General features: G+C 71.6%; 65 protein-coding genes and 2 pseudogenes (1 of these 67 only partly in view). 8 read left to right on the top strand and 59 right to left on the bottom strand.

Annotated elements, in window-relative coordinates:
• The 9 genes from guaA to VFC33_20025 form a co-directional block, all read right to left on the bottom strand.
• A protein-coding gene (gene guaA / locus VFC33_20065; GenBank protein ID HZR15540.1) for a glutamine-hydrolyzing GMP synthase crosses the window boundary here: on the bottom strand, nt 1–1,514 show its 5' portion. 22 nt of this gene lie to the left of the window's left edge; the window shows 1,514 of its 1,536 coding nt (coding positions 1–1,514); the start codon lies at nt 1,512–1,514; its stop codon lies beyond the left edge, outside the window.
• Nucleotides 1,515–1,516: 2 nt separating this feature from the next.
• Entirely contained in the window at nt 1,517–2,683 is a 1,167-nt protein-coding gene (locus VFC33_20060; GenBank protein ID HZR15539.1) for a GuaB3 family IMP dehydrogenase-related protein, read from the bottom strand.
• 76 nt (nt 2,684–2,759) lie between these two features.
• Nucleotides 2,760–3,446: a CoA pyrophosphatase gene (locus VFC33_20055; GenBank protein ID HZR15538.1), complete on the bottom strand. Its 687-nt coding sequence runs from the start codon at nt 3,444–3,446 to the stop codon at nt 2,760–2,762.
• An 84-nt stretch (nt 3,447–3,530) separates the two neighbouring features.
• Nucleotides 3,531–3,878, bottom strand: a complete 348-nt coding sequence (locus VFC33_20050; GenBank protein ID HZR15537.1) for a type II secretion system protein — start codon at nt 3,876–3,878, stop codon at nt 3,531–3,533.
• Between the two features lie 50 nt (nt 3,879–3,928).
• Nucleotides 3,929–6,058, bottom strand: a complete 2,130-nt coding sequence (locus VFC33_20045) for a hypothetical protein (protein ID HZR15536.1) — start codon at nt 6,056–6,058, stop codon at nt 3,929–3,931.
• Nucleotides 6,055–6,645 (bottom strand): prepilin-type N-terminal cleavage/methylation domain-containing protein, encoded by a 591-nt coding sequence (locus VFC33_20040; GenBank protein ID HZR15535.1) that lies wholly within the window; start codon nt 6,643–6,645, stop codon nt 6,055–6,057. Before VFC33_20040 ends, VFC33_20045 begins: the two co-directional genes overlap by 4 nt.
• Nucleotides 6,642–7,061 carry a type II secretion system protein gene (locus VFC33_20035; protein HZR15534.1) on the bottom strand — a complete coding sequence of 140 codons (420 nt, stop codon included), beginning with the start codon at nt 7,059–7,061 and terminating at the stop codon, nt 6,642–6,644. The genes VFC33_20040 and VFC33_20035 overlap by 4 nt, the downstream gene beginning before the upstream one ends.
• Before the next feature lie 2 nt (nt 7,062–7,063).
• On the bottom strand, nt 7,064–8,269 hold the full coding sequence (locus VFC33_20030) for a type II secretion system F family protein (protein HZR15533.1): 1,206 nt from the start codon (nt 8,267–8,269) through the stop codon (nt 7,064–7,066).
• A 14-nt stretch (nt 8,270–8,283) separates the two neighbouring features.
• Entirely contained in the window at nt 8,284–10,053 is a 1,770-nt protein-coding gene (locus VFC33_20025) for a GspE/PulE family protein (GenBank protein HZR15532.1), read from the bottom strand.
• Between the two features lie 242 nt (nt 10,054–10,295).
• On the opposite strand from VFC33_20025, the gene VFC33_20020 reads away from it, so the two are divergent.
• Genes VFC33_20020 through VFC33_20005 form a run of 4 tightly spaced genes read left to right on the top strand, consistent with a single transcriptional unit; the run spans nt 10,296 to nt 16,517 of the window.
• A complete protein-coding gene (locus VFC33_20020) occupies nt 10,296–10,790 on the top strand; it encodes a cupredoxin domain-containing protein (protein ID HZR15531.1) in 495 nt (164 codons plus the stop codon).
• Nucleotides 10,787–13,873, top strand: coding sequence for a response regulator (locus VFC33_20015; protein ID HZR15530.1), 3,087 nt, complete (start codon nt 10,787–10,789; stop codon nt 13,871–13,873). The genes VFC33_20020 and VFC33_20015 overlap by 4 nt, the downstream gene beginning before the upstream one ends.
• 1 nt (nt 13,874) lies before the next feature.
• Nucleotides 13,875–14,822 (top strand): diguanylate cyclase, encoded by a 948-nt coding sequence (locus VFC33_20010; protein HZR15529.1) that lies wholly within the window; start codon nt 13,875–13,877, stop codon nt 14,820–14,822.
• A gap of 60 nt (nt 14,823–14,882) precedes the next feature.
• Nucleotides 14,883–16,517 carry an acyl-CoA synthetase gene (locus tag VFC33_20005; GenBank protein ID HZR15528.1) on the top strand — a complete coding sequence of 545 codons (1,635 nt, stop codon included), beginning with the start codon at nt 14,883–14,885 and terminating at the stop codon, nt 16,515–16,517.
• A 194-nt stretch (nt 16,518–16,711) separates the two neighbouring features.
• Here VFC33_20005 and groES read toward each other — a convergent pair whose 3' ends face one another.
• The 16 genes from groES to rplM form a co-directional block, all read right to left on the bottom strand.
• Entirely contained in the window at nt 16,712–17,029 is a 318-nt protein-coding gene (gene groES / locus VFC33_20000; GenBank protein HZR15527.1) for a co-chaperone GroES, read from the bottom strand.
• A gap of 142 nt (nt 17,030–17,171) precedes the next feature.
• The gene (tsaD, locus tag VFC33_19995; protein ID HZR15526.1) at nt 17,172–18,167 is read right to left on the bottom strand and encodes a tRNA (adenosine(37)-N6)-threonylcarbamoyltransferase complex transferase subunit TsaD; all 996 of its coding nucleotides are present in this window, start codon (nt 18,165–18,167) and stop codon (nt 17,172–17,174) included.
• A 158-nt stretch (nt 18,168–18,325) separates the two neighbouring features.
• A complete protein-coding gene (gene rimI / locus VFC33_19990; protein ID HZR15525.1) occupies nt 18,326–18,883 on the bottom strand; it encodes a ribosomal protein S18-alanine N-acetyltransferase in 558 nt (185 codons plus the stop codon).
• Nucleotides 18,883–19,584, bottom strand: a complete 702-nt coding sequence (gene tsaB, locus VFC33_19985) for a tRNA (adenosine(37)-N6)-threonylcarbamoyltransferase complex dimerization subunit type 1 TsaB (protein ID HZR15524.1) — start codon at nt 19,582–19,584, stop codon at nt 18,883–18,885. Before tsaB ends, rimI begins: the two co-directional genes overlap by 1 nt.
• Before the next feature lie 2 nt (nt 19,585–19,586).
• Nucleotides 19,587–20,096 carry a tRNA (adenosine(37)-N6)-threonylcarbamoyltransferase complex ATPase subunit type 1 TsaE gene (gene tsaE, locus VFC33_19980; protein HZR15523.1) on the bottom strand — a complete coding sequence of 170 codons (510 nt, stop codon included), beginning with the start codon at nt 20,094–20,096 and terminating at the stop codon, nt 19,587–19,589.
• Nucleotides 20,093–20,695, bottom strand: coding sequence for a uracil-DNA glycosylase (locus VFC33_19975; protein ID HZR15522.1), 603 nt, complete (start codon nt 20,693–20,695; stop codon nt 20,093–20,095). Before VFC33_19975 ends, tsaE begins: the two co-directional genes overlap by 4 nt.
• Before the next feature lie 33 nt (nt 20,696–20,728).
• Nucleotides 20,729–21,664: a P1 family peptidase gene (locus tag VFC33_19970; protein ID HZR15521.1), complete on the bottom strand. Its 936-nt coding sequence runs from the start codon at nt 21,662–21,664 to the stop codon at nt 20,729–20,731.
• A gap of 5 nt (nt 21,665–21,669) precedes the next feature.
• A complete protein-coding gene (locus tag VFC33_19965) occupies nt 21,670–22,680 on the bottom strand; it encodes an alpha/beta fold hydrolase (GenBank protein HZR15520.1) in 1,011 nt (336 codons plus the stop codon).
• A gap of 21 nt (nt 22,681–22,701) precedes the next feature.
• Nucleotides 22,702–23,826, bottom strand: a complete 1,125-nt coding sequence (gene alr / locus VFC33_19960; protein HZR15519.1) for an alanine racemase — start codon at nt 23,824–23,826, stop codon at nt 22,702–22,704.
• 80 nt (nt 23,827–23,906) lie between these two features.
• Nucleotides 23,907–24,368 (bottom strand): CBS domain-containing protein, encoded by a 462-nt coding sequence (locus tag VFC33_19955; protein ID HZR15518.1) that lies wholly within the window; start codon nt 24,366–24,368, stop codon nt 23,907–23,909.
• Complete coding sequence (locus VFC33_19950) at nt 24,368–25,813, bottom strand: NAD(P)H-hydrate dehydratase (protein ID HZR15517.1); 1,446 nt, start codon at nt 25,811–25,813, stop codon at nt 24,368–24,370. The genes VFC33_19955 and VFC33_19950 overlap by 1 nt, the downstream gene beginning before the upstream one ends.
• Nucleotides 25,810–26,244, bottom strand: a complete 435-nt coding sequence (locus VFC33_19945; GenBank protein ID HZR15516.1) for a holo-ACP synthase — start codon at nt 26,242–26,244, stop codon at nt 25,810–25,812. The genes VFC33_19950 and VFC33_19945 overlap by 4 nt, the downstream gene beginning before the upstream one ends.
• Nucleotides 26,226–29,699, bottom strand: coding sequence for an SIS domain-containing protein (locus VFC33_19940; GenBank protein HZR15515.1), 3,474 nt, complete (start codon nt 29,697–29,699; stop codon nt 26,226–26,228). Before VFC33_19940 ends, VFC33_19945 begins: the two co-directional genes overlap by 19 nt.
• A gap of 71 nt (nt 29,700–29,770) precedes the next feature.
• Nucleotides 29,771–31,144, bottom strand: coding sequence for a phosphoglucosamine mutase (glmM, locus tag VFC33_19935; protein HZR15514.1), 1,374 nt, complete (start codon nt 31,142–31,144; stop codon nt 29,771–29,773).
• 22 nt (nt 31,145–31,166) lie between these two features.
• Entirely contained in the window at nt 31,167–31,559 is a 393-nt protein-coding gene (gene rpsI / locus VFC33_19930) for a 30S ribosomal protein S9 (GenBank protein HZR15513.1), read from the bottom strand.
• Between the two features lie 21 nt (nt 31,560–31,580).
• Entirely contained in the window at nt 31,581–32,030 is a 450-nt protein-coding gene (rplM, locus tag VFC33_19925) for a 50S ribosomal protein L13 (protein ID HZR15512.1), read from the bottom strand.
• 122 nt (nt 32,031–32,152) lie between these two features.
• On the opposite strand from rplM, the gene VFC33_19920 reads away from it, so the two are divergent.
• Both VFC33_19920 and ilvA read left to right on the top strand, forming a co-directional pair.
• Complete coding sequence (locus tag VFC33_19920; GenBank protein ID HZR15511.1) at nt 32,153–33,652, top strand: alkaline phosphatase family protein; 1,500 nt, start codon at nt 32,153–32,155, stop codon at nt 33,650–33,652.
• A complete protein-coding gene (gene ilvA, locus VFC33_19915; GenBank protein ID HZR15510.1) occupies nt 33,649–34,872 on the top strand; it encodes a threonine ammonia-lyase in 1,224 nt (407 codons plus the stop codon). The genes VFC33_19920 and ilvA overlap by 4 nt, the downstream gene beginning before the upstream one ends.
• A gap of 9 nt (nt 34,873–34,881) precedes the next feature.
• Here ilvA and VFC33_19910 read toward each other — a convergent pair whose 3' ends face one another.
• Nucleotides 34,882–36,288, bottom strand: a complete 1,407-nt coding sequence (locus VFC33_19910) for a PQQ-binding-like beta-propeller repeat protein (GenBank protein HZR15509.1) — start codon at nt 36,286–36,288, stop codon at nt 34,882–34,884.
• A gap of 154 nt (nt 36,289–36,442) precedes the next feature.
• Between VFC33_19910 and VFC33_19905 the strand changes: the two genes are divergently transcribed.
• Entirely contained in the window at nt 36,443–36,991 is a 549-nt protein-coding gene (locus VFC33_19905; protein ID HZR15508.1) for a hypothetical protein, read from the top strand.
• Nucleotides 36,992–37,006: 15 nt separating this feature from the next.
• Here the strand turns inward: VFC33_19905 and truA are convergent, their stop codons facing one another.
• From truA to rplC, 31 genes and pseudogenes are all read right to left on the bottom strand, one after another.
• Nucleotides 37,007–37,771, bottom strand: coding sequence for a tRNA pseudouridine(38-40) synthase TruA (gene truA, locus VFC33_19900; GenBank protein HZR15507.1), 765 nt, complete (start codon nt 37,769–37,771; stop codon nt 37,007–37,009).
• An 11-nt stretch (nt 37,772–37,782) separates the two neighbouring features.
• Nucleotides 37,783–38,130 (bottom strand): annotated as a pseudogene (gene rplQ / locus VFC33_19895) (50S ribosomal protein L17).
• A gap of 2 nt (nt 38,131–38,132) precedes the next feature.
• Entirely contained in the window at nt 38,133–39,071 is a 939-nt protein-coding gene (locus VFC33_19890; GenBank protein HZR15506.1) for a DNA-directed RNA polymerase subunit alpha, read from the bottom strand.
• 76 nt (nt 39,072–39,147) lie between these two features.
• Complete coding sequence (gene rpsD, locus VFC33_19885) at nt 39,148–39,765, bottom strand: 30S ribosomal protein S4 (protein HZR15505.1); 618 nt, start codon at nt 39,763–39,765, stop codon at nt 39,148–39,150.
• Complete coding sequence (gene rpsK / locus VFC33_19880; GenBank protein ID HZR15504.1) at nt 39,765–40,163, bottom strand: 30S ribosomal protein S11; 399 nt, start codon at nt 40,161–40,163, stop codon at nt 39,765–39,767. The genes rpsD and rpsK overlap by 1 nt, the downstream gene beginning before the upstream one ends.
• A gap of 57 nt (nt 40,164–40,220) precedes the next feature.
• Nucleotides 40,221–40,598, bottom strand: a complete 378-nt coding sequence (gene rpsM, locus VFC33_19875; protein ID HZR15503.1) for a 30S ribosomal protein S13 — start codon at nt 40,596–40,598, stop codon at nt 40,221–40,223.
• A gap of 15 nt (nt 40,599–40,613) precedes the next feature.
• The gene (rpmJ, locus tag VFC33_19870) at nt 40,614–40,727 is read right to left on the bottom strand and encodes a 50S ribosomal protein L36 (protein ID HZR15502.1); all 114 of its coding nucleotides are present in this window, start codon (nt 40,725–40,727) and stop codon (nt 40,614–40,616) included.
• 22 nt (nt 40,728–40,749) lie between these two features.
• Nucleotides 40,750–40,974 (bottom strand): translation initiation factor IF-1, encoded by a 225-nt coding sequence (gene infA, locus VFC33_19865; protein ID HZR15501.1) that lies wholly within the window; start codon nt 40,972–40,974, stop codon nt 40,750–40,752.
• Nucleotides 40,975–41,183: 209 nt separating this feature from the next.
• Entirely contained in the window at nt 41,184–41,930 is a 747-nt protein-coding gene (gene map / locus VFC33_19860) for a type I methionyl aminopeptidase (GenBank protein HZR15500.1), read from the bottom strand.
• A 4-nt stretch (nt 41,931–41,934) separates the two neighbouring features.
• Complete coding sequence (locus VFC33_19855) at nt 41,935–42,600, bottom strand: adenylate kinase (GenBank protein HZR15499.1); 666 nt, start codon at nt 42,598–42,600, stop codon at nt 41,935–41,937.
• 46 nt (nt 42,601–42,646) lie between these two features.
• Nucleotides 42,647–43,948: a preprotein translocase subunit SecY gene (gene secY, locus VFC33_19850; protein ID HZR15498.1), complete on the bottom strand. Its 1,302-nt coding sequence runs from the start codon at nt 43,946–43,948 to the stop codon at nt 42,647–42,649.
• Nucleotides 43,949–43,991: 43 nt separating this feature from the next.
• Nucleotides 43,992–44,483: a 50S ribosomal protein L15 gene (rplO, locus tag VFC33_19845; protein HZR15497.1), complete on the bottom strand. Its 492-nt coding sequence runs from the start codon at nt 44,481–44,483 to the stop codon at nt 43,992–43,994.
• The gene (rpmD, locus tag VFC33_19840) at nt 44,480–44,665 is read right to left on the bottom strand and encodes a 50S ribosomal protein L30 (protein ID HZR15496.1); all 186 of its coding nucleotides are present in this window, start codon (nt 44,663–44,665) and stop codon (nt 44,480–44,482) included. Before rpmD ends, rplO begins: the two co-directional genes overlap by 4 nt.
• A 1-nt stretch (nt 44,666) precedes the next feature.
• A complete protein-coding gene (gene rpsE, locus VFC33_19835; protein ID HZR15495.1) occupies nt 44,667–45,215 on the bottom strand; it encodes a 30S ribosomal protein S5 in 549 nt (182 codons plus the stop codon).
• A 19-nt stretch (nt 45,216–45,234) separates the two neighbouring features.
• A complete protein-coding gene (gene rplR / locus VFC33_19830) occupies nt 45,235–45,591 on the bottom strand; it encodes a 50S ribosomal protein L18 (GenBank protein ID HZR15494.1) in 357 nt (118 codons plus the stop codon).
• A gap of 23 nt (nt 45,592–45,614) precedes the next feature.
• Nucleotides 45,615–46,154, bottom strand: a complete 540-nt coding sequence (rplF, locus tag VFC33_19825; GenBank protein ID HZR15493.1) for a 50S ribosomal protein L6 — start codon at nt 46,152–46,154, stop codon at nt 45,615–45,617.
• Nucleotides 46,155–46,230: 76 nt separating this feature from the next.
• The gene (gene rpsH / locus VFC33_19820) at nt 46,231–46,635 is read right to left on the bottom strand and encodes a 30S ribosomal protein S8 (GenBank protein HZR15492.1); all 405 of its coding nucleotides are present in this window, start codon (nt 46,633–46,635) and stop codon (nt 46,231–46,233) included.
• A gap of 12 nt (nt 46,636–46,647) precedes the next feature.
• Nucleotides 46,648–46,833 carry a type Z 30S ribosomal protein S14 gene (locus VFC33_19815; GenBank protein HZR15491.1) on the bottom strand — a complete coding sequence of 62 codons (186 nt, stop codon included), beginning with the start codon at nt 46,831–46,833 and terminating at the stop codon, nt 46,648–46,650.
• Nucleotides 46,834–46,837: 4 nt separating this feature from the next.
• Complete coding sequence (gene rplE / locus VFC33_19810) at nt 46,838–47,422, bottom strand: 50S ribosomal protein L5 (GenBank protein HZR15490.1); 585 nt, start codon at nt 47,420–47,422, stop codon at nt 46,838–46,840.
• Nucleotides 47,422–47,745, bottom strand: a complete 324-nt coding sequence (gene rplX, locus VFC33_19805) for a 50S ribosomal protein L24 (protein ID HZR15489.1) — start codon at nt 47,743–47,745, stop codon at nt 47,422–47,424. Before rplX ends, rplE begins: the two co-directional genes overlap by 1 nt.
• Before the next feature lie 2 nt (nt 47,746–47,747).
• Nucleotides 47,748–48,116, bottom strand: a complete 369-nt coding sequence (gene rplN, locus VFC33_19800; GenBank protein ID HZR15488.1) for a 50S ribosomal protein L14 — start codon at nt 48,114–48,116, stop codon at nt 47,748–47,750.
• 136 nt (nt 48,117–48,252) lie between these two features.
• On the bottom strand, nt 48,253–48,534 hold the full coding sequence (gene rpsQ, locus VFC33_19795; GenBank protein ID HZR15487.1) for a 30S ribosomal protein S17: 282 nt from the start codon (nt 48,532–48,534) through the stop codon (nt 48,253–48,255).
• Between the two features lie 3 nt (nt 48,535–48,537).
• Nucleotides 48,538–48,759 carry a 50S ribosomal protein L29 gene (gene rpmC, locus VFC33_19790; protein HZR15486.1) on the bottom strand — a complete coding sequence of 74 codons (222 nt, stop codon included), beginning with the start codon at nt 48,757–48,759 and terminating at the stop codon, nt 48,538–48,540.
• A 2-nt stretch (nt 48,760–48,761) separates the two neighbouring features.
• Entirely contained in the window at nt 48,762–49,178 is a 417-nt protein-coding gene (gene rplP, locus VFC33_19785) for a 50S ribosomal protein L16 (GenBank protein ID HZR15485.1), read from the bottom strand.
• A gap of 424 nt (nt 49,179–49,602) precedes the next feature.
• Nucleotides 49,603–50,223: pseudogene (gene rpsC, locus VFC33_19780) on the bottom strand (30S ribosomal protein S3).
• Between the two features lie 2 nt (nt 50,224–50,225).
• Nucleotides 50,226–50,918: a 50S ribosomal protein L22 gene (gene rplV / locus VFC33_19775; protein ID HZR15484.1), complete on the bottom strand. Its 693-nt coding sequence runs from the start codon at nt 50,916–50,918 to the stop codon at nt 50,226–50,228.
• 12 nt (nt 50,919–50,930) lie between these two features.
• On the bottom strand, nt 50,931–51,209 hold the full coding sequence (rpsS, locus tag VFC33_19770; GenBank protein HZR15483.1) for a 30S ribosomal protein S19: 279 nt from the start codon (nt 51,207–51,209) through the stop codon (nt 50,931–50,933).
• Nucleotides 51,210–51,212: 3 nt separating this feature from the next.
• On the bottom strand, nt 51,213–52,049 hold the full coding sequence (gene rplB, locus VFC33_19765; protein ID HZR15482.1) for a 50S ribosomal protein L2: 837 nt from the start codon (nt 52,047–52,049) through the stop codon (nt 51,213–51,215).
• A gap of 2 nt (nt 52,050–52,051) precedes the next feature.
• A complete protein-coding gene (rplW, locus tag VFC33_19760) occupies nt 52,052–52,348 on the bottom strand; it encodes a 50S ribosomal protein L23 (GenBank protein ID HZR15481.1) in 297 nt (98 codons plus the stop codon).
• On the bottom strand, nt 52,345–53,031 hold the full coding sequence (gene rplD, locus VFC33_19755; GenBank protein ID HZR15480.1) for a 50S ribosomal protein L4: 687 nt from the start codon (nt 53,029–53,031) through the stop codon (nt 52,345–52,347). The genes rplW and rplD overlap by 4 nt, the downstream gene beginning before the upstream one ends.
• The gene (gene rplC, locus VFC33_19750; protein HZR15479.1) at nt 53,031–53,684 is read right to left on the bottom strand and encodes a 50S ribosomal protein L3; all 654 of its coding nucleotides are present in this window, start codon (nt 53,682–53,684) and stop codon (nt 53,031–53,033) included. Before rplC ends, rplD begins: the two co-directional genes overlap by 1 nt.
• 240 nt (nt 53,685–53,924) lie before the next feature.
• Here rplC and VFC33_19745 point away from each other — a divergent pair, with 240 nt between their 5' ends.
• Complete coding sequence (locus tag VFC33_19745; GenBank protein HZR15478.1) at nt 53,925–55,112, top strand: lipase family protein; 1,188 nt, start codon at nt 53,925–53,927, stop codon at nt 55,110–55,112.
• A gap of 130 nt (nt 55,113–55,242) precedes the next feature.
• Here the strand turns inward: VFC33_19745 and rpsJ are convergent, their stop codons facing one another.
• Both rpsJ and tuf read right to left on the bottom strand, forming a co-directional pair.
• Nucleotides 55,243–55,569, bottom strand: coding sequence for a 30S ribosomal protein S10 (gene rpsJ, locus VFC33_19740; protein HZR15477.1), 327 nt, complete (start codon nt 55,567–55,569; stop codon nt 55,243–55,245).
• Between the two features lie 45 nt (nt 55,570–55,614).
• On the bottom strand, nt 55,615–55,755 hold a 141-nt coding region (gene tuf / locus VFC33_19735), incomplete at its 5' end, for an elongation factor Tu (protein HZR15476.1).

Here is a 55,755-nt window from a genome sequence, read left to right as displayed (position 1 = left end):
GGCGGCTTCGACGTGATGTCATACGCGACGCGGTTCACACCGGGCACCTCGTTGATGATGCGCGAGGCCATCCGCTCGAGCACGTCGTAGGGGATGCGCGCCCAGTCGGCGGTCATCGCGTCGTCAGACGTCACCGCGCGGATGATCACCGGGTACGCGTACGTGCGGTCGTCGCCCATCACGCCGACGGTCCGCACCGCGGGGAGCACCGCGAAGCTCTGCCAGATCTCGCGGTACAGCCCGGCGCGCTTGATCTCCTCGACGACGATCGCGTCGGCGCGTTGCAACGTCTCGACGCGCTCGGGCGTGATCGTGCCAACGATGCGCACACCGAGACCCGGACCGGGGAACGGCTGGCGCCACACGATGTCCTCGGGGAGCCCGAGCTCCTCGCCCACCGCGCGCACCTCGTCCTTGAACAGGTTGCGCAACGGCTCGACGAGCTCGAAGTCCATGTCCTCCGGGAGACCGCCGACGTTGTGGTGGCTCTTGATCACCGCGTTGTCGCCGCCACCCGACTCGACGATGTCGGGATAGAGCGTGCCCTGCACGAGGAAGCGGGCGTCGTCGAGGTCGCGCGCGACCTCCTCGAACACGCGGATGAACGTCTCGCCGATGATCTTGCGCTTGCGCTCCGGGTCGATGACGTCGTTCAGCGCGCCGAGGAACCGGTCGGCCGCCTTCACGTGCACCAGCTCGACGTGGAACTGGCGGCGGAACGTCTCCTCGACCTGGTCCGCCTCGCCGAGCCGCAGCAGGCCGGTGTCGACGAACACGCACGTGAGCTGGTCGCCGACGGCCTTGTGCACGAGCGCGGCCGCGACCGCGCTGTCGACACCGCCGGACAGCCCGCAGATCACCCGCTCGTCCCCGACCTGCGCGCGGATCTGCGCGACGGCCTCGTCGATGATCGACACGTGCGTCCACGTCGGCCGGCACCCGGCGACGTCGTACAGGAACGCCTTGAGCATCTCCTGGCCGCGCTCGGTGTGCGCGACCTCGGGGTGGAACTGCACGCCGTAGAGCGCGCGGTCGCGGTCCTCGAGCGCGGCGACCGGCGCGCCGGGGGACGTCGCCACCGCGACGAACCCCGCGGGGGGCTCGACGATCGCGTCGCCGTGGCTCATCCAGACCTGCTGCTCGACGGGAAGGTCGGTGAACAGCGGCGACGAGCCCGTGACCGACAACGGCGTGCGGCCGTACTCGCCCGTCCCCGTGCGGCGCACCTCGCCGCCGAGGTCGCGCGCGAGGAGCTGCGCGCCGTAGCAGATGCCGAGCACGGGAACGCCCGCGTCGTACAGCGACGGATCGATCGACGGCGCACCGTCGACGTGCACCGACGCGGGACCACCCGAGAGGATCACCGCCTTCGGACGGCGGGCGAGGATGTCGGAGACGGGCGTCGTGCGCGGGACGATCTCCGAGTACGCGTGCGCCTCGCGCACACGACGGGCGATCAGCTGCGCGTACTGCGCCCCGAAGTCGATCACGATCACGAGGTCGTGATCGTTCACGCTCACCTGCCCATGCCGATGCCCTGGCTGCGTTGGAGGGCCTTGCCCTCGGTCTGCAGCGCGGGCGCGACCATCACCTCGGCCTTCTGGAACTCCTTGAGCGTCTCGTAGCCCGTCGTCGCCATCGACGTGCGCAGCGCGCCGAACAGGTTGAGCGTGCCGTCGTTCTCGTGGGCGGGCCCGACGAGGATCTCCTCGAGCGTCGCCTTCTGGCCCGCGTTGACGCGCGCGCCGCGCGGCAGCGTCGGGTGGAACGTCGCCATGCCCCAGTGGTAGCCGCGGCCGGGCGCCTCGAACGCGCTCGCCAGCGGGGACCCGATCATCACGGCGTCGGCGCCGCACGCGATCGCCTTGGCGACGTCGCCACCGGTGCGCATCCCGCCGTCCGCGATGACGTGCACGTACACGCCGGTCTCGTCGAGGTGACGGATGCGCGCGCCGGCGGCGTCGGCGATCGCGGTCGCCTGCGGGACGCCGATGCCGAGCACGCCACGGCTCGTGCACGCGTGACCCGGGCCGACCCCGACGAGGATGCCGACCGCGCCCGTCCGCATGAGGTGCAGCGCGGTCGAGTACGACGCGCATCCGCCGACGATGACGGGGACCTCGAACTCGCGGATGAACTTCTTGAGGTTGAGCGGCTGGCGGGACGGGTCCTTCGAGACGTGCTCGGCGGAGACGACCGTGCCCTGGATGACGAGGATGTCGAGCTCCGCCTCGAGGACGTGCTTCGCGTACTCCTCGACGCGCTGCGGGGTGAGCGACGCGCACGTCGTCACACCGGCGTCCTTGATCTCGCGGATGCGCCGGCCGATCAGCTCCTCCTTGATCGGCTCCGCGTAGATCTCCTGCATCCGGCGCGTCGCCTTGTCCGCGGGCAGCGACGCGATCTCCTCGAAGACGGCGTCGGGGTCCTCGTAGCGCGTCCAGAGACCCTCGAGGTTGAGGCACGCGAGACCGCCCAGCCGGCCCGTCTCGATCGCGGTGCGGGGCGAGACGACGCCGTCCATCGCGGAGGCGATCAGCGGCAGCTCGAACTTGAACGCGTCGAGCTCCCAGGAGATGTCGATGTCCTCGGGATCGCGGGTCCGCCGGCTCGGCACGATGGCCAGGTCGTCGAATCCGTAGGCCCGTCGTCCGGACTTGCCGATCCCGATCTCGACTTCCACCTGCGACTCCCGTCACCGCCCAGTGGGGAAGGGACAATCGTAACGCTCGGGCCCACGGGACCCGGTGTCCCGACGGTCACAGACGCGGCGCGCTGAGATGTGCGAGGAAGCGGGCGAGGATCCGCGCCGTCGCGCCCCAGACGGTCTCGCCCGGGAGCAGGAAGAACTGGATGACGCGGCCCGGCTGCTCGTCCCCGTCCAGGTCCCACCGCTCCTCGCGATACGCGTCGGGATCGAGGAGCTCCGCGACCGGCACGTCGAACACCGACACGACCTCGTACGGGTTGCGGCGGAGCGCGGGACGGCCGTCGAGCAGGCCGACGAACGGCGTGATCGTGAAGCGCGACGCGACGGTCCCGAGCGAGTCGAGCTCCGCGGCGACCTCGACCGTCGAGCGCTCGAGGCCGATCTCCTCCTGCGCCTCGCGCAGCGCGGCGTGCAGCAGCGACTCGTCGACGTCCGGCTGGTGCTTGCCACCGGGGAACGCGATCTCGCCCTGGTGCGACGGCATCGTCTCCGGCCGCTTCGTCAGGATGACGCGCGCCTCGCCGTCCTCGTCGAAGAACGGCATCAGCACCGCGGCCGGACGGCTCGGGGCGACGGCCGTCAGACGTTGCGGCGGTGGCAGCGCGCGGCACGCGTCACGGATCTCGGCGACCGTGAAGCCGCGCGCGTCGGGCGGGAGCGCGGCCCACGGCGGCGGACCGCCGGGACGGGCGTGCGCCGGGCGCGGGATCCGTTGCGAACCACCCCGCGCCAGCATGGAGCGAGAGTACAAGAGGGCCCCGACCGAACCGGTCGGGGCCCTCGTCACCGGTGGACGGAGCGGCGGCGCCGCTCGCCGCGATCACGTGCAGCCGTTGGCGTTGTTGGCGATCGCCGTGACCGTGTAGCTCGTGCTGCCCGCACCGAGCGTCACCGTGTAGCTCTTCGGCGTCGCCTTGAGGTAGCCGCCCGTCACGAGCGCGTTCACGCTCCCGTACTTGCTGTTGTTCGTCGGGTTCGCGAAGTACGCGTCCTCGGCGGTCTGGATCGTCTGCTTCTCGGTCGTGCAGGAGGTGGACTTGGCGTGGTTCGTCACCCCGGACATCGCGAAGACGACGACGCCGGCGAGGATCCCCATGACGACGATGACGATGAGGAGCTCGGTCAGCGTGAAGCCGTGCTCGCTCCGGCGGTTGCGCGCAGTCAACATGCTCTCTCTCTCGGCCGCTGAGGCGGCGGCTTGAGGGGGAATGCGGCGATTCACCGGGCCGCGCTCCAGTCGTCGACGGTGACTGTCTGCCCGGCGACCGGGGTGTCCAGGAACGAGACGAGCGCGCGGATCCGCCGGTGCCCACTCACCGTGGCCACGAACGCGACCTGCCGGGTCCCGAGCAGCCGGACGGTGCCGTTCGGATCCGCGGACGGGTTGCGCACGACGAACGCCCGGCTCACGACGCCGCGACCGAGCACGACGTGCGCCGTGCGCGCGAGGTCGAGGTCGAGCGACGCCCGCGGCGCGTAGACGGTCCCCTGGATCGCGAGCGGCGAACCGCCCGTGTCGGTGAGGAACGCGCACCCGCCCGGCCCGCCCACGGTCACGCATCCCGCCTGCGCGCGGAGGGCCGGAGGTGTGTAGCGGAACGCGAGCTCGACGCCGTCGAGCTTCTCGGTGACGGGGACGTTCGCGACGGCCGACGCCGCGAACCGGACCGTAAGGCCGCTGCGCTTCGCCGGCGTGTCGACGCACGGCGTGACGTCACCCTCGGCCACCTGCGACGTCTGCGACGCGGGGATCAACACCGTGCACGCCGGCGACCCGTCGCCCGGCGTGACGGTCGCGGTGAGCGCGACGGTGCCGGCGGGCGCGGGCACGGTGCCCGACCCGGGCGCGGCGGTGATCGTGCCGCCGCCGGGCGTGGGGTCGGGCGAGACCGCCGGCGGGGCGGTCACAGGCACCCAGACGCCCGCCGGCTCGTTCGCGGGCGGCGCGGGGACCGGGTTGGGCGGCGCAGGGATCGGCACGCCGACCGGCCACGCGATGCGACCGGGCCGGCCGGCGACCATCGCGCCCGGGCCGGGCGTCTCCGCGTGCGCGACGCGCAACGTCACCTGCAGCGAGGCCGCGCCTCCGGGCAGCACCGGCATCGCGTAGCCGCCGAGGTCGAGCGCCGCGACGCTCGGCGGCGCACCGGTCGGGTCGACCGCGCCCGGTGCAGCCGCCGCGAGGACGGCGGTCGCGTTGCTCGGTGTGTTCGTGATCGCCTTCGCGTTGCCCGGTGACGTGTACGCGGTCGTCTGCGCGACCTGCGTGACGGTCGCGGCGCGCGCGGCCGTGATCGTCTGCGCGGGCGTGGATCCCGTCTGCAGCCCGTAGATCGCGAGCTGTTGCGCGGTGCGGCTCGGCGTCGCGCAGAGCTCGACCTTCCCGCCGCCGACGGCGAAGCGGCTCCCGCCGCCGAACACGAACGTCACGCCGGCGTTCGGCGCCGGATCCGTCTCCGTCTTGCACCCGCCCGGGTTCGGGACGGCCGGACGCCCGGTCGGCGCCCAGCCGTTCGGTGTGCCCCCGACCACGTTCACGCTGGGGTCGTCGACCGACCACACGGCCGGGTGCGTCGGGTCGAGATCGAAGTCGAAGTAGTACGTGCCGGGCTGGAACCACGCGAGCAGCCCCGGGCACCCGCCGCTCATGAGCGACGACAGCCCGGCGGCGTCGTCGTAGAAGCCGGGCGAGAACGACACCGTGCTGTTCGGGCCGGGGCACGCCGGGACGGCGCGGTACGTCGGCAATGTCTTCAGCGGGGACGCGTACGCGGGGTCCGTGCCGGCCGGGTCGTTCGTCGGCCCGAGGTTGCACTGCACGCTCGTCGCGCTGATCGTCCCGGTGCAGGCGCCCCGCGCCTTCACGACGTTGCCGGTGTCGTCGAGCTTCCCCGGGACCGAGATCGTGTTGCTGGAGAACACCGCTCCGGCGACGTGGAGCGTCCCTCCCCCGACGACGGTGACGCCGTCGGACGCGGACGTCCCGAGCGTCAGGATCGCGTCGCGCGGCGCGTTCACGCCCGGTGTGACGACACCGCTACCGGCCTGGCCCGTGCACGTGACGGTGACGGGCGTCGCGTCGACGTCGGGGACGCTGAACGTCGGGCACGTGCCGCCGATCGCGGGATCGCGCCCCGCGGTCGCGCGCGTCCGGACGTACTGGATCGCGCCCTGCACCGCGCCATCCGCCGCGTAGGACGCGGCGCGCTCCGCACGCACCGACCCGGTGCTGCGCAACCCGATCGAGCCGTAGCCCAGCACGATCGTGCCGAGCACGCCGACGAACGACACGAGCACGAGCGCGAACATCAGGCTCGCACCGGCCTCGCCGCGAGCGGGCCGGGTCATGCCGACCGCCGCGTGCCGAGCAGGCGGAACGTGTTGCCGCTCGTCTGCGTCACCGTCAGCGTGACCGACGAAGGCGCGTTGCACGACGGCGTGCACACGACCGAGGGGTTCGCCGCCGCGAGACCGGTCACGATCGTCGCGGTCTCGACGGGCGGCCCGCCCCGACACAGCGTGCGGACGAGCGTGCGGTCACCCGAGACGGTGCGGACGACGTAGGAGGCGGCCGACGACGGCGAGACGTCGTCGCTCCAGCGGAACGTCACGACGGACGGCCCGCCACCGCCGCACGGCGACGAGTCGTTCGCCGTGACCGTCGCCGCGCTCGCGACGTCCTCGGCGAAGTACGTCGCCGCGATCTGGGTGCCGTGCGCGTCGGTGAAGCGCTGCGACGCGGCGACCGTCGTGTGCACGCCGGTCGAGATCGCGACCCCGAGCGGGAACATGACGAACCCGAGCACCGCGATCGCGACGAGCAACTCGACCAACGTGAAACCGTGTTCGATCGTCGCGCTCGTGTTCATTGGTCGCGCTCGCCGCTCCTGCGCCAACAGGCGCTTGCATCCCGCGTGCGCGAACAAGTCGCTCATGACACGCGCTTGAGGACGTCGACGGTCTCCGTCACGTGGCCGTCGGTGGCGCTGAGCGTGAGCCGTTGCAGCCCGTTGTCGGGACTCGGGCACGTGCCGAGCCAGCCTGCGGGGGTCTTGCCGTCCCAGTACTGCACCGCGGTGATCGACGCCTGCCATCCCGACGGCGGGGTGTACGACGGCCGGTAGCTCGAGGTCGTGGCGCACGGGACGTACGTGACCGTGCGGCTCAGCACGGCCTCGGCCTCGTCGCGCAGGACGGTCTCGGCGGTCGCGCGGCCCTGCTGCTCGCCCGACGACCGCACCGCGAGCGCGATCCCGCCCAGGATGCCCGTCAACGTGATCCCGACGACCGCGATCGTGACGAGGATCTCGACCAGCGTCTCGCCGCGCTCGCCGCGGTGCCCGCGGGCCATCGCTAGTGGAGCGTCCCGGACTGGAACGCGCCGTACATCGCCTGCACGAGCGCGATCGCGACGAACCCGACGATGCCGCCCATCAGCACGATGACCGCGGGCTCGAACAGCGTCGTGAGGCGCTTCACCCGGTGCAGCACCTCCTGCTCGTAGTAGTCCGCGGCCGTGCGCAGCTGCGCGTCCATCGTCCCGGTGGTCTCGCCGACGAGCAGCATCTGGCCGGCGGCGTCCGGGAACAGGCCGGTGTCGACGACGGGCCGCGCGATCCCGTTCCCCTCGAGCATCTCGTCGCGTGCCGCGTACAACGCGCGACGGAAGACCCGGTTGTGCGCGCCGTCGGCGGCCGCGTTCATCGCGGCCGCGACCGACACGCCGGACGCGATCATCGCCGACAGCACGCGGCAGAACCGCTCGACGGCGACGTATCGCGCGACCGTCCCGACGACCGGCAGCTTCAGGAGCAGCGCGTCGCGCGCGTACCGTCCTCGCTTCGTTCGCACGACGAGCGCGGTCAGCACGACGACGGCCGCGACGCTCCCGAGGATCACGGCCCACCACGACTCGAAGAACCGCGCGATCGACAGCAGCAGGCGAGTGAAGAGCGGCAGCTTCGCGCCGAGCTCGGAGAAGAACCGCTCGAACTTCGGGAGCACGAACGCGACGAGCAACGCGACCGTCGCCATGGACATCACGAGGATGACGGACGGGTACACGAGGGCGGCACGCACTGCTCGGCGGGTCGTGAGGTCGCGCTCGATGTAGTCCGACAGCCGGTCGAGGACGGAGTCGAGGTTCCCGGTGAGCTCGGCCGAGCGCAGCATCGGCACGAAGTAGGGCGGGAAGCGCGCGGCGTGGACCGCGACGGCGTCGGAGAGCGTCTCGCCGCGGCGCAGCCGGTCGGACACGTCACGCAGGACGCGGCCGAACAGCTTCTTCTGCTCCGCCGCGAGGAGGTCGATCGCCTGGATGATCGGGATGCCGGAGCGAACGAACGCCGCGAGCTGGCGTGCGAACAGCATCGTCTGCTCGGGCTTCACCTTCTGGGTGGTGAGCTCGATCTGGTTCGGGTTGCGCCGCTCGTCGAGCTTCGCGATCTCGAGCTCGCGCTCGAGCAGCGCCAGGCGCGCGCTGGTCTCGTTCGGCGCGTCGAGGGTGCCTCGGACCTTCTTGCCCTCGCCGTCGACGGCTGCGTATCGGAACTTCGGCACGCGCGCTCCCGACGTCAGATCAGGTAGACGCCGCGGAGGATCTCGGCGATCGTGGTGACGTCCTCCTCGACGAGCCGCAGCGCTTCCTCGCGCATCGGCACCATCCCCTGCTCGACCGCGAGCTCGCGGATGCGGTCGTGCGACGAGCTCGACACGATCAGGTCGCGCATCTCGTCCGTGCAGCGCAGGAGCTCGAACACGCCGATGCGGTCCTCGAAGCCGGTGTGCGAGCAGAAGTTGCACCCGGCCCCGTGCCAGAACTCGCTCTTGGACGAGCTCGACGCGTGCTCGTAGAACATGCGCTCCTCGGGCGTCGGCTCGTAGCGGACCCGGCAGTGCGTGCACGTACGGCGGACGAGCCGCTGGGCGACGATGCCGAGCACCGAGGACGCGATCAGGAACGACTCGAGCCCCATGTCGAGGAACCGGTGCAACGCGGAGGCGGCGTCGGTCGCGTGGATCGACGACAGCACGAAGTGACCGGTGAGCGCGGACTGCACCGCGATGCGGGCCGTCTCGACGTCGCGCATCTCGCCGACGAGGATCACGTCCGGGTCCTGGCGCAGGATCGACTTGAGCCCGTCGGCGAACGTCACGCCCGCCTGCTCGTTGATCTGGATCTGGTTGATCGACGGGAACACGTACTCGACCGGGTCCTCGATCGTCGTGAGGTTGCGGTCGGGTGTGTTCAGCTGGGCGAGCGTCGCGTACAGCGTCGTCGTCTTGCCGCTGCCCGTCGGGCCGGCGACGATCACCATCCCGTAGGGGTGACGCGTCAGCGCGGAGTAGGTCGCACGGGTCGAGTCCGGCATGCCGAGCTGGTCGAGCTCGAACAGCGAACGGCTCTTGTCGAGCAGGCGCAGCACGGCCTTCTCGCCGTGGATCGTCGGCACGGTCGACACACGCACGTCGAGGTCGCGACCGTCGATCGTCATCTCGAGCTGACCGTCCTGGGCGCGGCGACGCTCGACGATGTTCATGCCCGCGAGCACCTTGATGCGGCTGACGACCGCGGGACCCATCTCGGCGGGCAGCGCCTGGACCTCGTGCAGCGCGCCGTCGATGCGGAACCGGACGCGCACCACGTCACCCTGAGGCTCGAGGTGGATGTCCGACGCACGGTCGCGCAGCGCCTGCGTGATGACGAGGTTCACGACCTGCACCACGGGCGCGTGGTCGTCGGCCACCTCGACCTGCGGTCCGGCCGTACGCGCGCGCACGCCACCGACCGCCTCGAACCTGCGCACCTGCTCGTCGACGCCGGCGAGCGCGCGGTACGAGCCGTCGATCGCGCGCGCGATGTCGGACGGCGGTGCGATCACGAGCACGACGGGACCGCCGACGGCCTGCGACAAGACGCGGTACGCGTCGTGCTCCTCGGAGTCCGCGACCGCGATCAGCAGACCGTCGGGTGTCTCGCGGATCGGGATCGCGTGCATGCTGCGGGCCACGCTCTCGGGCAGCCGCTCGAGCGCGGACGCCTCGGGAACGTCCTGACGGAGGTCGACGAGGGGCAGGCCCTGCTGCTCGGAGAGCACGCGCGCGAGGTCGCGCTCGTCGAGCATGCCCAGCTTGACGAGCACGGAGCCCAGCCGCCCGCCCGAGGCGGACTGCTCGAGCAGGCCCTCCATGAGCTCCGCCTGCGAGACGAGCTCCTGCTCGACGAGCAGGTCGCCGAGCCGGCGGGTCGGTTGCGCACCGGCGGCCGGTGCGGACGACGACGGTTCGGGCGCGACGGCGCGAGCGTCGTCGTCGACGGCCGTCTGCCCGCGACGCAGTCTCACAGCGGTCCCATCTCGTCGTGTGCGCGGTCCGCGCAGCCGGTGGTCACGATCGCCTCGCCGTCCGATCCCCTCGTCCCCGCAGCGGGGAAGCGAGCCGTCACCTGTTCGTCGGCGCGTCGGCCGTCCGCTTGAGAGGGGACCGGGCCGGGAACGGCCCGGTCCGAGGTCCCGAGCGCTGCCGATTCGGACATTCCGCCGACATTTCGCTCAACGACGCCGGCGTCCTGCCGATGCAGGGAACCGTGAGCAGGGGCAGAACGGGGACCGGCGGCGCGCCCGAGCGCCGCGCCCGGGCGGCACGCCGTGCCGTCGCGGCACTGGGTGTCGCGGCGGTCGTCGCCGTCGCCGGGGGCTGCAGCTCCTCCTCGTCGAAGGCGACCGGCACGGTGGTCGACGTCCGGATCAGGGACTTCGCCATGCAGCCGTCGCGTACGTCGGTGCCCGCGGGTTCGGTGACGTTCGACGTCGCCAACGCGGGGCCGTCGACCCACGAGTTCCACGTCGTACGGACGGACCTGCCCGGGAACGCGTTGCCGCTGCGGCCCGACGGGCTGTCCGTCAACGACCAGTCCGCGCAGCTGCACTCCGTCGGCGAGGTGGACGAGGTGAAGCTCGACGGCCACGCGCGCCTGACGCTCGACCTGCCTCCGGGCCACTACGTCGCGTACTGCAACCTCGAGGGCCACTACCTCGGCGGCACGTACACGCAGTTCGACGTGTCGGGACCGCGGTCATGAGCTGGCAGATCGCCGAGCTGCGCGCCAAGGGCCGGCCCGCGCCGGGCGAGGCGGGGCTCGTGCACCGGCTGAAGCACGCGCTGTGGCGGAACCGGATCGTCATCGGCTCCGTCATCACGCTCGTCGTCTTCCTCGTCGCGATGATGTGGTACGTCGTCGGCGCGCTGGAGCGCGAGCGCAACACGCCGCTGCTCGTCAACGTGACGACGCGCCAGCGCACGCTCGTCGAGCGCTACATCAAGGACCTCGTGCTGCAGTCGGACGGCGTGCAGACCGACCCGGACGAGAGCGCGGCGATCCTGCGCCAGAGCGCGCAGGCACTGCTGCACGGCGGCGAGGTGCCGTCGCCGAACGGCAACCCCGAGCAGACCGTCCGCATCCCCGCCGTGAGCGGCGCGCACGCGCGGGCCAAGCTCGAGCACGAGCAACGCCTGATCGAGACGCTGACGCAGCACGGCGAGGTCCTGCTCTCGGTGCAGAAGGGCACGCCGCAGTACGCGGCCGACCTCCAGCAGCTCCGGGTGCTGGGCGCCGAGCTCTCGAGCGTCACCGGTGACGCCGCCAACCAGATCACGGTCGACGCCCACGCCGCGTTGGGCCGGCTCGCCGCGATGGCCGTCATCCTCGGGTCGATCGGCGGCCTCGCCACGATCGTGCTCGTCGTCTTCCTCCGCCGCGCGGCGAAGCGTGAGTCCGAGCGGTTCCGCACGCTGGTGCACAACTCGACCGACATGATCACCGTCGTCAGCCTCGAGGGCCTGACGCTCTACCAGAGCCCGTCGATGCGCAACGTCCTCGGCTACGAGCCGTACGAGACGGTCGGCGCGGACGCGTCGCTGCTCGTGCACCCGAACGACCTCGAGCGCATGGCCGAGCAGCTGACGCCGATCGTCGAGGTTCCGGGCACGACCGCCGACGTCGCCTATCGCGCGCGGCACCGTGACGGGACGTGGCGCGACCTCGAGGGCACCGCGACGAACCTGACGAAGGACAAGACCGTGCGCGGTCTGGTCATCAACGTGCGCGACGTGACCGAGCGCAACCGCGCCGCGGAGGAGCTCGCGACGGCGCGTGACCAGGCGATGGAAGCGTCGCAGATGAAGTCGCAGTTCCTCGCGACGATGAGCCACGAGATCCGCACGCCGATGAACGCGGTCATCGGCCTCACCGAGCTGCTGCTCGACACCCGCCTCGACGGCGAGCAGCGCGAGTACGCGGCCGGCGTGCAGGTCGCCGCGGAGGGACTGCTCGGCATCATCAACGACATCCTCGACTTCTCGAAGATCGAGGCCGGCAAGGTCGAGATCGAGGAGGTCGACCTCGACCTCGTGCTGCTCGTCGAGACCGTCGCGGGGCTGCTCGGCGACGTCGCGAACGCGAAGGACATCGAGCTCATCGGGTTCTGCGCGCCCGACGTGCCGACCGCGCTGCGCGGCGACCCAGTCCGCCTGCGCCAGGTCCTCGTGAACCTCGTGTCGAACGCGGTGAAGTTCACGCCCGACGGTGAGGTCGTGCTGCAGGTGACCCGCATCGCGGAGTCGGACGACGACGTGCGGTTGCGCTTCGAGGTCCGCGACACCGGCATCGGCATCGCGCCCGACGACCAGGTACGCCTGTTCGAGCCGTTCTCGCAGGCCGACGCGTCGACGACCCGCCGCTTCGGCGGCACGGGCCTCGGCCTGGCGATCACGAAGGAGCTCGTCCAGATGATGGGCGGCGAGCTCCAGTTGCAGAGCGAGGTCGACGCGGGCAGCACGTTCTGGTTCGAGCTCACCATGCCGAAGCAGGCCGGCGCCGGTCCGACGTTCCCGGTGCAGGAGCTCGGCTCGCTGCGCGTGCTCGTCGTCGACGACAACGCGACGAACCGGCTGATCCTCCGCCAGCAGCTCCGCTCGTGGGGCATGGAGCCCGCCGAGGCGGAGGACGGCGTCGCCGCGCTGGAGGAGCTGCGGGCCGCGGCCGCGCAGGGCCGCGCGTACGACCTCGTCATCCTCGACTTCAACATGCCGCGGATGGACGGGCTGCAGCTCGCGTCCGCGATCATGGCCGATCCCGACCTGCGGCACGCGCGCCTGTTCCTGCTCAGCTCGGCCGCGCAGCGACTCGGCGGCGACGCCGCGCGCGCACACGGCCTGTCGGGGTGCCTGACGAAGCCGGTCCGCCAGTCCGAGCTGTTCAACCTGATCGTCACCGGGATCAACGCGGACGCGGCACCGCTCGTGGAGCAGGCCGCGCGTCACCCCCGCCGGCGCGAGGCGTCGCGCACGGATGGCGCGCAGATCCTGCTCGTCGAGGACAACAGCATGAACCAGCTCGTGGCGTCGCGGATCCTCGACAAGCTCGGGTACCGCGTCGACATCGCGGGCAACGGCCGGGAGGCACTCGCCGCGCTGGCCAACAAGCGCTACGCGGCGGTCCTGATGGACTGCCAGATGCCCGAGATGGACGGGTACGACGCGACACGCGAGCTGCGCCGCCGCGAAGGTGTGAGCCGGCACACCCCGGTCATCGCGATGACGGCCGCCGCGATGGAGGGCGACCGCGAGCTGTGCATCGAGGCCGGGATGGACGACTACATCACCAAGCCCGTGCGCGCCGACGCGATCGAGCAGGCCCTGCGCCGCTGGATCGCGGACGACCGGGACCAGGTGGTGCAGGACGACGCGCCCGCGGCGCCCGAGGCGCCGCAAGACGACGACGCGCCGCACGACGACGACGTGCACGACGACGGCACGCCCGTCCTCGACGCGTCGCGCATCTCGACGCTGCGTGACCTCGACAGCGGCGACGGCGAGCTGCTGAGGCTGCTCGTCGAGGAGTACGCGAACGACGCGCGCGCGCAGCTCGACACGCTGCACGCGGCGTTGGCCGAGGGTGACCCCCACACGGTCGAGCGGGCCGCACACACCGTGAAGGGCGCGAGCGCCAACATCGGCGCGACGCGCTTGGCCGAGCTGTGCCGCGAGCTCGAGGCCCTCGGACGCGCCGCCGCGCTCGGCAGCGCGCGCGAGCTGCTCGACCGGATCGAGACGGAGTTCGACAACGTTCGCCACGCCCTGGGCGTGGAGCTCGCGAGGAGCTGAGATGCGCGTCCTGGTCGCCGACGACGACACGACCTGCCGCCTCGTGCTGAAGGCCGCGGTCGAACGGCTCGGTCACGAGTGCGTCACGGCATCCGACGGTCAGGAGGCCTGGGACCTCATCACCGGCGCGCGCTTCGACGTGCTCATCACCGACTGGATGATGCCGGGCCTCGACGGCCCCGAGCTGTGCCGCCGCGTCCGTCACGACAACCACGGGACATACACCTACATCGTCCTCGCGACGTCGCTCGGCGAGCGCGAGCACGTCGTGGCCGGCATGCAGGCCGGCGCGGACGACTACCTGACGAAGCCGCTCGACCCGTTCGACGTGCAGACGCGCCTGATCGCCGCGGACCGCGTGACCGGCCTGCACAAGCAGGTGAAGGACTTCCAGGCCGCGCTCGAGCAGGCCAACGGCGAGCTCCAGCAGCTGGCTCGTACGGACGCGCTGACGCAGATCGGGAACCGGCTGCGGCTGCACGAGGACCTCGTCGCGATCCACGACCGGGCCGAGCGCTACGGGCACGGCTACTGCGTCGCGATCTTCGACCTCGACTACTTCAAGTCGTACAACGACACGTACGGCCACCTCGCGGGCGACGAGGCGCTGCGCAAGGTCGCGCGCACGCTCGCCGCGTACTGCCGAAGCGGTGACGGGACGTACCGCTACGGCGGCGAGGAGTTCGTCGTCGTGCTGTCGGACCAGACCCTCGACAGCGCGATCCCCGCCGTGGACCGGTTGCGCGAGGCGATCGCGGAGCTGCGCGTCCCGCACGCGGGCCGACCCGACCCGCAGGTCGTCACCATCAGCGCGGGTGTCGCGAGCTGGCGGCCGGGCGGCGAGACGTCCACCGAGATGCTCGAGCGCGCCGACGGCGCGCTGTACCGGGCGAAGCTCGGCGGCCGCAACCGTGTGATGGCGGACGAGGACTCGGCGAACGCGGCCTGAGCGGTCGCGCGCGACGGCCCGGCGCGCCATACTCCCCGGACTCGAACACGGGGGGTCCACATGCCGGGTCTCAACCTCGCGTCCTGCTGGGAGTCGATCGCGGACGCGCTGCCCGACCGTCCCGCGCTCGTCCACGGCGACCGCCGCGTCACGTGGTGCGAGCTCGACGAGCGATCGGCACGGCTGGCGTCCGCGTTCGCGGACCTCGGACTGGGGCCGGACTCGAAGGTCGCGCTCTACCTCTACAACTCGAACGAGTACATGGAGGCGACCAACGCGGCGTTCAAGCTGCGCGCCGCGCACGTGAACGTGAACTACCGGTACCTCGAGGACGAGCTGGAGTACCTCCTCGACAACGCGGACGCCGAGGTGCTCGTGTTCCACGGCGCGCTCGGCGAGCAGGTCGCGAAGGTGCGCGACCGCCTGCCGCAGCTGCGCGCGGTGATCCAGGTCGACGACGGCAGCGATCTCGTCGACGGCGCACTCCGCTTCGAGGACGCGATCCTGTCGCACGACCCGATGCCGCGCGTCGAGCGGACCGGTGACGAGCTCTACATCCTCTACACGGGCGGCACGACCGGGATGCCGAAGGGCGTCATGTGGCGCAACGAGGACCTGTACCACGCGCTCGCACCCGCGACGTTCGGGCTCGTCGGCGAAGCCGTCCCCGACGACCCCCGCGACGTCGGCGGTGCCGCGGCACGCGTCGCGTCGTCGGGACTGACGCCCGTGCACGTCCCCGCGTCACCGCTCATGCACGGGACCGGGTTCATGACGACGGTCCAGACCATGCTCCTCGGCGGCACGGTCGTCACGCTCGAGCAGCGTCACTTCGACGCGCACGAGCTGTGGCGCGTCGTCGAGCAGGAGCACGTGACACAGATGGCGATCGTCGGCGACGCGTTCGCGAAGCCCATGGTGCGCGCGCTCGAGGAGGCCGAGGCCCGGGGCGAGCCGTACGAGCTGTCGTCGCTGCGGTTGATGGTGAGCTCGGGCGTCATGTGGAGCGCGCCGGTGAAGGAGGCGCTGCTGCAACGCGGGTCGTTCCTGTGCTTCGACTCGCTCGGGTCGAGCGAGGGCGTCGGCTTCGCCGGGTCGATCTCCGCGTCGGGGTCGGAGGTGCGCACGGCCCGCTTCACGATCGGCGAGCACACGAAGGTGCTCACCGAGGACGGCCGCGCGATCGAGCCCGGGTCCGACGAGATCGGCCTGCTCGCGCTCTCGGGCCCCCTGCCGCTCGGGTACTACAAGGACCCGGACAAGTCGGCGGCGACCTTCCGCACGTTCGCCGGCGTCCGCTACTCGATCCCCGGCGACTGGGCCCGCGTCGCCGCGGACGGCTCGGTCGAGCTGCTCGGGCGCGGGTCGGTGTCGATCAACACCGGGGGCGAGAAGGTCTTCCCCGAGGAGGTCGAGGAGGCGTTGAAGCTGCACGACGGCGTCGCGGACGCGCTCGTCGTCGGCGTGCCCGACGACCGCTTCGGCGAGGCGGTCACCGCGGTCGTGACCGCGCGCGCCGGGACCACGCTCGACGCCGACGACGTGAAGCAGGCGGTGCGCAAGCACCTCGCCGCGTTCAAGCAGCCCCGCCGGATCGTCGTCGTCGACGCGATCCCCCGCGGGCCCAACGGCAAGGCGGACTACGCGTGGGCCCGCCGCACCGCGCTCGAGGAGCTCGGTGTCACTCCCGAGTGACACCGACACGACGGGGCTCGCGCCGATGCTCGATTCAGATGCCCGTGAGTCCCGCCAGGGGGTACTCCAGGGAATCTGAATCGCGTTCGGACCGCGCTCGGCGGTCCCGCGGGACCGCCCCGGACGACGTCCGGACGCGGAACGGGCGGCGCCCGGAGGCACCGCCCGTCGTGAGGGACCGCTCGGAGCCGGTCCTACTTCTTGGCCTTCTTGCCCGCCTCGGCGCTCGTCTTGGCCAGCACGTCGCGGCTCGACAGGATGAGCAGGTCCTCGCCGTCGACCGTGATCTCGGTGCCGCCGTACTTCGAGTAGACGACGACGTCGCCGACCGCGATGTCGAGCGGGATGATCTCGCCGGTCTGCTCGGAGCGCTTGCCCGGTCCGACCGCGAGCACCTCGCCCTGCTGCGGCTTCTCCTTCGCGGTGTCGGGGATGACCAGCCCGCTGATCGTGGTCTCCTCCGCGTCGGCGGTCCGGACGACGATCCGGTCCTCCAGCGGCTGCAGCTTCATCGATGAGCCTCCTCGGGCGTTGCCGTTCTGGTGTGCAGTTCGGGGTTGCGTGGTGCCGGAGTGTCGCCCCGTCGCCGGTTAGCACTCGGGCGGGGCGAGTGCTAACGCCAACGTAGCAGCCGCCCCCGCGTGCGGCAAGGTGTCAGCGGGCCGTGAGTGGCAGGTTGGGATCGATCCCGGCGGACAGCGGCGTCGGCCCGTCCTCCACGAGGCGGCGGTAGCCCGTCGCCGCGATCATGGCGGCGTTGTCGGTGCACAGCGCGAGGCTCGGGAGGCACACCGGCCAGCCGGTCTCCGTCGACACGTCGAGCAGGCGGGCCCGCAGCCGGGAGTTCGCCGCGACGCCGCCCCCGACGACGAGCGCCTTCGCGTCGCACTCGTCGGCGGCGGCGAGGAGCTTCGCGACGAGCACGTCGACGACCGCCTCCTGGAACGAGGCGGCGACGTCGCGCACGTCGTCGTCGGGATGACGGCGCACATGGTTGACGACGGCGGTCTTCAGCCCCGAGAACGAGAACCCGAACGCGTCGTCGATCATCGGGCGCGGGAACGAGACGGCTTCGGGATCGCCCTCGGCCGCGACCCGGTCGATCGCCGGCCCGCCCGGGTACCCGAGGCCGAGCAGCCGCGCGACCTTGTCGAACGCCTCGCCCGCGGCGTCGTCGACGGTCTGCCCGAGGACGCGATAGCGATCGAAGTCGTCCATCGCGACGACCATGGTGTGCCCACCCGACACGACGAGCACCGCGATCGGCGGGTTCAGGTCGGGCTCCTCGAGCCACGCCGCGCGCAGGTGCGCCTCGAGATGATTGACGCCGACGTACGGCACGTCGGCGACGAGCGCGATCGCCTTCGCCGCGCTCACACCGACGAGCAGCGCGCCGGCCAGGCCCGGTCCGTGGCACGCGGCGACCGCGTCGAGGTCGCCGACCTCGGTGCCCGCCTCGACGAGCGCCTCCGCGACGACGGGGTTGACGAGCTCGACGTGCGCGCGGCTCGCGATCTCGGGCACCACGCCGCCGAAGCGCGCGTGCAGGTCGACCTGGCTCGACACGACCGACGACAGCACGTCGCGACCGTCCTCGACGACCGCGGCCGCGGTCTCGTCGCAGCTCGTCTCGATGCCGAGTACCTTCACCGCTTCACCACGTCTCCCGCTCTCGGCCCGACGGGCCGGGCCGCTCGGGCCCTCGCTTCCGCTCGCCTCACGGCTCGCTCGCTACGACGTCTCCCGCTCTCGGCCCGACGGGCCGGGCCGCTCGGGCCCTCGCTTCCGCTCGCCTCACGGCTCGCTCGCTACCAGCGCTTCGGGGGCTCGACCACGGTGCGGCCCGGGACCTGGCGCTCGAGCCCGTCGAGCAGCTCGGAGTACTCGGGCTGGTCGACCTCGTGCGCCCACATCACGAGCGCGTCCTCGTTCGTCTCCGCGTAGTAGTTCTTGCGCACGCCGACGGGACGGAAGCCGAACCGGCGGTACATGTCCTGCGCGGCATGGTTCGCCATGCGCACCTCGAGCGTGAGGCTCGTCGCGCCACGGTCGACGGCCTCGCGTGCCGCCGCGAGGAGCAGCCGCGTCCCGATCTTGTGACGGTGCCACCGCGGGTCGACCGCGATCGTCGTGATGTGACCGTCGTCGACCGTCATCATCAGCCCGGCGTAGCCGACGACCTCGCGACCGACGCGCGCGACGAAGTACGCCCGTGTCGAGCGCAGCGCGAGCTCGCTCAGGAACAGCGACATGCTCCACGGGCGCGGGTACACCTCGGACTCGATGCGCAGCACCGACCGCAGGTGACGTCGTCGCATGGGAACGACGTGGACCTCGAGCGTCTGCGCCTCCGGTACCGCGGCCATCACGTCACGCTCGCCACGCGCTCGAGCTCGATCTCGGCGTCGCTCTTCCGCAGGTACACGGGCGCGACCTCGGAGGCGGCGCAGAACTCCTCGCGCTGGTACCGCGCGGCGGCCAGCTCGAGCAGCGACGACGCGTCCGGCCACGAGCGTCCCGGCCCCGTGAGCTCGACGCGGTCCAGTCCGGCGAACCGGTCGCGGTGGAGCACCGCACCTTCCCCGGCGAGCAGCACCTCGTCGCCGCGTGCGGACAGCTCGCAGGCGAGGTCGTCGGGCGAACCCACCTCGTACTCCGACACGCGCTGCACCCCGCCGGGGACGGGGACGTACATCGCGTAGAAGACCTCCCGGCGGCGCGCATCGAGCACGGCCACGATCGCCCGGGACGCGAACCGCAGCGGGTACGCGACGAGATCCAGGCTGGCGACCGGGACGACGGGGATCCGCAGCGACTGCGCCATCACCTTCGCGGTCGTCACACCGACGCGCAGGCCGGTGAACAGTCCCGGCCCCACTCCGACTGCGATCGCGGCGAGGTGGTCGAGGCGCGTGCCCGTCTCGTCGCACAGGTACTGGATCGCGGGCGCGAGCTGCTCGGCGTGGCGCTGCCCGCCGACGAGCGCGATCTCGCCCGCGACGTCACCATCCGCGCCGATCGCGACGCTCACACGCGGCGTCGACGTGTCGATCCCGAGCAACAGCATCGTCAGCCTCGCGCCGCGTCGGCCGTCGCGAGCGTGCGAAGCCGCTCGTCCACCCGTGCGAGCCGGGCCGGCCAGTCACCAGCCGACGCTCGGAACGTGATCGCCCGCTCGTCGTCGTCGTGGTCGTCGTCGGCGGGCGCGCGCTCGAGACGGACCTCGAGCCGGTCTGGCGCGAGCGCACCGCCGGCGAGGTCACCCCACTCGACGATCGTCACGGCGTCGGTGCCCGCGATCTCGTCGAGCGCGAGGTCGATGACCTCCTGTACGCGCGCCAGGCGGTAGAGGTCGGCGTGGACGACGCGCATCCGCCCGGCGTACTCGCGCACGAGCGTGAACGACGGGCTGAGGACGGGCTCGCGCACCCCGAGCGCCGCGGCGACGCCCTGGGCGAACGCGGTCTTCCCGGCGCCGAGATCGCCCGCGAGGACGACGACGTCGCCGGCACGCAGCACGCTCGCGAGCGCGGCCGCGACCGTGCGCGTCTCCTCGACCGAACGTGTGTGCACATTCACGCGCGTGTGCCTCCCGGGCCCATACGCGCGAGCGCGCGCTTCGCGACGACGAAGTCCGAGCGCGCCTGCGCGAGCGCGGTACCACCGCTGCGCAGCACGGCCGATGGATGCAGCGTGGGGATCAACGTCGCGTCGCCGAACGGGAACTCGCGCCCGCGCAGCCGGGTGATCCCCTCCTTCGTGTCGAGCAGGAGCTTGGTCGCGAAGTTGCCGAGCGTGACGACGACGCGGGGCCGCACGAACCCGAGCTGCGCGGCCAGCCACGGCCGGCACGACTCGATCTCGACCGGCTGCGGATCCCGGTTGCCGGGGGGCCGGCACTTCACGACGTTCGCGATGTAGACGTCGTCGCGCGTCATGCCGATGTCGCCGATCAGCTTCGTCAGGAGCTGGCCGGCGCGGCCGACGAACGGCACGCCCTGCCGGTCCTCCTCCGCGCCCGGTCCCTCGCCGACGAACATCAGGTCGGCGTCCGGGTCACCCGTGCCGAACACGACCTGGGTGCGCCCGTCCGCGAGCGCGCACCGGGTGCACGCCAGCACCTCACGTTCGAGGTCGGCGAGCGAGTCGAAGTCGGGAGCGGGGAGGTCGAGGGCCACGGCGGCTCGCACGGGCGGGGTCGGCCGTCGATGCTACCGGCCCCGGGACCGCTCCGATCCCGGGCCGGCCGTGTCGTCGCCGGGCGGCCGCACCGCGTTGCGGACCGCCTCCGCGACGACGTCGGCCGTCGCGATCCGCAACCGGTCGACGTGGCCCTCCTGCACGCCCGTCGCGAGGACGAACGCGACGTCGCCGTCGAAGCGCGTGTGCGAGGGCTGCAGCGCGCGTGCGAGACCGTGGTGCGCGCTCTGGGCCACGAGGAGGCACTCGGTCTTCGTCAGCGCGGCATCCGTCGCGACGACGGCGAGCGTCGTGTGCTCGAGGGGCCCGAGTGCCGGGGACGGGAACGGCGGCGCGTCCGGCGGCGCGGTCGACCCCGCGAGCACGCGACCGTCACGGTCGACGACGTCACCGACCGCGTTGACCACGACGAGGGCACCGACGACCGCGCTCCCCGCCGGCGCGCTCGCGCTGCCCATGCCACCCGCGACGGAGTGCTCGGGTCCGTGCCACTTGCCGATCGTGGCGCCGCGCCCGACGCCGACACGCCCGTCGACGACGGGTTCGTCGCGCTCCGCGGCGACGGCGGCCGCGTACCCCTGCTCGGGACCGGGACGCTCGCCACCGGACGCGACGAGGTCGAAGATCGCCGCGGCCGGCACGATGGGCACCGGCCCGCCGCCCGTCGCGTACCCCGTGTCGCGTTCGGCGAGGAACCGCATGACGCCGTCGGCCGTCGCGAGCCCGAACGCCGAGCCGCCGGTCAGCACGATCGCGTCGACACGGGCGACGAGCTTCGTCGGATCGAGCAACGCGGTCTCTCGGGTCGCCGGCGCTCCACCACGGACCTCGGCCGACCCGACCGTGCCGTCAGGAGCGAGGACGACGGTCACGCCCGTCCCCGGCCCCGTCCAGCTCCCGACGCGTACGCCGGCGACGTCGGTGATCGCGCCCCGGCCGCCCGCCACGTTGGCTAGACCACTTCGCGGCGGGGGCGACCGGCCCCGACCGTCCGGGCGAAGTCGACGATCAGGCGGTCGACCTCGTCGGCGCGCTCGAGCATGAGCATGTGTCCGGCGCCCTCGAACGTCTCCAGGCGCGCGCCCGGGATCGTCGCCGCGATGCGCCGCGACTCGGCCGGCGGCGTGATCACGTCCGCCGTCCCCGACAGCACGAGGGTCGGCAGGTCGATGCGACCGATGTCGGGGACCAGATCGAGACCGAGCAGCGCGCGCGTCGCCAGTCGCGTGGTCTCCGGGTCGCACGACTCGATCATCTGCCGCACGAGCTCGACGTGGCTCGGCGCGGGCTCGCGGCCGAACCCGATGCGCGCGAGCAGGAACCCGAGGTTGCGGTGCCCCATCAGGCCGCCGACGTCGGGTACGCCGTTCGCGAGCCGTTCGACGACGGCCTGCAACCGCGCCGCGCCGCTGAACATCGTGCGCGCCAGCGTCGACATCAGCACGAGGCCGCGTACGCGCTCGCGCGCGACGTCGGGATGCCGCGCGGCGAAGGCCTGGACTGCGATCCCTCCCATCGAGTGGCCGACGAGGACGGCGTCGCGGACGTCGAGCGTCTCGAGCACCGTCCGCAGGTCGACCGCGAGGTTGTCGACCGAGTGGCCGCTCTCACCGCAGCGCGACTCGCCGTGCCCGCGGCTGTCGAACGCGAGCACCTCGAACCCCTCCACCGGCAGGGAGTCGAACTGCTTCGCCCACGTCCGCACCGAGAGCGTGACGCCGTGGCAGAGCACGAGCGGCGGCCCACTGCCCTTCGTCAGGACGGAGATCGTGCCGCCGTCGTGGCTGTCGAGCACGCGCACGCCGTCCGCCTGCGGGACGAACGACCGCCCGGCATCGGGGTCGTCACGACGGCGAGCGCGCGCGACGGCGAGCCGCTCGGCGCCGTACGCGACACCGGACGTCGCGGCCGCGGCGACGACGCCGAGGCCGGCGCGCTTCGCGATCGTCGAGATGCTCACCATGGCGCGCGGCGCGCGTTCACCTCAGCGGTAGCCGCGCGGCACCCGTGCGCCGATGCCGCACACGACCTCGTACGGGATGGTGCCGAGCCGCTCGGCCCACTCGGTCGCGGTGATCTCCTCGTCGCCCTGACGGCCGATGAGCACGACCTCGTCGTCGACGTCGACGCGGCCGTCGCCGACGTCGACCATGAGCTGGTCCATCGTCACCGTGCCCGCGATCGGCCGCCGGCCGCCGCGCACGAGGACCTCGCCGCCGAGGTGACCGAGGTTGCGCGGCACGCCGTCGGCGTACCCGACGGGGATGGTCGCGATGTTCGCGTCGTGGTCGAGCCGGTAGCGCAGCCCGTACGAGACGCGCTCACCGGCGGCGACGCGCTTCACGTGCGTCACGCGGGTCTTGAACGACAGCACCGGCTGCAGCGGCGTGGTGGGCGCGACGCGCGCCGACGGCGCGATCCCGTACACCGCGATGCCGCAGCGCACGAGGTCGCGCCGCGCGTCCGGGAACGCGATCGTCGCCGCCGAGTTCGCGGTGTGCACGACGGGCGGGCGGACACCGCGGGCGGCGAGGTCGTGGAGCAGCGCGTCGAAGCGCGCGAGCTGGTGCCGCGTGTACGGGTCGTCGGGCTCGTCGGCGACCGCGAAGTGGGTGCAGATCCCGCCGAGCGCGAGCTCGTCGTGGTCGAGGATCGACTCGAGCAGCATGGGCGCGTCGCGCACCGAGCACCCGACGCGGTGCATCCCGGTGTCGACCTTGAGGTGCACGGGGAACGGCGCGCGCCGGTCGATCCCGGTCGACGCCTTGGCCAGCGCCTCGATCCCGGGCAGCGTGTAGACGACCGGGGTCAGCCCGTGGGCGACGACCGCCGACGCGGCATCCGGCGGCGGCTCGGAGAGCACCATGACGGGCGCGTCGATGCCCGCTTCGCGCAGCGCGACGCCCTCCTCGACGAGCGCGACGCCGAGCCAGGCCGCGCCCGCCTCGACGACCTCCCGCGCGACCGGCACGGCCCCGTGCCCGTAGGCGTCCGCCTTGACGACGGCCATGACCTCGGCGGGCGCGGCGACGTCACGGAGCACGGCGACGTTGTGACGCAGGGCGGCGAGGTCGACCTCGACCCACGCCGGTCGGAATCCGGGCGGCACGGCCACCAGTTTCGCGTGTGTGCCCCGCCCGGCTGCGCATCACCCCGATCGGGGCTGGTCAGGAGCGCTCGTGGCCGCGGTCAGGTGCTCGACGCGAGGTGCTTCACGAGATCGCCGCGGGCGACGATCCCGACGAGCCGGTCGCCCTCGAGGACGGGGACGTGCGTGACGTCGCGGTCGTGCATCACCGTCGCGAGGTCCTCGAGGCTCGCGTCCGGGGAGACGGTGGGGAACTCCTTCTGCATCACGTCACCGACGGTCGCACCGACCGCGCGGCGCAGCTCGTCCTCGAAGCGGTGGAGCGCGCTCGGCAGCACGATCTCCGCGCCGAGGAAGCTGATGACGGTGGGGACGTGCAGGCGCGCCTCGGAGACGATCAGGTCCTCGTCACGCAGCAGCCCGACCAGCGCGCCGCCGTCGCCGACGACCGGCATCGCGCCGATGCGGCGCTGCGCGAGGACGTCGGCGGCCTCCTCGACCTTCTGGTCGGCGCGCGCGGTCACGACGTCGCTCGTCATGACGTCGCGGACGGTCGTCGGCATCAGTCCTCCAGTCCCGGTCCCTCGCGCAGCTCCGGTACGTCGCGCAGCGCGTCCACGAGGTCGCCGGCGAGGAGGCCAGTATGCCCCGCGACGTCGGCGGCGCGGCCGTGGACGAACGCGCCCGCGGCGGCCGCCTCGAACGCGGGAACGCCGCGCCCGAGGAACGCGCCGACGATCCCGGAGAGGACGTCGCCCGTCCCCGCCGTCGCCAGCCAGGGTCCGCCGGTCATGTTCACCGCGACCTGTCCGTCGGGTGCGGCGACGACGGTCGCGGATCCCTTCAGCAGCACGACGCACCGGGCGCGTGCCGCGAGCGACCGTGCCGCCGCGATCCGATCGGGCCCGACGGGCTCGCCCGCGAGCCGCGCGTACTCGCCCTCGTGCGGGGTGAGGACGGTCGGCGCGCGGCGCTGCTGCAGCGGCCCGAGGTCGCCGCGCAGGGCGTTCAGTCCGTCGGCGTCGAGCAGCAGCGGGACGTCGGCGCGCGCGACGAGCGTGCAAACCGCGTCGCGCGTCGGGTCGGCCGTGCCCAGACCCGGGCCGACGACGAGCGCGCGGAACCGATCGAGGGTCGCGAGCACCGTGTCCGCCGCGCCCGTGTCGAGCGCGCCGTCCGCGGTCGCGGGCAGCGGTCGCGTGATGACCTCGGTGCCCGACGCCCGCGCGGCGGTGTCGTCGCCCGGGAGGCCGCACCAGACGATCCCCGCGCCGGCACGCAACGCGGCGTGGCTCACGAACGACGGCGCACCCGTCATCCCGCCCGACCCGCCGACGACGTACACGCCGCCGACCGCCCACTTGTGCGTGTCCGGCGCGCGCGACGGCAGCCACGCGCGTACGTCGCTGCTCTCCGTCACGCCGGCGGCGGGCCGGCCCGGGTCGACACCGATGTCGACGACGTCGATGTCGCCCGCGGCCTCGCGTCCCGGCGGGAAGAGGAGTCCCGGCTTCAGCGCCGCGAAGCACACGGTGTGCTGCGCGTGCACGGACGGGCCGTCGACGGCACCCGTCAGTCCGTTCACGCCGGACGGGATGTCGACGGCCACGACGCCGGCGTCGCATCCGGCCGTCGCATCGGCGACCCAGGCGGCGTCGCCTTCGAGCGCACCGCGGAATCCCGTGCCGTACATCGCGTCGACGACGACGTGCGCACGCCGCAGCGCGCGCTCGCACGCGTGCCGGTCGACCCCGTCTGCGAGGAAGAACGGCTCGACGCGGATGCCACGCGCTCGGAGCACGCGGGTGACGACGACGCCGTCACCGCCGTTGTTGCCCTTGCCGCACACGACGACGACGTGGCGGCCGTAGACACCGCCCGCGACGCGCACGACGCGGCGCGCCACCGCGCGCCCCGCGCGCTCCATGAGCACCGGCTCGGGCGTCCCGGACGCGATGGTCCTGCGGTCGGCCGCGCCCATCTCCTCCGGCGTGAGGACAGGTCTCATGCGAGCGCGAGCGCGACCGCGATCGCGGTCGTGCCGGTGTGCGAGAGCGAGACGTGCCAGCGATGCACGTCGCGCGAGCGGGCGAGCGCGGCGGCGCGGCCGGTGAGCGCGAGGTCGGGCGCGCCGCTCGACGCGCGCACGACCTCGACGTCGCGGAACGCCAGGTCGCCGAGCCCGGCGCCGAGCGCCTTCATCACCGCTTCCTTCGCCGCGAAGCGTGCCGCGAGGCGCGGCGCGGGGTCGCGATGCGTTCGCGCGTACTCGCGCTCGGCCTCGCTGAACAGACGCTCCTCGAGCCGCGCGCCCCGGCGCTGCATCGCGAGCCGGAACCGCTCGACCTCCACGACGTCCGTCCCGAGCCCGACGACGACCCCGGCCGCGCCCGTGTCTGCGGCGCCGTCCGCGGCGTGGTTCACGCCGGCGTCCGCCACCGCTCCGCGAGCACGTAGACGGGCTGCGTGAGGAGGTCGGCGACGTCCATCTCGCCGAGGACCGCGTCCGCGAACGTCGGCTCGACCTCGGTCACCGCGCCCTTCAGCGCCGCGTAGCGGTGGCGGTAGCCCATCAGCACGCCGCGCGCGACGTCGGGCGCGAGACGGTCGTGGAACCGCACGTGCAGGAGCGTCATGCCGACGGTCTGGTTGCCCTTGACCTCGGGGACCAGGATCACGGTCCGGCCGTCGCGCCGGCCCTTCGCGACCGTGACCTCGCGCTCGGCCGCCGCGAGCTGCTTCGTGCCCCGCAGACGCGGGTCGGCGTCGGTGCGCGAGCGCAGCTGCGCGCCGAGCCCGCCCCGGTCGACGACGTGGATCGTCGCGTCGTCGTGCTCGGCGTCGCCGTCGATGCGGTAGCGCGTGAAGCCGGTGACCTGCGCGACGGCGGCGTCGAGGTCCACGAGCGTCCGGAGGGCGCGGTAGCTGAGGTTGTCGCGCGCGACGCCAGCGGCGAGGACCTCCTGCACGAGCCGGACGCGCAGCAGCGTCTCGTCGGAGCGCGAGATGCCGACCGTCACCGTCTTCGCCTGGTGCTTGATCGCGTCGATGGGCCGCGTGAGCTCCTCGATCGCGCTCGTCAGCGCGGCAGTCAGGTCCTCGATCACGGTGCTCGGCGTCCCGACCTTCCCGAACTCGACCTGGTACGCATCGAGCGGGACGATCCCGGTCGCGTACCGGAACATCGCGGCGAGGCGCACCGCGGTCGCGGCCTCCATCGCGCCGTCGTACGTGCCGTTGCGCAGCCCGTCGAAGAACCGGACGGCCAGGGGCTCGATCGCGTCCGCGAGGTCCGTGAGCACGTCGTCGTCGGCGACGGTCCCGGACGCGACCGACTCGATCGCGGCGCGCGCCTCGCGCAACGGCAGCGCCGACGCGTCGATCGCGAGCGCGGCCTCGTACCCGAAGAGGTGACCCGCCATCGCGGACAGGACGAACCCGAATGTCGGGTGGACGGCCGGCACCTCGATCGTCTCGAGCGCGGTGTGGAATCGCGACTCACCTTCGTTCGCGATCGCGATCGGCGCGGCCTTGTGTGCCCGGTAGATCGCGAGCTCCTTCGCGACGTCGTCCGCGTTGGAGCCCGACAGACCGGCCGCGCACACGAGGATGAGCGGCTCCGACGAGAGGTCGATGTGCTTCTTGTCCTCGGTCGCGTCGCAGGCGATCGACTTGTAACAGAGCTCCGAGAGCTTGATCCGCACCTCGTGCGCGGCGATGCGGTTCGCGCCGTTGCCGACGACGGCCCAGTACCGCCGTCCGGGCGCGTGCCGCTGCGCGGCCCCCGCGATCGAGGCGCGCTGCGCGAGCACGCGAGTCATCGCGTCGGGGAGCTCGCGCAGCGCTTGCAGCAGGTCGTCCGGCACCACGGGCGCGCCGTCGGCGCCGTCACGGCCGCTGCGGACCTCGTCGACGATCGCGAACGCGAGGAGGAAGCCCGCCGCGATCTGCGCGTAGAACGCCTTCGTCGACGCGACGCTCATCTCGACGTCGCGCCCGTCCGACGTGTACAGGACGCCGTCGCATCGATCCGTCAGGTCGCTGTTGCGGCGGTTGACGATCGCGACGACCGCCGCGCCGCGCGCACGCACGAGGTCGACGGTCCGGTTCGTGTCGGTCGTAGTGCCGCTCTGGCTGATCGCGACGACGAGCGTGTCCCGCATGTCACCCGCGAGGCCGAAGCCCGAGAGCTCCGTCGCCGGCATCGCGCGCACGTCGAGGCAACGGTCGTCGCCGAGCGCGTCCAGCAGCGCGGTCGCCAGGCTCTGGCCGGCCACGGCGGCCGTGCCCTGGCCGATGACGAGCACGCGTCGGATCTCGCCGTCGCGCAGCCGGGTGCGCACGTCCGGCGGCAACGTCTCGTCGCCGAGCGCGACGCGCACGCGACCCTCCTGCTCGACCAGCTTGCCGCGGAGCGTCTTGCGGAACGACGACGGCGCCTCACCGATCTCCTTCAGGAGGTAGTGCGGCGCGTCCCCCCGGTCGATGTCGCGTGTCGTGATCTCGGCCCGGGTCAGGTCGTCGTGTGACACCGGCAACGGCGTGCCGTCGTAGCCCGTGCGGCGGATGCCCTCGACGGTTCCGGCGTGCGAGCCGTCGAGCACGACGATCTGCCCGCGGCTCGCCGTCGGGTTGTCCGGGTTGGCCGGGGTCTCGCCGTCCATGCGGAGGTACACGGACGTCTCCTCGACGAGTCCGTACGGCTCGCTCGCGACGACGTAGCAGTCCTCGGCGAGGCCCACGTACAGCGCCTGCCCGCTACCCCGCAGTGCGAGGTGCAGCGTGTCGGGCTCGGCCGCGCTGCTCGCGGCGATCGCGACCGACCCCTCGAGCGACGCGACCGTGGCGCGGAACGCGTCGTCCACCGACAGGCCGCTGTCCACCCGGTGCGACACGAGCGTCGGGATGACCTTGGCGTCGGTCGTGATCTCCGACGCGATGTCCAGCCCCTCCAGCACGCGGAGGTCGGCATGGTTGTCGACGTCCCCGTTGAGCGCGGCCGTGACGTACGCGCGACGCGCGCCGCCTGGCGTCCGCACCACGTCGCTGTTCAGCGGGTGCGCGTTCGCCTCGGAGATGATCCCGACGCTGGCCCAGCGCGTGTGGCCGAGCACCGTCGCGCGCGCGTCGTCGCTCGCGAGCGCGAGATGCAGCAGCGAGTCGGACGCGATCTGGGCGCGGAGCGCCGCGACGTTGTCGCCGAGCTCGCCGATCTCCGCGGCGGCCTTGTACACCACGCTGAGCAGCCCGTCGGGCATGCGCACGGCACCGGCCCGGAACAGCGGGTCGGCCTCCCGCTCGTGGACGAGCCGCGCGATCGTCGGGTCGTCGAGGTCGAGCGCGTGGTCGCGGACGAGCAGGTGCAGGCCGGCCGAGTCGCGACCGCGCACCTCCAGCCGGTCGATCGCGGACAGCGCGACCTGGACGGACGTGAGCACCTCGACCGCGCCGTCGCCGAGCTCGAAGCCGGACGCGAGCTCCGCCACCGCGCGCGCCGTGCGCAGGCGGTCGCGGGCGACGGCCCACAGCGCGTCCTTGCACCGCACGATGGCTGCGTTGAGCTGCTCGAGCGAGCCCGACGCGCCGGCGGAGACGTCACCGCGGTCGAGGGCACGCTCGATCGAGTCGAGCCGTCGGGACGCGTCCGCCGCGAGCGCGCCGACCTCGGTGGCCGCGGTGCCCTGACGCAGCAGCGCCCGGACCCCCGGCGTCCCCCGCAGCGCGCCGTCGACGTGCTCGACGTGCTCGGCGGCCCGCGTCAGCGTGTCGACGGCGAGCCCTCTGCCCGCCAGGTCGAGGTCGTCACGGGCGGCGCGCAGGCGCGCGGCGAGATCGTCGAGCGACGGGGAGACGCGCCGACCGGGCCGGCGGACGACGCCGATGATTCCGCACATGAAGCTGGCTCCTGGGACGGGTCCCAGCCCGACCCGCCGCGCGCGACGGGTGCCCCCCGGGTCGGGTCAGTCTAGATGCCCTGCAGCGGAGCCCGATCCAGGCCCGTGACCGCGTCGACCAGGCGGTCCGCGCACTGCTGGGCACGCGCCTCGGTGGTCGCTTCGACCATCACGCGCACGACCGGCTCCGTGCCCGACACCCGGACGAGCACGCGCCCGTCGTCGGCGAGCTCGTCCTCCACGGCGCGGATCACGTCACGAACGGTCGCGGCCCCATCGCCGTCGAGGATCGTCTTGTCCGACACCCGGACGTTCCGCAGCACCTGCGGCAGGCGCGTCATGACGCCGGCGAGGTCCGAGAGCGGGCGGCCCGACCGGCGCACGACGTCGAGGAGCACGATGCCCGTGAGCGTGCCGTCGCCCGTCGTGGCGTGGTCGGCGAGGATCACGTGCCCCGACTGCTCACCGCCGAGCGCGAGGTCGCGCTCGTCCATGGCGACGAGCACGTTGCGGTCGCCCACCGCGGTCTCGACGAGCTCGATGCCGTGCTCGTGCAGTGCACGCCGAAGGCCGAGGTTCGACATCACCGTGGCGGCGAGCGCGTCGTGGCGGAGTCGCCCGTGCTGCGCGAGGTCGAGGGCGAGGATCGCGAGCACCTGGTCGCCGTCGACGATCTCGCCGCGCTCGTCGATCGCGATCACCCGGTCGGCATCGCCGTCGAACGCGAGCCCCGCGTCGGCGTGCTCGGCGACGACCGCGCGCTGCAACGCGGACGGGTCGGTCGAGCCACACGCCGCGTTGATGTTCGTCCCGTCCGGCGTGTCGTTGAGGACGGTCACGCGCGCGCCGAGCGCTCGGAACGCGGCGGGCGCGACGACCGACGCCGCTCCGTTGCCGCAGTCGACGACGACGTGCAGCCCCTCGAGCGTCCGTCCTTCGAGCGTGGCTGCGAGGTGGTCGACGTAGCGCTGCGACGCGGACGGCTCGGTCCGCCACGCGCCGACGTCCTCGCCGTCGGGCGCGTGCCGGTCCGGGGTCGCGCCGTTGGGGTCGCCGATGAGCGCGGCGAGGAGGTGCTCGACGCGACGCTCGGTGTCGTCGGGGATCTTCCGGCCGCCCGGCGCGAACAGCTTGATGCCGTTGTCCGGGAACGGGTTGTGGCTCGCCGAGATCATCGCGGCCGGGAGCGCGTCCACCTGGGAGAGGTACGCGACACCCGGCGTCGGCAGCACGCCGACGCTCACGACGTCGACGCCCTCCGCGCACAGTCCGGCGACGAGCGCGGCTTCGAGGAGCGTCCCGGAACGGCGGGTGTCGCGCCCGACGAGCCAGGTGCGCGCGTCGAGCACCCGTGCCGCGACCCGTCCGAGCGCGGTCACGAGCTCGGGCGTGAGATCGCGGTTCGCGACGCCGCGCACGCCGTCGGTGCCGAAGCGCAGCGTCACGGGACGAGCAGCGGGACGGCGGTCAGCGCTTGGAGTACTGCGGCGCCTTGCGGGCCTTCTTGAGCCCGTACTTGCGCCGCTCCTTCTCGCGCGCGTCACGCGTCAGGAGCCCCGCCTTCTTGAGCTGGGGCCGGATGTCGCCGTCGAGCGCGACCAGCGCACGCGCGATGCCGAGCCGCAGCGCGCCGGCCTGCCCGCTGATGCCACCGCCGTCGACCGTCGCGTCGACGTCGTAGACGTCGGACGTCTGGCTGATGCGCATCGGCTCGGTCGCGATCACGCGGTGCGTGAGGATCGGGAAGTAACGCTCGAACTCGTGCCCGTTGATCACGATCTTCCCGGTGCCCGGACGCAGCCGCACGCGGGCGACCGCCTCCTTGCGCCGACCGGTGGTCTGGATCAGGGGCTTGGGCACGGCGTCCTCTCGTGGTCCGGGCTACTGCGCGGCGCGCGCCGACGCGAGCGTGCGCGGCTGCGGCTGCTGGGCGGCGTGGGGATGCGTCGGCCCCGCGTAGACGCGGAGCTTGCGCAGCATCGAGCGGCCGAGCCGGTTCTTCGGCAGCATCCCCCGCACCGCGAGGCGCACGACCTTCTCGGGGTCGCGCTCGAGCACGTGCGCGAGATTCGTCTTTCGCAGACCGCCCGGGTAGCCCGAGTGGCGGTAGTAGAGCTTCTGGTCCGCCTTGCGGGGCGTGATCGCGAGCTTGGCCGCGTTCACGACGATCACGTGGTCCCCGGTGTCGACGTGCGGCGCCCAGATCGCCTTGTGCTTGCCTCGCAGCAACGTCGCGACCTCGGTCGCGAGCCGCCCGAGGACCGCACCGTCCGCGTCGACGACGTGCCAGGCACGCTCGATGTCGCTCGGCTTCGGCGAGTACGTGGGCACCGCGAACACACCTCGAGATCGGACGGGCGGGGGCGCGTGACACCGTTTGGGGCGTCGAACGCGACCGGTGATGGTAGCGCGACCCTCGTTGACCCGCAATTTTCCCGGATATCGTGCCCGCGATGGCCGAGGATCTCACGCAGCGCGCGCTCGACGTCCTCCTGGACCCCTCGCTCGAGCCGATCGTCGACATGGTGGCACGCCGGGTCGCGACGAACGCCGACGAGTACGAGGTCGCCGCGGCCGACGGCCGGGTCCGGTTCCGGCGGGTCGGGCCGGGCGTCGACGACTACGCGGTGACGGGTGTCGAGGGCCGCGACCCGCTCGCCGACCGGCACACCGACCGGTTCGTCGGCCTCGCCCACGAGCAGGCCTGCCGTCACCCGCACCGCAGCGCCAACGCGTACCCCTTCGCCTACGACCACGTCGCGCAGCTGTTCGACCATCCCGCCGCGCCCGACCTGTGCGTCGTCCACGCGGCGGCGCACAACTGGGCCGAGCAAGGTGGGCACCTGGGGGAGCACGGGTCGCTCGGCGTCGTGCAGGCGCGCGCGCCGTTCGTGCTCGCGGGGCGGGGTGTGCGCCGCAACGGGTTCGTCGCGCGCGCGGCGCGTCTCGTCGACGTCGCGCCCACCGTCGCGGCGCTTCTCGGGTGTGAGGCGCGCGCCGACGGCACGTACCTGAACGGCCAGGACGGCCGGGCGCTCGGCGAGCTCCTCGATCCCGACGCCGGTCGGCCGGTCCTCGTCGTCGGGTTCCTGTTCGACGGGACGAACGCGAACGTGCTCTACGACATGGTCCGCGGTGGTCACGCGCCGAACGTCGCGCGCCTCGTGGAGTCCGGATGCGCGCTCGAGCACGGTGCGTTCGCGGGTCTGCCGACGGTGACGCTCGCGAACCACACGTCGGTGATCACTGGGCGGCTGCCCGGTCATCACGGGATCCTGCACAACGCGTGGTTCGACCGCGCGCGCGGCGAGCAGGTGATCACGAACTCGTCGGCGACATGGCCGTGGGCGATGCGTCACGTCGTCGACGGCGTCGACTCGCTGCACCACGCGATCCATCGCCGCTGGCCGGACGCGTTCACGGCATCGGTCAACGAGCCGTGCGATCTCGGCGCCGACTACTCGACGTTCGACTTCTTCCGTCGCGGCGAGGTGCCGCCGATCCCTGCGTCACCCGACGGCCTGCCCCACACGACCGAGCGGTTCGTGCGCCCCTCGAAGGACTACTCGTGGTCGTCGGTCGTCGACCACATGGGCATCGACCAGGCCGTCGGCATCCTGGGCGGCGAGTACCGCGGCGTGACGTACCCGCGTCCGCGGTTCCTGTGGCTGAACTTCACGCTGACCGACGCCGCCATGCACGAGGGCGGCCCGTACTCGGAGATCGCGGCCGCCGGCGTGCGCGACTCGGACGCGCGGCTGGGCGCGGTGCTCGACGCCATCGACCGGGCCGGCATCTCCGACGACACCGCGTTCCTCCTCGTCGCCGACCACGGGATGGAGGAGACCGATCCCGCGGTGCGGGGAGACTGGGACGTCGCGCTGCGCGACGCGCAGATCCCGTTCCGCGACGAGGGCTACGGCTTCCTCTACCTCGGCGACGGCGCCGCGTGAAGGGCGACGAGCTCGTCACGCTCGACGACGTCCGCGCGTGCGCGCGCCTGCTCGACGGCGTGATCCGCGCGACGCCGGTCGACCGTCCGGCGTTCCTCTGCGAGATGGCCGGGCGACCCGTCGCGCTCAAGCACGAGGAGGTGCAGCGGACGGGCTCGTTCAAGGTCCGTGGTGCGTACTGCCGCATCGCCGCGATCCCGCGCGCCGAGCGCGCCGCCGGCGTCGTCGCCGCGAGCGCGGGGAACCACGCGCAGGGCGTCGCGCTCGCCGCGACGTCGCTCGGTGTCGAGGCGACCATCTTCATGCCGGACACCGCGCCGCTCCCCAAGCTCGATGCGACGCGCGCGTACGGCGCGCGCGTCGAGCTCGTCGCGGGCGGTCTCGCGGCAGCGATGCGCGCGGCGCTCGACGCGTCTCGCGAGAGCGGCGCGACGCTCGTGTCTCCCTTCGACGACCGCGCCGTGATCGCGGGTCAGGGGACCATCGGCGTCGAGCTCGCGCAGCAGGCGCCCGACGCCGAGACGGTCGTCGTACCGGTCGGTGGGGGCGGGCTCGTGAGCGGGATCGCCGTCGCGTGGAAGGCGCTCCGGCCGGGAACGCGCGTCGTCGGCGTCGAAGCGGCGGGTGCGACCGCCATGCAGGCGGCGCTGCAGGCCGGCCGGCCCGTCGAGCTCGCGGCGGTCAACACGATCGCCGACGGGATCGCGGTGCACGAGGTGGGCGACGTGACGCTCGCGCACGTCGACGCACTCGTGGACGACGTCGTCACCGTGACCGACGAGGAGATCGCGCGCACGATGCTGCTGCTCCTCGAACGGCGCAAGACCGTCGTCGAGCCCGCCGGCGCGTCGGCGCTCGCGGCGGTGCTGTCCGGCCGGATCGGCGGGAACCCGTCGTCGCCCGTGTGCGCGGTGCTGTCCGGCGGCAACGTCGACGCCGCACTGCTCGTCCGCCTCATCGAGCACGGTCTGTCGGCCGCCGGCCGGTACCTCGTCGTGCGCGTCGCGCTGAGCGACCGGCCCGGCGAGCTGCAACGCCTGCTCTCGGTGATCGCGCAACTGGGCCTCAACGTCGTCGACGTCGAGCACCACCGCAGCGGACCGGTGTTGCCCGTCCAGCAGGTCGAGGTCGACCTGACGCTCGAGACGCGCGACCCGCAGCACCGCGACGAGATCCTCGCGTCGCTGCGAAAGGCGGGCTACCGCGTCGAACCGAGGTGAGCCGCGCCGCTACTGCACCGTCAGGGCGACGACGCCGCCCGTCGTGCCGACGACGACGCGCCCGCCCGCCAGCACCGGCGACGCGAACCGCGTGACGTCGCCGACGCTCGCGCTCGCACGCTCGTGGCCCGTCGCCTCGTCGAGCGCGTGCAACACGCCGCTCGACGTGTCGAGCGTCCAGACCTCGCCACCACCGACGACGGGCGACCCGGAGATGCCGCGCGCCTGCCATGAGCGCGTGATCCGGCCGGGCTGCACGTCGACGCGCAGCACCCCGTCGCTGCACGGCACGAAGGCCGCACCCGCGTCGAACGCCATGCCGCCGAAGCTGCGGCACCCGTTGACGGTCGACAGCTGGCCGCCGATCCCGCCGAGCCGGGACGCGTCCAACAGGTAGACCTGCGAGCCCTTCCCGCCGATCAGCACGCGGTTCCCGGGTACGAGCAACGGTCCGGTGGACCCGAGGTCGGCGTCCTGCGCGTTCTCCGAGCCCCAGTTGCTCGGGGCGAAGAAGTCGAGACGCCGCGACAGGTCGGGCGCCAGCCGCAGCACCGAGTCGCTGCCGTCGTACGACCCGCCTGTGCTCGCCCCGTTCCCGACCGCGACGTAGATGGTCCCGTCCGCGGCCGCAGCCGGGCCGGACGCCGCCCAGATCCCGCCCTCACGTGACGTGGGGACCTCGTAGTGCGTGATCGTGCCCGAGCCGTCCGTCGCGAGCGCGGTCACGTAGCCGACGTAGTTGCCGCAGTCGCCGAACAACCCGCCGAACGCGACGTAGACGCGACCGTTGGCGACGAGCAACGCGGCACGCTGCTGCTCCGCACGCGGGTCGCGGTTCGTCACGTCGAGGTTGCGCGTGAAGCGCGTCGCGCCGTTCGTCGGGTCGAGCGCGTAGAGGTCGTGGCGTCCGCCCGCGGTCTCGGTCACGACGAACATGGAACGTGTCGCGTCGTCGTATGCGGGCGTCCCCGTGATGCCGAGCGGGTCGATGTCGCCGCACGGGAGATCCGACTGTCTGATCGGCGACGCCAGATGACGCATCCAACGCTGCGCGCCGCTCGACACGTCGAGCGCGTACACGGTGTCGTTCTCGGTCGCCACGATGACCTGGTCGCCGACGACGACCGGCTGCGCGTAGACCGCGCCGTCGAGCTTCACGTTCCACGCGCGCGGGAGACGTGTCGGCGCGGGGAAGCCGGGTACGAGGCCGTTGCGGTCGTTGGTGCGGTGGTACGTCGGCCAGAGTGGAGCCGATCCGGACGACGGCGCCGTCGTCGGGACGCCCGCACCCGAGCTCGTCGTCGTCGTGTCACGCGTCTCGGACGTGCTCGTCGACGCGCTCTTCGATCCTGACGAGCACGCCGCGGCACCGACGAGCGCGACGGCCGCGACGATGACGACCCCGAGTCTCCGCATCCGGGCGAACGGTACCCCCGTGACGACCGTTCGATGCCGTCACCACGCTGCGTGAACGCGCGCGATCGCGTCTCAAGGTGGGGACGACCGCGGCCGTTACTTGCACGAACCGCCGCCCGACGGTCGGGCGGCAGTGCCGGACAGGGAGGCACCCATGCGGCGGACCACCGCGTTCGCAGCCGTCGGAGTGGCGTTGGCGCTCGGCCTCGCCGCGTGTGGCGGGGGCAAGAGCACGGCCGAGAAGCTCGTGGACAAGGCGACGAACGGCAAGGTGAAGGTCAACGACAACGGCGTGACCGTGAACGACGGCAACGGGAACTCCGCGTCGTTCGGCGCGAGCACCGCGTTGCCGAAGGACTTCCCGACGAGCGACGTCCCGCTGCCGAAGGGCAAGGTCACCGGCGCGATCTCGACGACCGACAACGGCAAGGGCGCGTGGACCGTGACGATCGAGCCGAGCGGGTCGGTGTCGGACGCCCTGAGCTCGTACCGCTCCGCGCTCGAGTCCGCGGGCTACACGATCCAGGGCTCGTTCAACGCGGGGTCGGGCGACAGCTCGGTCAGCACGCTGAGCGCGGTCGGGACGAAGTACGACGTGAACGTCGGCGGCACCACGGGCAACAGCACGAACGGCATCGTCGTGACGGTCACGCCGCACGACCCGAGCAACGACACGACCACGTCGGCAGGCTCGTCGAACTGATCGACGGACGGGTGCTCAGTACCCGACCTCCCAGAGACACAGTCCGTGGGGCGGCGCGATCTGACCGGCCGCCCCACGATCGCGTCCTCGCATGATCGACAGCACGTCACCGGGGCGGAGCCGTCCGCGTCCGACGTCGACGAGGGTGCCGACGATCGAACGCACCATCTGCCAGCAGAACGCGCTGGCGCGCACCTCGTACACCAGCACGCCATCACCATCGTCGTTCCAGCGCGACGCGAGCACGCGTCTCACGGTCGACGACCCCTCGGGACCCTTCCGGCAGAACGCGGCGAAGTCGTGCTCGCCCAGGAACGGGTCCGCGCCCAGCCTCAGCAGCTTCAGGTCGAGCGGCTCGGCCACGCACCACGCATAGCGGGCGCGGAACGGGTCGGCGAACGGCCGGTTCACGATCGTGTAGCGGTACTCGCGCCAACGCGCCGAGTGTCGCGGATCGAACGACGCGTCGACGAGGTCCGCGTCGCGCACGACGAGCTCCGGTGCCAGCATCCCGTTGAGCGCGGACTGGACGCGCCACGGGTCGAGGCCCGCGCCGGCGTCGAACGTGACGACCTGGCCCCACGCGTGGACGCCGGCGTCGGTGCGCCCCGCGCACTGGAGCTCCACCGGATGGCGCACGACCTTCTCCAGCGCCTTGCGCAACGTGCCGCCGACCGTCCGCACATTGGGCTGCTCCGCGAACCCACGGAACCCCGTACCGTCGTACGCGACGACGAGCCGGCACTTGGCCGGCCCGTCGTGGGAGTCGAAGAGCGTCACCGAGGGTGCTACACGAGCTCGATGCGGGCCATCGGCGCGTTGTCGCCGGGGCGCGGCCCGAGCTTGAGGATGCGCAGGTACCCGCCGTTGCGGTCCGCGTAGCGCGGCGCGATCTCGGCGAAGAGCTTCTGGGTGACGTCCTTGTCGTGCAGGCGCGCGACGACCTGGCGCTGCTGGTGCACGCCACCTTTCTTCGCCTTGGTGATCAGCCGCTCCGCATACGGGCGCAACGCCTTTGCCTTCGGGACGGTCGTGACGATCGCCTCCGACGCGAACAGGTGCGCGGCGAGGTTGGCGAGCAGCAGTCGGTGGTGGCTCGGGCTGCCGCCGAAGCGCGGCCCCTTCTTCGGGGTCGGCATCCCTACTCCTTCACCCGCAGCGACAGGCCCCGCTCGTCGAGCTTCTGCAACACCTCTTCGAGCGACTTCGAGCCGAAGTTCGTGATCGCGAGCAGGTCGTCCTCGGTCTTCTGGACGAGCTGGCCGATCGTGTCGACCCGCGCCCGCTTGAGGCAGTTGCGCGGACGCTCGGACAGGTCGAGCTCCTCGATCGGCAGCTCGAGGTCGGGCGACGTCGCGGTCGCCGGCGACACCTCGCCGAGCTCGAGTCCACGGGGCTCGGCCGACAGCTCCGCGATCAGCCCGACCAGCCGCCCGAGCGTGTCGCCCGCGGAGGCGAGCGCGTCGCGCGGCGTGATCGACCCGTCGGTCTCGATCGTCAGCGTGAGCTTGTCGTAGTTCGTCGCCTGCTCGACACGGGTCGGCTCCACCCCGAACGCGACGCGCCGCACGGGCGAGAAGATGGCGTCGACGGGGATGACGCCGATCGGCGCGCCCGGTCGCTTCGTCTTCTCGGCGGACGCGTAGCCGCGACCCTGCTCGACCGTCAGGTCGAGACGCAGCGCGCCCTGGGCGTTCACGGCCGCGATGTGGAGATCGGGATTGAGGATCTCGACCTCGTTCGTGGTCTGGATGTCCCCCGCGGTGACGTCGGCCGGGCCGCGCACGTCGAGCCGCAGCGTCACGGGCTCCTCGGACGAGCACCGCAGCACGAGGTCCTTCAGGTTGAGGATGACGTCGGTGACGTCCTCCTTCACGCCCTTGATGACCGCGAACTCGTGCAGCGCGTCATCGAAGCGGACCTGCGTGACGGCCGCGCCGGGGATCGACGACAGCAACGTCCGCCGCAGGCTGTTGCCGAGCGTGTGACCGAAGCCCGGCTCCAGCGGCGCGATCACGAACTGTTGCGTGTTGCCGTCCGGCTCTCGGGACTCGATCTCGGGTCGTTGGATGATCAGCATCGTGCGCTCGCTTCTCGAATGTCAGAGGTCGTGAGGTCGTGTGGACGCGGCGCTCGTCACCGCGGGAGGCGGCCGGCTACTTCGAGTAGAGCTCGACGATGAGCTGCTCGCGCACCGGCACGTCGATCTGCTCCCGCAACGGGAGGTCGCGCACCGTCACGCGCATCTCGCCGGTGTCGAGCCACTGGGGCACCGCGCGGTCGAGCGTGTCGAGGTTGTGGCGCACGACGATCATCGAGCGCGCCTTGTCACGCAGCTCCACGACGTCGCCCTTGCGCAACCGGTACGACGGGATCGTGACGCGCTTGCCGTTCACGTTGACGTGCCCGTGGCGGACGAGCTGGCGGGCCTGGTTGCGGCTCGCGGCGAAGTTCGCGCGGTACACGACGTTGTCGATGCGCAGCTCGAGCATCCGCAGCAGGTTCTCGCCGGTGATGCCCTTCTGGCGGGCCGCCTCGTTGTAGAGGTTCTGGAACTGCTTCTCGAGCAGGCCGTAGATGCGGCGCGCCTTCTGCTTCTCGCGCAGCTGGAGCAGGTACTCGCTCTCGCGGATGCGACCGCGGCCGTGCATGCCCGGCGGGTACGGCCGGCGCTCGATCGGGCAGCGCATCGTGTCGCACTTCGCGCCCTTGAGGAACAGCTTCATCCGCTCGCGCCGGCACAGCCGGCAGACCGGTCCCGTGTAACGCGCCATCAGACCCTCCGGCGCTTCGGGGGACGGCAGCCGTTGTGCGGGATCGGGGTGACGTCCTTGATGCCGACGACCTCGATCCCCGTGTTCTGGATCGACCGGATCGCGGTCTCGCGCCCCGACCCGGGACCCTTCACCATGACGTCGACCTTGCGCACACCGTGCTCCATCGCGCGTCGCGCCGCGGTCTCCGCGGCCAGCTGCGCGGCGAACGGCGTGGACTTGCGCGAGCCCTTGAACCCGACGTTGCCCGACGACGCCCACGCGATCGTGTTGCCCTGCTGGTCGGCGATCGTGACGATCGTGTTGTTGAACGACGACTTGATGTGCGCGATGCCGTAGGCGATGTTCTTGCGTTCACGCCGCTTCGGGCGGCGTCCTCCTGCGGGTGGGCGAGCCACGGAATCCCCTTCTCGTACGGGTGAGCGGTGGCGCGGCGGGACGGGCCGCCGCACCGGCTACTTGCGGGCGCGCTTCTTGCCGGCGACGGTCTTCTTCGGGCCCTTGCGCGTGCGCGCGTTCGTCCGCGTCCGCTGTCCGCGCACGGGGAGGCCGCGGCGGTGGCGCAGGCCCGAGTAGCTGCCGATCTCCATCTTGCGCTTGATGTGCCCCTGCACCTCGCGGCGCAGGTCACCCTCGACCTTCAGGTTCTGATCGATCCACGACCGCAGCCGCGCGACCTCCTCGTCCGTGAGGTCGCGTACGCGCGTGTCGGCCGAGATGTTGTTCGCGTCGCACACGAGACGCGCGGTCGTACGGCCGATGCCATAGATGTAGGTGAGCGAGATCTCGAGGCGCTTCTCGCGGGGGACGTCGACTCCTGCGATGCGGGCCATGGCGTGACGAACCCCCTAACCCTGGCGCTGCTTGTGGCGCGGGTTGACGCAGATCACCCGCACCGAGCCGTGACGGCGGATGACCTTGCACTTCTCGCACATCTTCTTGACGGACGGGCGGACCTTCATGACGCTCCGACTGCTTCGGCCGCTACTTGTAGCGGTAGGTGATGCGACCACGGCCGAGGTCGTAGGGCGTGAGCTCCACTTGCACCCTGTCGCCGGGCAGGATCCGGATGTAGTTCATCCGCATCTTCCCGGAGATGTGCGCGAGCACCTTGTGGCCGTTCTCCAGCTCGACTCGGAACATCGCGTTCGGCAGCGGCTCGACGACCGTCCCCTCGACGAGGATCGTGTCGTCCTTGGGCTTCGCCAGGGTGCACCACCTGCAACAACAGGGCGCGCGAAATACGCGCCAGGGACCACGGGGCCGACCGAACAGGATACACGCAGGTCACCCGGGACAGAAATCTGGAGGGTGACGCGGGTTGCTGAGACGCGTCGTGCAGCGTGAGCCACTGTTGGCAGGGCGCCGCTTGCCACCGGTCCAGCCCGCCCCGCTCCGACTCCGGGGCGGCGCAAGTGTCATGGCAGGGTCAGGACTTCCGGGCCGTGGTCGGTCACCGCGACGGTGTGCTCGAAGTGGGCGGAGCGGCGGCCGTCGGCCGTCACGACCGCCCAGCCGTCGTCGAGCGTCCTGGTCGCGGCGCCACCCGCGTTGACCATCGGCTCGATGGCGAGCACGAGGCCCTCCTTGAGCTTGAGCCCCCGGCCGGGTGGGCCGTAGTTCGGGACGTGGGGCTCCTCGTGCATCGCGGTGCCGATCCCGTGCCCGACGTACTCCCGCACGACCGTGAACCCGGCCGCCTCCGCGACACCCTCCACGGCCGCACCGATGTCCGAGAGGCGGTTGCCCGCGAGGACCTGCTCGATGGCGGCGTCGAGCGAGTGGCGCGTCACGTCGATGAGCCGGTGCGACTCGTCGTCGACGTCGCCGATCGGGATCGTGAGCGCGGCGTCCGCGTGCCAACCCTCGATGATCGCCCCGCAGTCGATCGACAGGATGTCGCCCTCGCGCAGCGTGTAGCCGTCGGGGATCCCGTGGACGATCACGTCGTTCGGCGACGTGCAGATCACCGCGGGGAAGCCGTGGTAGCCGAGGAAGTTCGAGCGTGCGCCACGCCGGTCGAGCACGTCGCGCGCGACCTGGTCGACCTCGGCGGTCGTGACGCCGGGCTTCGACGCGCGCGCGCATTCCTCGTGCATCTCCGCGACGACCCTCCCGGCCCGCCGCATTAGCGCGATCTGCTCCCGGCTCTTGCGCGTGATCACCGCTTCACCCCGGACGTCGCTCGTCGACGATCTTCACGACCCGCTCGAACACCTCGTCACCGGTCCCGACGCCGTCGACGACCGCCAGCTTGGTCTGGTCGCGGTAGTAGTCGAGGACGGGGACGGTCTCCGTCTCGTACAGCTCGAGCCGGCGGAGGATCGCCTCCTCGGTGTCGTCGTCGCGCTGGACGACCTCGCCGCCGCACACGTCGCAGACCCAGGGTCGCGACGGCGGCATGTCGAGGTGGTACACCGCGCCGCACCGGCTGCAGACGCGGCGTCCGGCGAGGCGCTCGAGCACGATGTCGCGCGGGACGTCGAGGTCGACGGCCAGGTCGAGGGGCAGCCCGTCGAGCACCCGGTCGAGCTCCTCGGCCTGGTACCGGTTGCGCGGGAACCCGTCGAGCACGAACCCACCCGGGAGCGGGCTGCCGTCGGCCGTGAACCGCTCCTCGATCAGCCCGACCACGGTCTCGTCGGGCACGAGGTCGCCCCGATCCATGTACTCCTTCGCGCGGATCCCGAACGGCGTGCCCGCGTGTGCCGCGGCACGGAACAGGTCGCCGGTCGACAGGTGCACGATGCGGTAGTGCTCCGCGACGCGCGCGGCCTGCGTCCCCTTGCCGGCACCCTGCTTGCCGAGCATGACCAGCCGCGGGCCCTGGCTCATCGTGCGGTCGCCCTCTGCCCCGGTCGCGGTGCGCGAACGCGCCCGCTCAGGTCAGGAACCCTTCGTAGTTCCGCATCATCAGCTGGCTGTCGATCTGTTTCATCGTCTCGAGCGCGACACCGACGATGATCAGGATGGCAACCCCGCCGAAGGGGAACTGTTGGATGTTCCAGAGCGCGATGACGAGCAGCGGCAGAACGGCGATGAACGCGAGGAACAACGATCCCGGCAGGTTGATCCGGTTCAGGACCTTCGCGAGATACCGCTCCGTCGGCGGTCCCGGTCTGATGCCGGGGATGAACCCGCCTTGCTTTCGGATGATGTCTGCCTGTTGCTGCGGGTTGAACGCGATCGCCGTGTAGAAGTACGCGAAGAAGATGATCAGCAGCGCGTAGCACCCGATGTAGAACCAGCTCTGACGCTGGATGAGCTGGTCGTTGACGAACTTCTGGAAGCCCTTCCACGGGCTGGCGCTCGCGATCAACGCCGGGAACGCGAGCACGGAGCTCGCGAAGATCGGCGGGATCACCCCCGACTGGTTCACCTTCAGCGGGATGTACGTGCTCTGGCCGCCGTACATGCGACGGCCGACGACGCGCTTCGCGAATTGGACGGGGATGCGACGCTGCCCCGACTCCACGAAGACGATGCCGACGATCATCCCGATGCCGATGATGCAGATCACCGAGAACTGGAACTTGCTGCCCTGCGAGAACAGCTGACTTCCCTGCGCGGGAAGGCGCGACACGACGGACGCGAAGATCAGGATCGACATCCCGTTCCCGATCCCGCGCTGCGTGATGAGCTCGGCGAGCCACATGACCATCGCGGTGCCGGCCGTCCAGGTGAGGATGATCAGGATCGCCCGCGGTGCGTTGAACCCGGGGATCATGTCCTTGCCCTGGAAGCCGACGAAGCCGAGCAGTCCGCTCGAGCCCTGGTGGAGGCTGAACACCCAGCCGGTCGCCTGGATCACCGCGAGACCGACGGTGAGGTACCGGGTCCACTGGGTGATCTTCTTCTGGCCGGTCTGGCCCTCGTTCTGCCACTCCTCGAGCTTGGGGATCACCACGCCGAGGAGCTGCATGATGATCGACGCGGTGATGTACGGCATGATGCCGAGGAAGAACACCGCGACGTTCGTGAGCGCGCCGCCCGAGAACAGGTCGAGGAAGCCGACGACACCGCTGTTCTTCGACTGGTGCTCGAGGTTCTTGATCTGCTGGAAGTCGACGTAGGGGACCGGGATGTGCGTCCCGATCCGGTAGATCGCGACGATCAGCAGCGTGAAGAGGATCTTCTTCCGCAGGTCGGGCACCCGGAACATGTTCCGGAGGCGGGAGAGCATGGGGTGCGCCGTCCTCCTCGGTCGCTAGGGAAGGCTGCTCAGGTTACCGGTTCATCAGGGCATTGCCCCGGGCAGGTGGACGGCCCGTCCGGTACGGCAGCGGCAGAGTCTCCGTGGTTCCCCCGGCGGCCTCGATCGCCCTGGTCGCGGCGGCCGAGAAGGCGTGCGCACGCACAGTCAGCGGCTTCGTCAGCTCACCGCGGCCGAGCACCTTCACCAACCCGTGCTTGTGCACCAGCCCCCGCGCTCGCAGCGCGTCCGGGTCGATCGTGCTCGACGCGTCGAACGCCTCGAGCGTGTCGAGGTTGACGACGCTGTACTCGATGCGGAACGGGTTCTTGAACCCCTTCGCCTTCGGCGTGCGCCGCATGAGGGGGGTCTGACCACCCTCGAACCCCGGCTTCACGGTGTCGCGCGCGCCCTGTCCCTTCATGCCGCGGCCCGCGGTCTTGCCTCCCTTGCCCGCGATGCCGCGGCCGACACGACGGCGCGGCCGGCGCGAACCCTCCGGCGGCTTCAGGTCGTGGACCTTCACGAGATCTCCTCCACGCGCACGAGATGCGGGACCCGGGCGAGCATCCCCCGGATCTCGGGACGGTCGGCGTGCTCGACGGTGTGGTCGATGCGCTTCAGGCCGAGGGCACGGATCGTGCCGCGCTGCTTCGGCTTCACGCCGATGACGGAACGGACGAGCGTGACGCGCAGCTTCGCGGCCATGTCACGCGACCTCGGTCGGCTCGGCCTTGCGCGTCGCGGCGTCGCGGTACGCGCGCAGCATCCCGGGTGCGGAGACCTCTTCCGCCGACTTGCCGCGCAGCTTCGCGACCTCGTCGGGCCGGCGGAGGCCGCGGAGGCCCTCGATCGTCGCTCGTGACACGTTGATCGCGTTCGACGACCCGAGGGACTTCGCCAGCACGTCGCGCACGCCGGCCGCCTCGAGGATCGCCCGCGCCGCGCCACCCGCGATGACACCGGTACCGGGCGCCGCCGGTTTGAGCAGGACGCGCGCGGCGTCGTGCTCGCCGAGGATCGTGTGGGTGATCGTGGAGCCGGCGATCGGCACAGCGAAGAGGTTCTTGCGCGCCTCCTCCATCCCCTTCTGGATCGCGGCCGGGACCTCCTTCGCCTTGCCGTAGCCCAGCCCGACGTTCCCGTTGCCGTCACCGACCACGACGAGCGCGGTGAAGGAGAAGCGCCGGCCGCCCTTGACGACCTTCGCCACGCGGTTGATCGCGATCACGCGCTCTTCGTACTGGCCTTCAGGCATGACTACCTCTCGGAAGCGTTCAGAAGCGGAGCCCGGCTTCGCGCGCGCCGGACGCGACGCCGGCCACACGACCGTGGAAGCGGAAGCCCCCGCGGTCGAAGACGACGCTCTCGATCCCGGCTGCCCGCGCGCGCTCACCGACGAGCTTGCCCACGGTCGTGGCGGCGTCGACCGTGCCGGTCGAGCCGTCGCGCAGGTCGGCCTCGACGGTCGAGGCAGCCGCGAGCGTACGGCCACTCACGTCGTCGACGACCTGCGCGTAGATGTGACGGTTGGAGCGGAACACCGACAGACGCGGCCGCTCGGCGGTGCCGCGCACCTTCTTGCGCACCCTGCGGTGACGCCGCTCCCGGCTGAGCTGTCGACTGACAGGCATCGCTCTCGTCCCCGGTTCCTCGGTTACTTGGCGCTCTTGCCGGCCTTGCGCAGGACACGCTCGCCGGCGTAGCGGATGCCCTTGCCCTTGTACGGCTCGGGCTTGCGGATCTTGCGGATGTCGGCCGCGACCTGGCCGACCAGCTGCTTGTCGAACCCACGGACGGCGATGCGCGTCGGGCTCGGCACCTCGAACGTCACACCCTCCGGCGCGCGCACCGGGACGGGGTGCGAGTACCCGACCTGGAGCTCGATCCGGTCCGGGCCCTGTCCCGTCGCGCGGTAGCCGACGCCGACGATCTCGAGCTCGCGTACGAAGCCCTCCGACACGCCGACGACCATGTTGTTGACGAGCGAGCGAGTCAGCCCGTGCAGCGCGCGGTGCTCGCGCTCGTCGTCCGGGCGCGTGACGATCAGCTCGTCGCCCTCACGCGCCACCGTGATGCCCTCGGGCGCGTCGAGCTCGAGCGATCCTCTCGGACCCTTCACCGCGACGTGACCGTCCGCGATCGTCACGTCGACGCCGGACGGGATCGGGATGGGCTTCTTGCCGATGCGGGACATGCGAACGCTCGCTATCTCGATTGGTCGACTTCGCTTCGGCCTCCCGGGCTCCGCCCAGGCCTCCGCTTCGTCTCCTTTACCAGACGTGACAGAGGATCTCGCCGCCGACGCGACGCTCCCGCGCCTCGCGGTCGGTCATCAGACCCTGGTTGGTGGACAGCACCGCGATCCCCATGCCACCGAGGACACGGGGAACCTTCTCGGCCTTCGTGTAGACGCGCAGGCCGGGCTTCGACACGCGCTTGATGCCCGAGATCGTGCGGCGACGGTCCGGCGTGTACTTCATGTCGATGACGAGTCGCCGGCCCGGGCGGGTCGGGTCGTCCTCGACACGGAAGTCCTCGATGTAGCCCTCGCTCTTGAGGATGCCGGCAAGTGCCTCCTTCAGCTTCGACGACGGCATCGCGCAGTCGTCGTGGAAGGCGGTGTTCGCGTTGCGGATCCGGGTGAGCATGTCGGCGATCGGGTCGGTCATCGTCATCGCCTCACCCCCTCACCACGACGCCTTGGTGACACCGGGGACCTCGCCGAGGTGCGCGAGCTCGCGCAGGCAGATCCGGCACAGGCCGAACTTCCGGTAGACGGAGCGCGATCGGCCGCAGCGGCGACACCGCGTGTACGAGCGCACCTTGAACTTCGGTGCGCGCCGCTGCTTCTCGATCAATGCCTTCTTCGCCAATGCACTACCCCTGCGTCTGGCCGGGACGGCGGAACGGGAAGCCGAGCGCCCGGAGCAGCGCGCGGCCCTCGTCGTCCGTGCGCCCGGTCGTCACGATCGTGACGTCCATGCCGCGCACGGTGTCGATCTTGTCGTAGTCGATCTCCGGGAAGATCAGCTGCTCGGTGATGCCGAACGTGTAGTTGCCCCGCCCGTCGAACGAGTCGGGGTTCATCCCGCGGAAGTCACGGATGCGGGGGATCGCGACGCTCACGAGTCGGTCGTAGAACTCCCACATCCGGTCGCCGCGCATCGTGACCTTCACGCCGATCGCGTTGCCTTCGCGGAGCTTGAACCCCGCGATGGACTTCTTCGCGCGAGTTACCGCCGGTTTCTGCCCGGTGATGACGGTGAGGTCGTTGATCGCGCCGTCGAGGAGCGACGACTGCTGGGTGGCGCGACCCACGCCGCAGTTCACGACGATCTTCTCGAGCCGCGGCACCTGCATGACGTTCCCGAGCGACAGCTCGGACTGCAGCTGCCCACGCAGCTCCTCGAGGTAGCGCGTCTTGAGCCGCGGCACGGGGCGCGCCGGTGCGGGCGCGGCCATCAGACGTCACCTCCGCACTTCCTGCACACGCGGACCTTGTTGCCCTCGTCGTCGACGCGGTACCCGACTCGGGTCGGACCGCACGACGAGCACACGAGTGCGACGTTCGAGATGTCGATCGGCATGTCCTTGTCGATGATCCCGCCCTGCATCGTCGCCCGCGTCGCGCGCTGGTGACGCTTGGCGATGTTCACGCCCTCGACGATGACGCGGCGGTGGTCCGGCAGGACGCGGGTGACCTCGCCCTCCTTGCCGATGTCCTTGCCCTTCAACACGCGGACCCGGTCACCCTTGTGGATCTTCAGCTTCGCCGTGCTCTTCACGGTTAGAGCACCTCCGGTGCGAGCGAGACGATGCGCATGAACCGGCGGTCGCGCAGCTCGCGCCCGACCGGTCCGAAGATGCGCGTCCCGCGCGGTTGCATCTGGTCGTTGATGAGGACGGCTGCGTTCTCGTCGAAGCGGATGTAGCTGCCGTCCGCGCGACGCTTCTCCTTCTTCGTTCGCACGACGACGCACTTCACGACGTCGCCCTTCTTGACCGCGGCCCCCGGGACGGCGTCCTTCACGGTCGCGACGAACACGTCGCCGATGCCTGCGTAGCGGCGGCGGGTTCCCCCGAGGACCTTGATGCAGAGCACCTCCTTGGCCCCGGAGTTGTCGGCCACCTTGAGTCGTGACTCCTGCTGGATCAATGTCTTCTCGCTCGCTCAGTCACTGCAGGGCTCCGGTGTTCGCCTTGCTCGACGCGTATCCATCGCTCGCTGGCGAGTGCCCTGCGCTCGCTGCCGCTCGCTTCGGGCACCGCACGGTGTGAACGCTGCGCTCCATCTACCGCGCCCGCTCGAGGACCTCGACGAGGCGCCAGCGCTTCGTGCGCGACAGCGGACGCGTCTCCGCGACACGGACCCGGTCGCCCTGGCGCGCGTCATTCGTCTCGTCGTGGACGTACAGCTTCCGCGTGCGCTGCACGGTCTTGCGGTAGCGCCGGTGCTGCACACGGTCGACGACCGCGACGACGAGCGTCTTGTCCATCTTGGTGGAAACGACGAGGCCTTCACGGACCTTGCGTCCGTTGGCGCGCGTCTCCGCCTGCGTGGTGTCGTCGGCCATCGCCTACTCCTCGCCCTGCTCGGCCTCGGCGGCCTCGATCTCTCGCGCGCGCAGGAACGTCAGCAGCCGCGCGATGTCGCGCCGCACCTCGCGCAGCCGCGAGGTGTTGTCGAGCTGACCCGTCGCGTTCTGGAACCGGAGGTTGAAGTGCTCTTCGCGCGCCTCGGCGAGACGCGCGAGCAACGCGTCGTCGTTCAGCTCGCGCAGCTCTTTCGCCTTCGCCATCGCTACACCTCTTCGTGGCGCAGCACGAAGCGCGACTTGATCGGGAGCTTGTGCATCGCGAGCCGCATCGCCTCGCGCGCCGTGTTCTCGGGGACACCGGACAGCTCGAACATGACGCGTCCCGGCTTCACGACCGCGACCCAGTGCTCGGGGTTGCCCTTCCCCGACCCCATGCGCGTCTCGGCCGGCTTCTGCGTGACGGGCTTGTCCGGGAAGATGTTGATCCACACCTTCCCGCCGCGCTTGATGTAGCGGGTCATCGCGATACGAGCGGCCTCGATCTGGCGGTTGGTGATCCAGCCCGGCTCGAGGGCCTGGATGCCGTAGTCGCCGAAGTTGACGCGCGTGCCGCCCTTGGCGGCGCCGTCCATGCGGCCCCGCTGCACCTTCCGATGACGAACCTTCCGCGGCATCAACATCAGAACGAATCTCCGTGCTAGAGGCACGACCGACAGGCGGACGGGTCTCCCGGCCGCCGGGCCGTGCCGTTGGTCGCCCGTCGCGGCGAGCTTGCGAGCGCGGCAGAGAACATGGTCAGTCTTCGTCTCCCCTGAAGTGCGGGGTCTCGTGGTGCTGGCGCGTGCGGCGCTCGATCTCCTCCTCCTCGGCGAGGAGCCGTTCGAGCTCGGGGTCCGCCTCCTTCACGAGGGCGGCGGTCTCGTCGGCCGCGCCCTCCTCGGGCGCGCCACCCTCGGCGGGTTGTGCCTGCGCGGCCGCAGCACGACGGCGTCCCCCGCCCGCGCTCACGACCCGCCGGCCGGGTCCTTGACCGGACGTCTCGCCGACGGCCATCGCCGCCTCGCGCGAGATCTTCTCCTCGGCCGCGGACTTGTACGGGAGGATGTCGCCCTTGTAGATCCACACCTTCACGCCGATGCGGCCGAACGTCGTACGCGCCTCGGCCTGGCCGTAGTCGATGTCGGCGCGCAGCGTGTGGAGCGGAACGCGACCCTCGCGGTACCACTCCTTTCGCGACATCTCCGCCCCGCCGAGCCGACCGCTGCACTGCACGCGGATCCCCTGCGCGCCGGCCTTCATCGCCGTCTGCACGGCGCGCTTCATCGCCCGCCGGAACGAGACACGACCGGCGAGCTGATCGGCGACGCCCTGCGCGATGAGGTTGGCATCGAGCTCGGGCTGCTTGATCTCCTGGATGTTCAGCTGGATCTTGGGATTGCCGGTGATCTTCAGCAGACCGGCGCGCAGCCGGTCGGCCTCGGCGCCGCGCCGGCCGATGACGATGCCCGGCCGCGCGGTGTACAGATCGACGCGCAACCGGTCGCGCGTGCGCTCGATCTCGATCCGGCTCACTGCCGCGCGCTCCAACTGCTTGCGCAGGTAGTCGCGGACCTTCCAGTCCTCGACGAGCGCGTCGGTGTAGGCCTCGTCCTCGGCGAACCACCGCGACTTCCAGTCGGTCGTCACGCCGAGACGGAAGCCGTACGGGTTGACCTTCTGACCCATGGCTACGCCTCTTCTTCCGTCTCGTCTGCGGACGCGCCCGCCTCGGTCTCGGCGTCCCCGACCGCCTCGAGCTGCTCGCTCTCCTCGGCGCCGGTCTCCTCCGTGCCCGTCTCGTCGCTGCCGGTCTCGTCGCTGCCGGTCTCATCGCTGCGGGTCTCGTCGCTGCCGGTCTCTGGCGTCTCGCCGACCGGGGTCTCCTCGACCGGGGTCTCGACGCCCTCGGTCGCCTCCGTGGTCTCGACCTCCTCGGTCGCCGCGGCCTCGCGCTGCGGACGGCGGCGGCGCTGCACGCGACGGCGACGGTCCGGCACACGACCCGACGCGGCATCGCGACGCGCGCGCTCCTGCAGCTGCTCGTCGCTGTAGCGCGCGACGACGACGGTGACGTGGCTCGTCCGCTTGCGGATGCGCGTCCCGCGACCGCGCGCTCGTGGCCGCCAGCGCTTCTGTGTCGGCCCCTCATCGGCCCACGCTCGCGACACGTACAGCTCGTCGGCAGGCAGGTGGTCGTTCTCCTCCGCGTTGGCGATCGCGGAGTCGAGGAGCTTCAGCACCTCGTCGGCCGCGTCACGCCCGCACAGCTGCAGCTGCTGGCGCGCCTCGCCCACCTCGACGCCGCGGATCAGGTCGAGGACGGCGCGCACCTTGTACGGCGACGTCGGGGAGTAGCGGAGTGTTGCGCGTGTCTCAGGCACCGTCGACACCCCTCATCGCCGGCTCGAGCGCTCTTGGCCGGCGTGGTACCGGAACGTGCGCGTCGGCGCGAACTCGCCGAGCTTGTGGCCGACCATCGCCTCGGTCACGTAGACGGGGACATGCTTGCGGCCGTCGTGCACCGCGAGCGTGTGGCCGACCATCTCGGGCGTGATGGTCGAACGGCGCGACCACGTCTTGATGACGCGACGCTCGCCGCTGGCGTTCATCCGCTCGACCTTCACGCGCAGGTGCTCGTCGACGAACGGACCCTTCTTCAGACTGCGCGGCATCGACTACCTCCGAGCGCCGCGACCACGACGACGACGCACGATCAACTTGTCCGACGGCTTGCCCCGACGGCGCGTCCGCCCTTCGGGCTTGCCCCACGGGGATACGGGGTGCCGGCCGCCCGAGCTCTTCCCCTCGCCGCCACCGAGCGGGTGGTCGACCGGGTTCATCGCGACACCGCGCACGTGCGGGCGCTTGCCCTTCCACCGCGCCCGGCCGGCCTTGCCGACGGAGACGAGCGCGGCCTCGGTGTTGCCGACCTGTCCGATCGTCGCGCGGCAGTCGATCGGGACACGCCGCATCTCCGTCGACGGGAGTCGCAGCGTCGCGAACTGACCTTCCTTCGCGACGAGCTGGACGGACGCGCCCGCGCCGCGCGCGAGCTTGCCACCGGCGCCCGGCTTCAGCTCGACGTTGTGGACCGTCGTGCCGACCGGGATGTAGCGCAACGGCATCGCGTTGCCGGGCCGGATCTCCGACCCCTGACCGCTCTGCAACATGTCGCCGACGGCGACCTGCGCGGGAGCGAGGATGTAGCGCTTCTCGCCGTCGCGGTAGTGCAGCAGCGCGATGCGCGCGTTGCGGTTGGGGTCGTACTCGATCGCCGCGACCTTCGCCGGCACGCCGTCCTTGTCGCGACGGAAGTCGACGACGCGGTAGCGCTGCTTGTGCCCACCGCCGCGGTGGCGCGACGTCATCCGCCCGTATCCGTTGCGGCCGCCCGTCTTCGGCTTCGGCTTCGTGAGCGACTTCTCCGGACGGTCCTTCGTGACCTCGGCGAAGTCCGACACGGTCTGGAAGCGGCGTCCCGCGCTCGTCGGCTTGCGCTTGCGGATCGGCATCGTCAGCTCCCGAAGATCTCGATCCGGTCGCCCGGGGCGAGCGACACGACGGCACGCTTCTGATCGGGGCGCTTCCCCCACGTCCCGGTGCGCCGGTTGCGCTTGCGCTTCCCGGCCCGGTTCATGGTGTTCACGTTCGTGACATGGACGCCGAAGATGGACTCGACCGCCTGCTTGATCTCGATCTTGTTGGCGTCGGGCGCGACGAGGAACGTGTAGACGTTCTCGTCGTACGCCGCGTACGACTTCTCCGACACGACGGGCCGGATGATCACGTTGCGCGGGTCGCGGCCGTTCATTCCGCGTCCTCCGGGTCGTTCGTCGCGTCCTCTGCCCGACCGGACAGCCGCGCGACCGTCGTGTCGAGCGTCGCCCGGCTGAAGACGAGCCGGTCACTCACGAGGACGTCGTAGGTGTTCAGCTCCTCGGGCAGCACGATCGCCACGCGCTCGCCGAGGTTGCGGAACGACTTCCACGCCGCCTCCTCGTGCCGAGCGAGCACGAGCAGGACACGCTCCTCGCGGCCATCGCCGCCGCGCAGGCCGAGCGCCTCGAGCACGCGAACAGCATCCTTCGTGCGCGGCGCGTCGATCCCCCACTCGTCGACGACCGTGATGCGCCCGTCGGCGGCGCGGTCGGACAGCGCGGAGCACAACGCGAGCCGGATCATCTTCTTGGGCGTCCGCTGCCGGTAGTCACGCGGCTTCGGGCCGTGCGCGATGCCACCGCCGCGCCAGTGCGGCGCGCGGATCGATCCCTGCCGTGCCCGGCCGGTGCCCTTCTGCCGCCACGGCTTCGAGCCACCGCCCGCCACCTCGGCGCGCGTGCGCGTGCTGTGCGTGCCGGAGCGCGCGGCCGCGAGCTGCGCGGTGACGACCTGGTGCATGACGGCGACGTTCGGCTCGATGCCGAACAGCGCGTCGGGGACGTCGACCGTGCCGGCATCGTCGCCGGTCGCCTGCTTCACCGTGATGGTCGCCATCACTGCGCTCCCGCGTTCGCGCGCTTCACCGCGTCGCGGACGAACACGAGGCCGCCCGTCGGACCGGGGACGGAGCCGCGGACGAGCAGGAGGCCGCGCTCGGCGTCACCCTCCACGACCTGCAGGTTGAGCGTGGTCACCCGCTCGTGGCCGTACTGCCCGGCCATCCGCGTGCCCTTGAACACGCGTGCCGGTGTCGCGCACGCACCGATCGAGCCGGGCGCGCGGTGCTTCTTGTGGTTGCCGTGCGACGCGCCCTGGCCCTTGAAGTTGTGCCGCTTCATCGGGCCGCTGAACCCCTTGCCCTTCGAGATGCCCGTGACGTCGACACGGTCGCCGGCCCCGAAGAGATCCGCGCGCACGACCTGACCGACCTCGAACGCGGACAGGTCGTCGACGCGCAGCTCCGCGAGGTGCGGGCTCGGGTCGACGCCCGCCTTGCGCAGGTGACCGAGCTCGGGCTTGTTCAACCGGCGTGCCTTCACCTCGCCGAACGCGAGCTGCACCGCCGAGTACCCGTCGCGCTCGGGTGTCTTGAGCTGCACGACGCGACACGGCCCCGCCGCGATGACGGTGACGGGCACGATCCGATTGTCGGCGTCCCAGAGCTGGGTCATTCCCAGCTTGCGCCCGAGGATCCCTTTGGTGGCCATGAGAGGCGTCTTTCCCCTGAGCCGGCGTGAGGCCTGTGCTCACGCGAACGCTCCGCGGGGAAGGATCCCGGCGGAGCGTGGTTCGGTTGTGCTGCGCTGTCCCGCGAGCGCGGCAGGCGCAGACGTCGATTGGTGAGCCCAGAGATCCTAACGGATCCCGGGGCCCGAGGCGAAACGCCCGGACGCCGTCGTTCGGGACGCGGCAGGCTGACGACCCGCCGCGCCGTCGAGGAGGAACCGATGCCCCGCGCCCGTGTTGCGACCGTCGTCGCGGTGCTCGCCATCGTCACCGCGGCGTGCAGCGGCGGAGGGTCCGCGCGCGCGGAGAGCGGCGCGAAGCAGCCCCGGCCCGAGACGTTCACGGGGCCGCTCGACGCGTTCTACCGCGTGCCGAAGCCGCTGCCGCGGGGGCTACCCGGGCAGCTGATCCGCGTCGAGGACCTGGGCGTGCGCTCGGGCGCGCGCACATACCGCGTCATGTACCACTCGCTCGACGTCCGTCATCACGACCGTGCCGTCACGGGCGTCGTCACCGTACCGACCGGCCCCGCACCCGCCGGCGGGTGGCCGGTGGTGTCGTGGGCACACGGCACGACGGGACTCGCGTCGCCGTGCGCGCCGTCGCGCTCGGGAACGCCCGCGCCGGCGTTCGGCGTACGCGGCGTGGCGGTCGCGACCGACTACATCGGCCTCGGCCCGACCGGCGAACGCCACCCGTACCTCTCCGGGCCCGACGAGGCGCACAGCGTGATCGACGCGGTGCGCGCCGCCCGCGCGCTGCCCGGCTCGCACGCAGGAACGCGTTGGCTCGCGATCGGCCATTCCCAGGGTGGCCACGCCGCGCTCTTCACGAACCAGCTCGCGGCGTCGTACGCGCCCGAGCTGCACCTGCTCGGGACGGTCTCGCTCGCGCCGGCCGCCGAGCTCGCGGGCACCTTCGGCCCGGCCGACCAGATCGTCCCCCGCATCGTCGGCGTCATGGCGCTCTACGGGCTCGCGGCCGACCATCCGCAGGTGAAGCCGCGCGACTACGTGAGCAGCGAGGTCGCGGCACGCGACGCCGTCATCGACACCGGGTGCCTCGACCGGATCACCGCCGCGTTCGTGCCGATCCCCGCCGACTCCTTCTACCGGGTGTTCCCGCTCGACAAGGAGCCCGCCCGCTCGGTCATCCTCGCCAACGATCCCGGCCACGTCGCGAGCCCGTCACCGCTGCTCCTCGTCTCGGGCACCGCCGACACCTACGTCGTCGAGCCCAGGGTCGACGCGCTGATGCAACGCCTCTGCAGCGTGGGCCAGGTCACCCAACGCCTCGACCTACCAGGAGCCAACCACGGCACCGAGGTCGCGACCGCGACACCGCAGATCACGCAGTGGTTCGATCAACGCTTGTCAGGCGCGCCATCCGTGAACAACTGCAGACACTGACGCCGAACCCGTCACCCGACGTAACGCGACCCGGCGAGGTAACGCGCGCCAAGCGGCGGGAGTGTCGGTCGCCGGCCGGTTGCGTGCGCAGGCGGGAGACCGAGCGCAGCGAGAGGCTCCCGCCGCGCCCCTACACCTGTTGCAGCTTGATCTCGATGTCGACGCCCGCCGGGAGGTCGAGGCGCTGCAACGACTCGACCGTCTTCGTCGTCGGTTCGACGATGTCGATCAGCCGCTTGTGGATCCGCATCTCGAAGTGCTCGCGCGAGTCCTTGTCGACGTGAGGGCCGCGCACGACGCAGTAGCGGTGGATCTCGGTCGGCAACGGCACCGGGCCGCGCACCTTCGCCTGGGTGCGCACGACCGTCTCGACGATCTTCTTGGTCGACTGGTCGATGATCTCGTGATCGTAGGCCTTGAGCCGGATCCGGATCTTCTGGCCCTTCGCGTCAGGCATGACAGCCGCGTTCCGTTCGCGTCGAGGTGAGCAGAGCGCCCGAGGCTACTTGATGATCTTGGTGACGCGGCCGGCGCCGACGGTGCGGCCGCCTTCGCGGATCGCGAAGCGGAGGCCTTCTTCCATGGCGATGGGGGCGATGAGCTCGACGGTCATCTCGGTGTTGTCACCGGGCATGACCATCTC

It is taken from the genome of Acidimicrobiia bacterium (assembly GCA_035651955.1).
Taxonomy (GTDB): Bacteria; Actinomycetota; Acidimicrobiia; order IMCC26256; family JAMXLJ01; genus JAMXLJ01.
Note: the sequence above shows the minus strand (reverse complement) of the source record. Positions and strands in the feature narration are given on the sequence as shown.

Bases quoted from the DNA above. Each gene is read 5' to 3' on its own strand.
- VFC33_20005 (HZR15528.1), top strand. From the start codon at position 14,883: ATGCCGGGTCTCAACCTCGCGTCCTGCTGGGAGTCGATCGCGGACGCG.
- VFC33_20045 (HZR15536.1), bottom strand. From the start codon at position 6,058: ATGACCCGGCCCGCTCGCGGCGAGGCCGGTGCGAGCCTGATGTTCGCG.
- rplD (HZR15480.1), bottom strand. From the start codon at position 53,031: ATGGCGACCATCACGGTGAAGCAGGCGACCGGCGACGATGCCGGCACG.
- rplP (HZR15485.1), bottom strand. From the start codon at position 49,178: ATGTTGATGCCGCGGAAGGTTCGTCATCGGAAGGTGCAGCGGGGCCGC.
- VFC33_19955 (HZR15518.1), bottom strand. From the start codon at position 24,368: ATGCCGACGACCGTCCGCGACGTCATGACGAGCGACGTCGTGACCGCG.
- VFC33_20035 (HZR15534.1), bottom strand. From the start codon at position 7,061: ATGGCCCGCGGGCACCGCGGCGAGCGCGGCGAGACGCTGGTCGAGATC.
- rplB (HZR15482.1), bottom strand. From the start codon at position 52,049: ATGCCGATCCGCAAGCGCAAGCCGACGAGCGCGGGACGCCGCTTCCAG.
- VFC33_19910 (HZR15509.1), bottom strand. From the start codon at position 36,288: ATGCGGAGACTCGGGGTCGTCATCGTCGCGGCCGTCGCGCTCGTCGGT.
- groES (HZR15527.1), bottom strand. From the start codon at position 17,029: ATGAAGCTGCAGCCGCTGGAGGACCGGATCGTCGTCCGGACCGCCGAC.
- secY (HZR15498.1), bottom strand. From the start codon at position 43,948: ATGCTCTCCCGCCTCCGGAACATGTTCCGGGTGCCCGACCTGCGGAAG.
- rplE (HZR15490.1), bottom strand. From the start codon at position 47,422: ATGGCCGCGCCCGCACCGGCGCGCCCCGTGCCGCGGCTCAAGACGCGC.
- VFC33_20010 (HZR15529.1), top strand. From the start codon at position 13,875: ATGCGCGTCCTGGTCGCCGACGACGACACGACCTGCCGCCTCGTGCTG.
- VFC33_19940 (HZR15515.1), bottom strand. From the start codon at position 29,699: ATGTGCGGAATCATCGGCGTCGTCCGCCGGCCCGGTCGGCGCGTCTCC.
- rplC (HZR15479.1), bottom strand. From the start codon at position 53,684: ATGGCCACCAAAGGGATCCTCGGGCGCAAGCTGGGAATGACCCAGCTC.
- rpsM (HZR15503.1), bottom strand. From the start codon at position 40,598: ATGGCCCGCATCGCAGGAGTCGACGTCCCCCGCGAGAAGCGCCTCGAG.
- VFC33_19890 (HZR15506.1), bottom strand. From the start codon at position 39,071: ATGCTGATCATCCAACGACCCGAGATCGAGTCCCGAGAGCCGGACGGC.
- tsaB (HZR15524.1), bottom strand. From the start codon at position 19,584: ATGCTGTTGCTCGGGATCGACACGTCGACGCCGCGTGTGAGCGTCGCG.
- rpmJ (HZR15502.1), bottom strand. From the start codon at position 40,727: ATGAAGGTCCGCCCGTCCGTCAAGAAGATGTGCGAGAAGTGCAAGGTC.
- rpsJ (HZR15477.1), bottom strand. From the start codon at position 55,569: ATGCCTGACGCGAAGGGCCAGAAGATCCGGATCCGGCTCAAGGCCTAC.
- rpsS (HZR15483.1), bottom strand. From the start codon at position 51,209: ATGCCGCGCAGTCTGAAGAAGGGTCCGTTCGTCGACGAGCACCTGCGC.
- rplR (HZR15494.1), bottom strand. From the start codon at position 45,591: ATGCCTGTCAGTCGACAGCTCAGCCGGGAGCGGCGTCACCGCAGGGTG.
- rpsH (HZR15492.1), bottom strand. From the start codon at position 46,635: ATGACGATGACCGACCCGATCGCCGACATGCTCACCCGGATCCGCAAC.
- rpsQ (HZR15487.1), bottom strand. From the start codon at position 48,534: ATGGCCGACGACACCACGCAGGCGGAGACGCGCGCCAACGGACGCAAG.
- rplF (HZR15493.1), bottom strand. From the start codon at position 46,154: ATGTCCCGCATCGGCAAGAAGCCCATCCCGATCCCGTCCGGCGTCGAC.
- VFC33_20050 (HZR15537.1), bottom strand. From the start codon at position 3,878: ATGTTGACTGCGCGCAACCGCCGGAGCGAGCACGGCTTCACGCTGACC.
- VFC33_20055 (HZR15538.1), bottom strand. From the start codon at position 3,446: ATGCTGGCGCGGGGTGGTTCGCAACGGATCCCGCGCCCGGCGCACGCC.
- VFC33_19855 (HZR15499.1), bottom strand. From the start codon at position 42,600: ATGAGCCAGGGCCCGCGGCTGGTCATGCTCGGCAAGCAGGGTGCCGGC.
- rimI (HZR15525.1), bottom strand. From the start codon at position 18,883: ATGGCCGCGGTACCGGAGGCGCAGACGCTCGAGGTCCACGTCGTTCCC.
- rpmC (HZR15486.1), bottom strand. From the start codon at position 48,759: ATGGCGAAGGCGAAAGAGCTGCGCGAGCTGAACGACGACGCGTTGCTC.
- rplW (HZR15481.1), bottom strand. From the start codon at position 52,348: ATGAACGGCCGCGACCCGCGCAACGTGATCATCCGGCCCGTCGTGTCG.
- rpmD (HZR15496.1), bottom strand. From the start codon at position 44,665: ATGGCCGCGAAGCTGCGCGTCACGCTCGTCCGTTCCGTCATCGGCGTG.
- VFC33_19905 (HZR15508.1), top strand. From the start codon at position 36,443: ATGCGGCGGACCACCGCGTTCGCAGCCGTCGGAGTGGCGTTGGCGCTC.
- VFC33_20015 (HZR15530.1), top strand. From the start codon at position 10,787: ATGAGCTGGCAGATCGCCGAGCTGCGCGCCAAGGGCCGGCCCGCGCCG.
- rpsD (HZR15505.1), bottom strand. From the start codon at position 39,765: ATGGCGCGTTACACGGGACCGGTCTGCCGGCTGTGCCGGCGCGAGCGG.
- VFC33_19920 (HZR15511.1), top strand. From the start codon at position 32,153: ATGGCCGAGGATCTCACGCAGCGCGCGCTCGACGTCCTCCTGGACCCC.
- VFC33_19950 (HZR15517.1), bottom strand. From the start codon at position 25,813: ATGAGACCTGTCCTCACGCCGGAGGAGATGGGCGCGGCCGACCGCAGG.
- VFC33_19965 (HZR15520.1), bottom strand. From the start codon at position 22,680: ATGGTGAGCATCTCGACGATCGCGAAGCGCGCCGGCCTCGGCGTCGTC.
- VFC33_19745 (HZR15478.1), top strand. From the start codon at position 53,925: ATGCCCCGCGCCCGTGTTGCGACCGTCGTCGCGGTGCTCGCCATCGTC.
- rpsE (HZR15495.1), bottom strand. From the start codon at position 45,215: ATGCCTGAAGGCCAGTACGAAGAGCGCGTGATCGCGATCAACCGCGTG.
- VFC33_20040 (HZR15535.1), bottom strand. From the start codon at position 6,645: ATGAGCGACTTGTTCGCGCACGCGGGATGCAAGCGCCTGTTGGCGCAG.